Source organism: Acinetobacter geminorum (genome assembly GCF_013009345.1).
GTDB classification, from domain to species: Bacteria; Pseudomonadota; Gammaproteobacteria; order Pseudomonadales; family Moraxellaceae; genus Acinetobacter; species Acinetobacter geminorum.
The window spans coordinates 1-57,671 of sequence record NZ_JABELE010000002.1 but is presented as its reverse complement, the minus strand read 5'-3'; the positions used below and the strand labels follow the sequence as shown (position 1 = coordinate 57,671).

At 37.7% G+C, this 57,671-nt stretch carries 61 protein-coding genes; 36 read left to right on the top strand and 25 right to left on the bottom strand.

What is annotated here, in order from left to right:
* Positions 1–9: 9 nt before the first annotated feature.
* The gene (locus tag HJG58_RS01985; protein WP_170247746.1) at positions 10–201 is read right to left on the bottom strand and encodes a hypothetical protein; all 192 of its coding nucleotides are present in this window, start codon (positions 199–201) and stop codon (positions 10–12) included.
* 259 nt (positions 202–460) lie between these two features.
* On the opposite strand from HJG58_RS01985, the gene HJG58_RS18850 reads away from it, so the two are divergent.
* Positions 461–709 carry a hypothetical protein gene (locus tag HJG58_RS18850; protein WP_002121448.1) on the top strand — a complete coding sequence of 83 codons (249 nt, stop codon included), beginning with the start codon at positions 461–463 and terminating at the stop codon, positions 707–709.
* A 127-nt stretch (positions 710–836) separates the two neighbouring features.
* Here the strand turns inward: HJG58_RS18850 and metK are convergent, their stop codons facing one another.
* Positions 837–2,003: a methionine adenosyltransferase gene (gene metK, locus HJG58_RS01975; RefSeq protein WP_170247745.1), complete on the bottom strand. Its 1,167-nt coding sequence runs from the start codon at positions 2,001–2,003 to the stop codon at positions 837–839.
* Positions 2,004–2,539: 536 nt separating this feature from the next.
* Here metK and tkt point away from each other — a divergent pair.
* Positions 2,540–4,528, top strand: a complete 1,989-nt coding sequence (gene tkt / locus HJG58_RS01970) for a transketolase (protein WP_170247744.1) — start codon at positions 2,540–2,542, stop codon at positions 4,526–4,528.
* Between the two features lie 55 nt (positions 4,529–4,583).
* Here tkt and HJG58_RS01965 read toward each other — a convergent pair whose 3' ends face one another.
* Positions 4,584–4,991, bottom strand: a complete 408-nt coding sequence (locus HJG58_RS01965; protein WP_170247743.1) for an OsmC family protein — start codon at positions 4,989–4,991, stop codon at positions 4,584–4,586.
* A gap of 215 nt (positions 4,992–5,206) precedes the next feature.
* Between HJG58_RS01965 and HJG58_RS01960 the strand changes: the two genes are divergently transcribed.
* On the top strand, positions 5,207–5,797 hold the full coding sequence (locus tag HJG58_RS01960; RefSeq protein ID WP_170247742.1) for a YceI family protein: 591 nt from the start codon (positions 5,207–5,209) through the stop codon (positions 5,795–5,797).
* A gap of 46 nt (positions 5,798–5,843) precedes the next feature.
* Here HJG58_RS01960 and HJG58_RS01955 read toward each other — a convergent pair whose 3' ends face one another.
* The gene (locus HJG58_RS01955) at positions 5,844–6,434 is read right to left on the bottom strand and encodes a lecithin retinol acyltransferase family protein (protein ID WP_170247741.1); all 591 of its coding nucleotides are present in this window, start codon (positions 6,432–6,434) and stop codon (positions 5,844–5,846) included.
* Positions 6,435–6,627: 193 nt separating this feature from the next.
* Here HJG58_RS01955 and HJG58_RS01950 point away from each other — a divergent pair, with 193 nt between their 5' ends.
* Positions 6,628–7,374, top strand: a complete 747-nt coding sequence (locus tag HJG58_RS01950) for a phosphodiester glycosidase family protein (RefSeq protein ID WP_170247740.1) — start codon at positions 6,628–6,630, stop codon at positions 7,372–7,374.
* Positions 7,375–7,409: 35 nt separating this feature from the next.
* Here the strand turns inward: HJG58_RS01950 and HJG58_RS01945 are convergent, their stop codons facing one another.
* From HJG58_RS01945 to putA, 4 genes are all read right to left on the bottom strand, one after another.
* Positions 7,410–7,640 (bottom strand): hypothetical protein, encoded by a 231-nt coding sequence (locus HJG58_RS01945; RefSeq protein ID WP_000011679.1) that lies wholly within the window; start codon positions 7,638–7,640, stop codon positions 7,410–7,412.
* Between the two features lie 248 nt (positions 7,641–7,888).
* Positions 7,889–8,974 carry a tRNA (uridine(54)-C5)-methyltransferase TrmA gene (gene trmA, locus HJG58_RS01940; RefSeq protein ID WP_170247739.1) on the bottom strand — a complete coding sequence of 362 codons (1,086 nt, stop codon included), beginning with the start codon at positions 8,972–8,974 and terminating at the stop codon, positions 7,889–7,891.
* A 113-nt stretch (positions 8,975–9,087) separates the two neighbouring features.
* Positions 9,088–9,555, bottom strand: a complete 468-nt coding sequence (locus HJG58_RS01935) for a GrpB family protein (RefSeq protein WP_170247738.1) — start codon at positions 9,553–9,555, stop codon at positions 9,088–9,090.
* Positions 9,556–9,660: 105 nt separating this feature from the next.
* Complete coding sequence (gene putA / locus HJG58_RS01930) at positions 9,661–13,413, bottom strand: trifunctional transcriptional regulator/proline dehydrogenase/L-glutamate gamma-semialdehyde dehydrogenase (RefSeq protein ID WP_216076485.1); 3,753 nt, start codon at positions 13,411–13,413, stop codon at positions 9,661–9,663.
* Positions 13,414–13,537: 124 nt separating this feature from the next.
* Between putA and HJG58_RS01925 the strand changes: the two genes are divergently transcribed.
* Positions 13,538–14,026 carry an Lrp/AsnC ligand binding domain-containing protein gene (locus tag HJG58_RS01925; protein ID WP_017386809.1) on the top strand — a complete coding sequence of 163 codons (489 nt, stop codon included), beginning with the start codon at positions 13,538–13,540 and terminating at the stop codon, positions 14,024–14,026.
* A 33-nt stretch (positions 14,027–14,059) separates the two neighbouring features.
* Here the strand turns inward: HJG58_RS01925 and putP are convergent, their stop codons facing one another.
* The 14 genes from putP to HJG58_RS01855 all read right to left on the bottom strand — a co-directional run bounded on the left by putP (position 14,060) and on the right by HJG58_RS01855 (position 27,659).
* A complete protein-coding gene (gene putP, locus HJG58_RS01920) occupies positions 14,060–15,550 on the bottom strand; it encodes a sodium/proline symporter PutP (RefSeq protein ID WP_170247736.1) in 1,491 nt (496 codons plus the stop codon).
* A 411-nt stretch (positions 15,551–15,961) separates the two neighbouring features.
* Positions 15,962–16,669, bottom strand: a complete 708-nt coding sequence (locus tag HJG58_RS01915) for an SIR2 family NAD-dependent protein deacylase (RefSeq protein WP_170247735.1) — start codon at positions 16,667–16,669, stop codon at positions 15,962–15,964.
* A gap of 89 nt (positions 16,670–16,758) precedes the next feature.
* Complete coding sequence (gcvH, locus tag HJG58_RS01910) at positions 16,759–17,133, bottom strand: glycine cleavage system protein GcvH (RefSeq protein ID WP_170247734.1); 375 nt, start codon at positions 17,131–17,133, stop codon at positions 16,759–16,761.
* A gap of 37 nt (positions 17,134–17,170) precedes the next feature.
* Positions 17,171–18,196: an AraC family transcriptional regulator gene (locus HJG58_RS01905; protein ID WP_002121430.1), complete on the bottom strand. Its 1,026-nt coding sequence runs from the start codon at positions 18,194–18,196 to the stop codon at positions 17,171–17,173.
* A gap of 108 nt (positions 18,197–18,304) precedes the next feature.
* Positions 18,305–18,745: a MaoC family dehydratase gene (locus HJG58_RS01900; protein ID WP_017482285.1), complete on the bottom strand. Its 441-nt coding sequence runs from the start codon at positions 18,743–18,745 to the stop codon at positions 18,305–18,307.
* On the bottom strand, positions 18,745–20,592 hold the full coding sequence (locus HJG58_RS01895; RefSeq protein ID WP_170247733.1) for an ABC transporter ATP-binding protein: 1,848 nt from the start codon (positions 20,590–20,592) through the stop codon (positions 18,745–18,747). Before HJG58_RS01895 ends, HJG58_RS01900 begins: the two co-directional genes overlap by 1 nt.
* Positions 20,593–20,955: 363 nt before the next feature.
* Positions 20,956–21,492: a DUF2058 domain-containing protein gene (locus HJG58_RS01890; protein ID WP_170247732.1), complete on the bottom strand. Its 537-nt coding sequence runs from the start codon at positions 21,490–21,492 to the stop codon at positions 20,956–20,958.
* Positions 21,493–21,495: 3 nt separating this feature from the next.
* Positions 21,496–22,176, bottom strand: coding sequence for a YoaK family protein (locus HJG58_RS01885; protein WP_032007258.1), 681 nt, complete (start codon positions 22,174–22,176; stop codon positions 21,496–21,498).
* A 4-nt stretch (positions 22,177–22,180) separates the two neighbouring features.
* Entirely contained in the window at positions 22,181–23,383 is a 1,203-nt protein-coding gene (gene sstT, locus HJG58_RS01880; RefSeq protein WP_170247731.1) for a serine/threonine transporter SstT, read from the bottom strand.
* 407 nt (positions 23,384–23,790) lie between these two features.
* Positions 23,791–24,102, bottom strand: a complete 312-nt coding sequence (locus HJG58_RS01875) for an ArsR/SmtB family transcription factor (protein ID WP_170247730.1) — start codon at positions 24,100–24,102, stop codon at positions 23,791–23,793.
* Between the two features lie 468 nt (positions 24,103–24,570).
* Positions 24,571–25,134 (bottom strand): TetR/AcrR family transcriptional regulator, encoded by a 564-nt coding sequence (locus HJG58_RS01870; RefSeq protein ID WP_002121343.1) that lies wholly within the window; start codon positions 25,132–25,134, stop codon positions 24,571–24,573.
* A gap of 354 nt (positions 25,135–25,488) precedes the next feature.
* The gene (locus tag HJG58_RS01865; RefSeq protein WP_170247729.1) at positions 25,489–26,652 is read right to left on the bottom strand and encodes a ribosomal protein uL16 3-hydroxylase; all 1,164 of its coding nucleotides are present in this window, start codon (positions 26,650–26,652) and stop codon (positions 25,489–25,491) included.
* A 30-nt stretch (positions 26,653–26,682) separates the two neighbouring features.
* Positions 26,683–27,276 (bottom strand): Maf family protein, encoded by a 594-nt coding sequence (locus tag HJG58_RS01860; RefSeq protein ID WP_170247728.1) that lies wholly within the window; start codon positions 27,274–27,276, stop codon positions 26,683–26,685.
* Positions 27,276–27,659, bottom strand: coding sequence for a DUF2237 family protein (locus tag HJG58_RS01855; RefSeq protein WP_170247727.1), 384 nt, complete (start codon positions 27,657–27,659; stop codon positions 27,276–27,278). Before HJG58_RS01855 ends, HJG58_RS01860 begins: the two co-directional genes overlap by 1 nt.
* A 138-nt stretch (positions 27,660–27,797) precedes the next feature.
* Between HJG58_RS01855 and HJG58_RS01850 the strand changes: the two genes are divergently transcribed.
* From HJG58_RS01850 to fba, 3 genes are all read left to right on the top strand, one after another.
* On the top strand, positions 27,798–28,985 hold the full coding sequence (locus HJG58_RS01850; RefSeq protein ID WP_170247726.1) for a phosphoglycerate kinase: 1,188 nt from the start codon (positions 27,798–27,800) through the stop codon (positions 28,983–28,985).
* Positions 28,986–29,108: 123 nt separating this feature from the next.
* Positions 29,109–29,354, top strand: a complete 246-nt coding sequence (locus tag HJG58_RS01845) for a hypothetical protein (RefSeq protein ID WP_004642615.1) — start codon at positions 29,109–29,111, stop codon at positions 29,352–29,354.
* Positions 29,355–29,475: 121 nt separating this feature from the next.
* Positions 29,476–30,513, top strand: a complete 1,038-nt coding sequence (gene fba / locus HJG58_RS01840; protein WP_002121428.1) for a class II fructose-bisphosphate aldolase — start codon at positions 29,476–29,478, stop codon at positions 30,511–30,513.
* Between the two features lie 116 nt (positions 30,514–30,629).
* Here the strand turns inward: fba and HJG58_RS01835 are convergent, their stop codons facing one another.
* Entirely contained in the window at positions 30,630–31,940 is a 1,311-nt protein-coding gene (locus HJG58_RS01835) for a peptidylprolyl isomerase (protein WP_170247725.1), read from the bottom strand.
* Positions 31,940–34,378: an LPS-assembly protein LptD gene (locus HJG58_RS01830; protein ID WP_170247724.1), complete on the bottom strand. Its 2,439-nt coding sequence runs from the start codon at positions 34,376–34,378 to the stop codon at positions 31,940–31,942. The genes HJG58_RS01835 and HJG58_RS01830 overlap by 1 nt, the downstream gene beginning before the upstream one ends.
* 120 nt (positions 34,379–34,498) lie before the next feature.
* Here HJG58_RS01830 and HJG58_RS01825 point away from each other — a divergent pair, with 120 nt between their 5' ends.
* The 28 genes from HJG58_RS01825 (at position 34,499) to pyrF (ending at position 56,669) form a co-directional block, all read left to right on the top strand.
* Positions 34,499–35,512, top strand: a complete 1,014-nt coding sequence (locus HJG58_RS01825; RefSeq protein WP_063098710.1) for an aminoglycoside phosphotransferase family protein — start codon at positions 34,499–34,501, stop codon at positions 35,510–35,512.
* A complete protein-coding gene (gene murU, locus HJG58_RS01820) occupies positions 35,512–36,201 on the top strand; it encodes an N-acetylmuramate alpha-1-phosphate uridylyltransferase MurU (RefSeq protein ID WP_170247723.1) in 690 nt (229 codons plus the stop codon). Before HJG58_RS01825 ends, murU begins: the two co-directional genes overlap by 1 nt.
* Positions 36,202–36,288: 87 nt before the next feature.
* The gene (rsmG, locus tag HJG58_RS01815; protein ID WP_000553193.1) at positions 36,289–36,921 is read left to right on the top strand and encodes a 16S rRNA (guanine(527)-N(7))-methyltransferase RsmG; all 633 of its coding nucleotides are present in this window, start codon (positions 36,289–36,291) and stop codon (positions 36,919–36,921) included.
* Between the two features lie 21 nt (positions 36,922–36,942).
* A complete protein-coding gene (locus HJG58_RS01810; RefSeq protein WP_000057212.1) occupies positions 36,943–37,725 on the top strand; it encodes a ParA family protein in 783 nt (260 codons plus the stop codon).
* Positions 37,722–38,609, top strand: coding sequence for a ParB/RepB/Spo0J family partition protein (locus HJG58_RS01805; protein WP_170247722.1), 888 nt, complete (start codon positions 37,722–37,724; stop codon positions 38,607–38,609). Before HJG58_RS01810 ends, HJG58_RS01805 begins: the two co-directional genes overlap by 4 nt.
* Before the next feature lie 49 nt (positions 38,610–38,658).
* Positions 38,659–39,294: a MotA/TolQ/ExbB proton channel family protein gene (locus HJG58_RS01800; protein WP_133238728.1), complete on the top strand. Its 636-nt coding sequence runs from the start codon at positions 38,659–38,661 to the stop codon at positions 39,292–39,294.
* Between the two features lie 15 nt (positions 39,295–39,309).
* A complete protein-coding gene (locus HJG58_RS01795) occupies positions 39,310–39,738 on the top strand; it encodes an ExbD/TolR family protein (protein WP_000669684.1) in 429 nt (142 codons plus the stop codon).
* Positions 39,735–41,462: a lipid A export permease/ATP-binding protein MsbA gene (gene msbA / locus HJG58_RS01790; protein ID WP_001070729.1), complete on the top strand. Its 1,728-nt coding sequence runs from the start codon at positions 39,735–39,737 to the stop codon at positions 41,460–41,462. The genes HJG58_RS01795 and msbA overlap by 4 nt, the downstream gene beginning before the upstream one ends.
* A gap of 2 nt (positions 41,463–41,464) precedes the next feature.
* On the top strand, positions 41,465–42,475 hold the full coding sequence (lpxK, locus tag HJG58_RS01785) for a tetraacyldisaccharide 4'-kinase (protein WP_170247721.1): 1,011 nt from the start codon (positions 41,465–41,467) through the stop codon (positions 42,473–42,475).
* Positions 42,476–42,484: 9 nt separating this feature from the next.
* Complete coding sequence (kdsB, locus tag HJG58_RS01780; protein ID WP_170247720.1) at positions 42,485–43,246, top strand: 3-deoxy-manno-octulosonate cytidylyltransferase; 762 nt, start codon at positions 42,485–42,487, stop codon at positions 43,244–43,246.
* A 13-nt stretch (positions 43,247–43,259) separates the two neighbouring features.
* Positions 43,260–44,240 carry a DNA polymerase III subunit delta' gene (locus tag HJG58_RS01775; protein ID WP_170247719.1) on the top strand — a complete coding sequence of 327 codons (981 nt, stop codon included), beginning with the start codon at positions 43,260–43,262 and terminating at the stop codon, positions 44,238–44,240.
* Positions 44,241–44,250: 10 nt separating this feature from the next.
* Complete coding sequence (locus tag HJG58_RS01770) at positions 44,251–44,592, top strand: PilZ domain-containing protein (RefSeq protein WP_170247718.1); 342 nt, start codon at positions 44,251–44,253, stop codon at positions 44,590–44,592.
* Positions 44,593–44,609: 17 nt separating this feature from the next.
* A complete protein-coding gene (locus HJG58_RS01765; RefSeq protein WP_170247717.1) occupies positions 44,610–45,383 on the top strand; it encodes a TatD family hydrolase in 774 nt (257 codons plus the stop codon).
* 36 nt (positions 45,384–45,419) lie between these two features.
* On the top strand, positions 45,420–46,028 hold the full coding sequence (locus HJG58_RS01760) for a TetR/AcrR family transcriptional regulator (protein WP_014206595.1): 609 nt from the start codon (positions 45,420–45,422) through the stop codon (positions 46,026–46,028).
* 6 nt (positions 46,029–46,034) lie between these two features.
* Positions 46,035–46,589, top strand: coding sequence for a type II secretion system protein (locus HJG58_RS01755; protein WP_170247716.1), 555 nt, complete (start codon positions 46,035–46,037; stop codon positions 46,587–46,589).
* On the top strand, positions 46,579–46,959 hold the full coding sequence (gene gspI, locus HJG58_RS01750; RefSeq protein ID WP_017482272.1) for a type II secretion system minor pseudopilin GspI: 381 nt from the start codon (positions 46,579–46,581) through the stop codon (positions 46,957–46,959). Before HJG58_RS01755 ends, gspI begins: the two co-directional genes overlap by 11 nt.
* Positions 46,959–47,774 (top strand): type II secretion system minor pseudopilin GspJ, encoded by an 816-nt coding sequence (gene gspJ, locus HJG58_RS01745; RefSeq protein ID WP_170247715.1) that lies wholly within the window; start codon positions 46,959–46,961, stop codon positions 47,772–47,774. Before gspI ends, gspJ begins: the two co-directional genes overlap by 1 nt.
* Positions 47,775–48,734, top strand: coding sequence for a type II secretion system minor pseudopilin GspK (gene gspK / locus HJG58_RS01740; RefSeq protein ID WP_170247714.1), 960 nt, complete (start codon positions 47,775–47,777; stop codon positions 48,732–48,734).
* 228 nt (positions 48,735–48,962) lie between these two features.
* Complete coding sequence (locus HJG58_RS01735; RefSeq protein ID WP_016145101.1) at positions 48,963–49,559, top strand: 6-pyruvoyl trahydropterin synthase family protein; 597 nt, start codon at positions 48,963–48,965, stop codon at positions 49,557–49,559.
* A 53-nt stretch (positions 49,560–49,612) separates the two neighbouring features.
* Complete coding sequence (gene ung / locus HJG58_RS01730; RefSeq protein ID WP_170247713.1) at positions 49,613–50,326, top strand: uracil-DNA glycosylase; 714 nt, start codon at positions 49,613–49,615, stop codon at positions 50,324–50,326.
* The gene (locus HJG58_RS01725; RefSeq protein WP_170247712.1) at positions 50,323–51,447 is read left to right on the top strand and encodes an enoyl-CoA hydratase/isomerase family protein; all 1,125 of its coding nucleotides are present in this window, start codon (positions 50,323–50,325) and stop codon (positions 51,445–51,447) included. The genes ung and HJG58_RS01725 overlap by 4 nt, the downstream gene beginning before the upstream one ends.
* 5 nt (positions 51,448–51,452) lie before the next feature.
* Positions 51,453–51,956, top strand: coding sequence for a tRNA adenosine(34) deaminase TadA (gene tadA / locus HJG58_RS01720; protein ID WP_002121378.1), 504 nt, complete (start codon positions 51,453–51,455; stop codon positions 51,954–51,956).
* A 70-nt stretch (positions 51,957–52,026) separates the two neighbouring features.
* On the top strand, positions 52,027–52,467 hold the full coding sequence (locus HJG58_RS01715) for an SRPBCC family protein (protein WP_170247919.1): 441 nt from the start codon (positions 52,027–52,029) through the stop codon (positions 52,465–52,467).
* Positions 52,468–52,477: 10 nt separating this feature from the next.
* Positions 52,478–53,158, top strand: a complete 681-nt coding sequence (gene cmk, locus HJG58_RS01710; RefSeq protein WP_170247711.1) for a (d)CMP kinase — start codon at positions 52,478–52,480, stop codon at positions 53,156–53,158.
* A gap of 111 nt (positions 53,159–53,269) precedes the next feature.
* Positions 53,270–54,943: a 30S ribosomal protein S1 gene (gene rpsA, locus HJG58_RS01705; protein ID WP_002121348.1), complete on the top strand. Its 1,674-nt coding sequence runs from the start codon at positions 53,270–53,272 to the stop codon at positions 54,941–54,943.
* A 156-nt stretch (positions 54,944–55,099) separates the two neighbouring features.
* Positions 55,100–55,402 carry an integration host factor subunit beta gene (locus HJG58_RS01700; protein ID WP_002121337.1) on the top strand — a complete coding sequence of 101 codons (303 nt, stop codon included), beginning with the start codon at positions 55,100–55,102 and terminating at the stop codon, positions 55,400–55,402.
* A 25-nt stretch (positions 55,403–55,427) separates the two neighbouring features.
* Positions 55,428–55,793 carry a lipopolysaccharide assembly protein LapA domain-containing protein gene (locus tag HJG58_RS01695; protein WP_033849878.1) on the top strand — a complete coding sequence of 122 codons (366 nt, stop codon included), beginning with the start codon at positions 55,428–55,430 and terminating at the stop codon, positions 55,791–55,793.
* Positions 55,794–55,970: 177 nt separating this feature from the next.
* Complete coding sequence (gene pyrF, locus HJG58_RS01690; RefSeq protein ID WP_170247918.1) at positions 55,971–56,669, top strand: orotidine-5'-phosphate decarboxylase; 699 nt, start codon at positions 55,971–55,973, stop codon at positions 56,667–56,669.
* Here pyrF and HJG58_RS01685 read toward each other — a convergent pair.
* Positions 56,666–57,577, bottom strand: coding sequence for a LysO family transporter (locus HJG58_RS01685; protein WP_170247710.1), 912 nt, complete (start codon positions 57,575–57,577; stop codon positions 56,666–56,668). The two genes, pyrF and HJG58_RS01685, sit on opposite strands and share 4 nt — an antisense overlap.
* Positions 57,578–57,671: the final 94 nt, after the last annotated feature.

Genomic DNA, 57,671 nt, shown 5'->3' with positions numbered 1-57,671 from the left:
AGATATAAATTATTTAGTTAGAGATTCAGTCGCAGCAGAATCTGGTTGAGCCAATTCAGTTGGGCTTTCTTGTGGTTTTGTTTGAGGTTGGTATTTGTTTGAAGCTAAGGCTGTTTGCTTATTTTCAGATTGTTGATAACCTCGGCTTCGGTTGGCTCGTTCGCGAAAGCCACCTTTATTAATGAGCTTTGTATGTGACATGCATTTGCCTAAAATGTGAGATTATTCGCTTATTTTAACAAATTTGGCAAAATATCAAAATAAGAAAAATAGTCCTATAAAAATAATATTTAACTTATATATATGTTTTTAATTAATATTTTTTAATTGACTCAATTGTTCATCCAGATTGAATTATCTTTTCATTTCACATAGGATAAATATAAAGGATGTATAAATTAAAAAATGTAGCAAACCTATTAAAACAACAACGGTTGAAATGAGGGAAGGAGGGTTACCTATGCTATATCAATACCATTGTGCGTGTTGCGACAAAGTTGTGGCATCGACTGATAAATCATGTCCATATTGTGGTTCACAACATATTCGAAGCCCGTATGGCTTATGGATGTTTTGTGTGATGGCTTGTTTGGCGGTTGTCGTTGTATTTAAAGTTGTCCATATTTATATCCAGAATCATCAAGATACTCCAACGCAGTCAACTTTACTGGATGTATTAAATCAGGATGATAAAACGACAAGACAATAGATTCTGATTACAGCTAAAAATGATATGGCGTCAAGGATGATTGCTAGAAGATTAAACCCCACATACCATAAAATTTGAACTATAAATAAAAAAGCCCGCTCAATGGCGGGCTTTTTACGATTTTGTTTTAGAGGCCAGCAGCATCTTTAAGGGCATCAACTTTATCAGTTTTTTCCCAAGTAAATGCAGAGTTTGAACCTTCGCGACCAAAGTGACCATAAGCCGCAGTTTGTTTGTACATTGGTTGAAGAAGATCCAACATACGAGTAATACCAAACGGTCTTAAATCGAAATGATCACGTACAAGTTGAATAATCAACTCATCAGAAACTTTTGCTGTACCAAAGGTATTAATTGAAATCGAAGTAGGTTCTGCTACACCAATTGCGTAACTCACTTGAATTTCACATTTATCAGCAAGACCAGCAGCTACAATATTTTTTGCAACATAACGACCAGCATAAGCAGCAGAACGGTCAACTTTAGATGGATCTTTACCAGAGAAAGCACCACCGCCGTGACGAGCCATACCACCGTAGGTATCAACAATAATTTTACGACCTGTTAAACCACAGTCACCTACAGGGCCACCAATAACGAACATACCTGTTGGGTTAATGTGGAACTTAGTAGCTGCATGGAACATTTCAGCAGGAATGATCGGTTTAATAATTTCTTCAATAACTGCTTCTTTAAGCTGGCTTTGAGAAATTTCAGGATCGTGCTGAGTAGATAAAACAACAGCATCTAGACGTACAGGCTTGCCATTTTCATAGGCAAAAGTAACTTGGCTCTTTGCATCTGGGCGTAACCATGGAAGGGCACCTGAACGACGAAGTTCAGCTTGACGCTCCATTAAGCGGTGAGCATAAGAAATCGGCGCAGGCATAAGCACGTCTGTTTCACGGCTTGCATAACCGAACATTAGGCCTTGGTCACCAGCACCTTGATCTTCTGGTTTTTGACGGTCTACACCTTGAGCAATTTCAGGTGATTGTTTACCAATCATATTGATTACAGCACACGTTGACCCATCAAAGCCAAGATCAGAGTGGTGATAACCAATACCGTTGACAGTATTACGAACAACAGCTTCAACATCAATATTAGCAGTCGTTGTTACTTCACCAGCAAGTACAACAGCGCCTGTTTTTACCAGTGTTTCACAAGCAACACGTGCGTATGGGTCTTCTTTTAAGATTGCATCCAAAATAGCGTCGCTAATTTGGTCGGCCATTTTATCGGGATGACCTTCGCTTACAGATTCCGAGGTAAAAACAGCGTACTCGCGCATGAAAGTCCTATCTTGGTTATTTCAAAAGACATAATATGTTACATCGACTTGAGCTTGAGGACCAGTTCATACTGACTAAAAAGCATGAATTTATTTCATTTATAGTGTGTTTTAATTGATAAGTGTATTAGCAAAATTGATATAGAAGGCTTTAATTTAAAGTATTTATATTTTAATAACTTGTTGATAGTGTGTTTTTTAAACATATAACTTAATAAAAATCTTAAATATCAGAATTTGAATTTTAAAGTAAAGAAACATGATCAACGCATACAGAATTGGCTAAAGATTTTATCGATATATCAAAAGCTAACCATATAAATGCTCTTACATTTGGTCATTGTGCAGAAAAATAAACACTGTTTTGTATAACTTAAAGATTCAAATGTTTTTTGTGTAACCAAGAAACGGTTAAAAATAAAGAAATATACCGTGTTGGGGTTTACCCTAAGCCTTTTTTTTAAGACAATATAGCGGCATTGAATGGTTATTCATCTTCTTCTTTTCATCAATCTATTAAAATTGGATTCTGATCTATGACGACCCCTTTAAACGAACGTCGTATTGCAAATGCAATTCGTGTATTGGCAATGGATGCTGTGCAACAAGCAAACTCAGGGCATCCAGGTGCTCCAATGGGGATGGCAGATATTGCTGACGTCGTCTGGCGTGAGTTTTTAAATCACAACCCAACAAATCCACAATGGGCAAACCGTGACCGTTTCGTTTTATCAAATGGCCATGGCTCAATGTTGCAATATGCTTTGCTTCATTTAACAGGTTATGATCTTTCAATTGAAGATTTAAAACAGTTCCGTCAATTGCATTCTAGAACTCCTGGCCATCCTGAATATGGCTATGCACCGGGTGTAGAGACGACAACTGGTCCTTTAGGTCAAGGTATTGCTAATGCTGTTGGTTTTGCTTTAGCAGAAAAAACATTGGCTGCTCAATTTAATAAAGATGATTTAAAAGTTGTTGACCATTTCACTTACTGTTTCTTGGGTGATGGCTGCTTAATGGAAGGTATTTCTCACGAAGTATGTTCTTTAGCTGGCACATTACAACTTGGTAAATTGATTGCTTATTATGATGATAATGGCATTTCAATTGATGGTGAAGTAGAAGGCTGGTTTAGCGACGATACAGAAGAGCGTTTCAAAGCCTATGGTTGGCAAGTTCTTCGTGTAGATGGTCATGATGCCGATGCGATTCGTCAAGCGACAATTGAAGCAAAAGCCGAAACTCAAAAACCAACAATCATTATGTGTAAAACGATTATTGGTTTAGGTTCACCAAATAAGCAGGGTAAAGAAGACTGTCATGGTGCGCCATTAGGTAAAGATGAGATTACTTTAACTCGTGAAGCATTAGGCTGGAACGAAGACGCATTTGTTATTCCTGCTGACGTATATGCTGCATGGGATGCAAAAGCAAAAGGTAGTGAATCTGAAGCAGCTTGGAATGCGGTATTTGCACAATATCAAGCAAAATATCCAACTGAAGCAGCTGAATTACTTCGTCGTATCAGTGGTGATTTACCAGCAGAATTTGCAGCCCAAGCCGATGCTTTCATTCGTGAAACAAACGCGAAAGGCGAGACAATTGCAACACGTAAAGCAAGCCAAAATACATTACAAGCATTTGGTCCTTTATTACCTGAATTGTTAGGTGGTTCTGCTGACTTAGCAGGTTCTAACTTAACACTTTGGAAAGGTTGCCAAGGTGTTCAAGAAAACCCAGCTGGTAACTACGTATATTATGGCGTACGTGAATTCGGTATGACTGCGATCGCTAATGGCGTTGCATTACATGGCGGTTTCGTTCCTTACGTTGCAACATTCTTAATGTTTATGGAATATGCACGTAATGCAGTACGTATGTCTGCATTAATGAAACAACGTGTAATTCATGTTTATACACATGACTCAATCGGTCTGGGTGAAGATGGTCCAACTCACCAACCGATTGAACAAATTGCTTCGTTGCGTGGTACACCTAACTTAAATACATGGCGTCCTGCGGATACTGTAGAAACTGCAATTGCTTGGAAATCTGCTTTAGAACGCAAAGATGGCCCTACAGCACTTATTTTCTCTCGTCAAAACTTACCATTCCAAACACGTTCTGAAGAGCAAATTCAAAATGCTGCAAAAGGTGGTTATGTACTTGCTCAAGAAAAAGGCGAATTAAAAGCAATTATTATTGCAACAGGTTCTGAAATTTCTTTAGCAATGGAAGCTTATGCACAACTTGAAGGTGTGCGTGTAGTTTCTATGCCATGTGCAGAAGAATTTATGAAGCAAGATGCCGCATACCGTGAAGCAGTATTACCAGCTCATATCCGTGCGCGTGTTGCTGTTGAAGCGGCTCATGTTGATTACTGGTGGAAGTTTGTTGGTCTTGATGGCAAAGTAATTGGTATGACAACTTATGGTGAGTCTGCACCAGCAAAAGATTTGTTCCAATTCTTTGGTATTACCACTGAAGCTGTTGTTGCAGCAGTAAAAGAATTAACTGCTTAAATATTAAAGTAGTATAAAAAAGCGCTCTATCTAGAGCGCTTTTTTATTTGAGAAGTTAGATGGTGATTTCTGTTTGGATATTAATCTGAGAGGTCAATAACTTATGAATAGGGCAATTCTCTGCAACTTTTAATAATCGCTTATGCTGGTCTTCAGTAAATTCACCTTTGAGTGTAATTTTCCGTTCAATATTGTTTTGGCCTTTCTCAGGTTCGCCATTTGGGTTTAATGCTAAATCCACTTGAACATGATCAAGCTTAATACCTTTAAGATTCGCATACATCTCTAATGTAATGGTGGTACAAGCACCTAAAGCCGATAATAAAATTTGCACTGGGTTTGGGGCAGTATCTTGTCCACCTTTATCAGTCGGTTCATCTGCAAACCATTGATGACCTGAAGGATCGGTAAGAGTTACTCGATATGGGGTAGAAGTACTTTGTGCTTGAGCAGTATTAGCCATGTTTTACCTTATTATGAATCAATAAATTTGAAGTAAAAATGAAATTCTAGAATTCGAACACGGTATGACAGTACCGCTACTTTATAATATTAGTTTTAACTAATAACTGTAACGCTTTTATTGTTGCATGGATGAAACATATCGTTTTATAAAGAATGGTGAATTAAATTACTTGATGTATACACTAACGACTATATCAATAAAGGATACGAAAAATGCATCTTAAAACATTAAGCTTCGGTTTGGCAGTAGCATTGGCTAGTTCAGTTACTTTAGCTGCACCAGTAGACTACAAAATTGACCCAACACATACAGCTACTGTTTTCTCATGGAATCACTTTGGTTTCTCTACTCCAAGCGCTAACTTCTCGGATATCCAAGGTGTAATTAAAGTTGATAATGCTAAACCAGCAAACTCATCTGTAAATGTAACTATTCCTTTAAGCAGTGTAAATACAAACGTACCTGCTTTAGATAAAGAGTTCCAAGAAGAAGCTTGGTTTAATGCTGCTAAATATCCAAATATTACGTTTAAAAGTACTAAAGTTGAAACCAAAGACAAAAAGCATTTTAAAATTACTGGTGACTTAACTGTTAAAGGTGTAACTAAACCTGTTGTACTTGATGCTGTTTTAAACAAGCAAGGCGAGCATCCAATGGCTAAAGTGCCAGCGATTGGTTTTAATGCTACAACTTCATTCAAGCGTTCTGACTTTGGTTTAGGTAACTATGTGCCTAATGTTGGTGATAAGATCACTGTAAACATTACGACTGAGGCAACTGCTGCTAATGCAGTTAAAAAATAAGTTATAAGTTTTCTAAAAAAGTCCTCAAAAATGAGGGCTTTTTTATTTAGACAGGCTCTTTTTTATCTGGATCTATAAATACAAGGGGTGCTGAAGGATCGATATTTCTTTTCTGAGATTTTTCTCTTAGGAACTGGTAAGTAGGGACTTTTCTTTTGGCCTGATCGCGCAGTTTCTTTTTAATATAAAGAACCAGAGCAAAACATGTAGTTGCAACGGTGAGCATCATACCATTCATATAGCTCATGATTGAGCTTACATAACCAATGGTCGTTAAGCGGTGCATCATACGTTCAACTTGGGTGCTACTTTCAATACCAGTAATTGCCCAACTACATAGATGTTCGCAATTATTAATAATCAAATGATAGTGATTTTCATGCATACGTGAGCGCATTCGGCGAACGACAATCTTTCCTTTATAACGAGGTCTGTCATAAGAACGAACGTGTATTTTTTTGCCATGTGAGAACGCATCTATTGATGTGATTTCAATCGGGCGTTTTTTGATGAAGTGAGCTAAGCCGGAATAATGGATAACTCGACCTCTCCCTGCATATATACCATGATGGCTATAGCCGAGATGCTTTACGATGAGGTGAGCCCCTAAAGGGTAGTGTTTATTCGGTTGTTGCATGCTTACGCTGATCCAATAAAGTGTAAATGGCTTTTATTGAAAAGCTGCTAAACATTATAACCAATATCAGCAATTTGGAGTGTATTGATTACGCCGAATGAATGAGTTTGATGCATATCCAATCTATTCATATTTCTTGTATATAATTTAAGAATTTAATATGAAGGAAAAATGTCATGTCAGGTGATATTCAATGAAATGGGTTTTCGGGTGCTTAGCTTTGTATTGGTTTTTGTTCCAGTCTGCATATGCTATAGAACATCAGCAAGTTAAAACAGTAGAAGGTGATCAATACGATGTGGTCTCTATTAGCGATTTTAAAGCATTGCGCCTGTTTTTAAGAAATCCTCATAATCAACAATATTACAAAAGTTTTAACAATGTTCAGGAGCAATTAAAGCAGTGCCAGCGACTTAACTTTGCAATGAATGCAGGGATGTTTCATATAGGATTTTCTCCCGTAGGGCTATATGTTGAAAAGGCTAAGGTAATTCAACCCTTAAATGAGCATAAAGGATTGGGAAATTTCTTTTTACAGCCGAATGGTGTATTAGCTTGGAATAAAAAACAGGCCTTTGTTTTAACTACACAAAAATATAGCCGACAAAATTTGAAAGTTGATTATGCAACCCAATCTGGGCCAATGTTAGTTATTGATAGAAAGATAAATTCTCTTTTTTTACCAGACTCTCAATCAAAGAAAATTCGTAATGGAGTCGGTATACGGGATAATAAACTCTACTTTGTAATATCGAAAAATAGGGTGAATTTCTATAATTTTGCCAAGTTTTTTCAAGGAAATCTTAAAGTAGAGCAAGCTTTATATCTCGATGGTTCTATTTCTAGTTTATATCTGCAAAAGAACAGACGGAATGATCAGCAATTTCAAATGGGACCAATGGTCGGTTGGGTAGGCGAGTCCAGTTGTGCATTAAAGTGAAATATAAAAAAGCCAGTACAAGACTGGCTTTTTAATTAATGAATAGATGGTTTTTGAGTGAGTTCATTTAACTCTTTTCGGCTATAACCACGGGAAATAAGAACTTTTTTAATTCCCTTAATGACATCTTCATCTGTTGCTTGTGCAAGTGCACTTAGAAGTTGTTCATTAGTTTTACATGAGCAGTCATTTTCAACACAAGCAGTTTGGTTTTTATGCTCGTTATGCTGTTGATCTGCCAAGAACAGCTTTTGCCAAAAACTCATAGAGCCTTCATATACAACCTAACATAGCTCGAAATATAGCCAATTTAAAATAAAATACAAGACTCCATAAGTGATAAATCCACCAATTGAACTCGAGAATTTTCGATGGGAATGCTTGAGTTAAACGAAATTATGACGAATAGATGACTTGATATTTTTTGAAAATTTAAATACTTAACTAATAAAACGTTAAAAAATAAGGAGGTATATAACCTCCTTATTTAAAAATTTACAATGAAAGATTTTGTTTAAATCTTCTCAAGTAAAACTCCAGACTCGACATGATGCGTATAAGGGAACTGATCAAATAAGGCGAATTTAGTCACTCGATGAGTTTGACTGAGAGTTTTTAGATTTTCATATAACGTGTCAGGGTTACATGAAATGTAGATAATACGTTCAAAACCTTGTAGAAGTTTTAAAGTCTCATCATCAATTCCTGCACGTGGTGGATCTACAAATACAGTGTCAAAGTCATAACTCTGAATATCAATATTCGCTTCATGTAGACGGCGGAATTCGCGCTCACCTTGATAAGCTTGAGTAAACTCTTCAGCCGAGAGACGTGCTACTTGAATATTATCAATTTGGTTTTGTTCTATGTTCCATTGAGCAGCATAAACAGATGATTTTGCAAGCTCAGTAGCAAGCACTCGTTCGAACTTTAAAGAGAGTGGAAGCGTAAAATTACCATTACCACAATAGAGTTCTAACAAGTGTTTCTTTGATCCTTCAGCTGCATCACATGCCCATTGCAGCATTTTTTTGCAAACTTGTGCATTAGGCTGGGTAAAGCTACTTTCGATTTGCTTGTATTTAAATGATCGATTTAAAAGTTCGAATTCTTCAACGACGAAATCATCGCCAATAACAATTTTCTGGCCACGACTACGGCCCATAATCTTAATATCTAATTTATCGGCAAGCGCTTTAGCGGCTTGTTCCCATTCTTGATCCAGTTTACGGTGATAAATTAGGGTAACCAACATTTCTCCGCTAAGTGTTGCGAGGAAATCAGTTTCAAATAAACGATTAGAAAGCTTAGGCTCAGCCTTAAGTTCTTCCAAAAGTTTTGGCATTAAATCATTGATGCTCTGATCTGCAATTGGAAACTCATCAATGCGTACAACGGTTTTTTGCTTGTCGTCATCGTTACGCTCAAACATGGCATAGAACATATCATTTTCTGTATGCCAGATACGAAATTCAGCACGCATACGGAAATGTTGTTCAGGTGATTCAAACACTTCTAATGTAGGTGGTGTAAATTCAGAAAATTGAGTAGTAATGCGTTCAATTTTAGCTTGAAGTTGTTGACGATAAGAAGAGGTCATAGACAAAGAAAATTTAGACAGAATCAAATAATGAATGGTATCAAAAAAATTGAACTTACAGGAGCCAATTTTAACCAGATATTCATAAGAGAAAGCAGGTATCTAAACTAGAGCTAATTTAAAACACGATTAATAAAATCTGATTTTATTGCTCTATATTGATCGGGATCTAAATGGCTACACTGTAATTTTAATTGATTATATTCATTAACCAATGTGGGTGAGTCTATAAGCTTGTTTTTAAAGGCTAAGAAAAAAGTGAATATTGAACCAGATACTACAATTTGAAATGCAACATCATCATTGTTGAGTGATTCGAGCATGCAAAGCTCATGTGTCCTTAGCGTATTTTGTTTTTCAATAAAGTTAAGTGTTTTTAATTGTTCTATTGCGAATTCAAATTGTTCAGGCATAACTTCAATATAAATATCTAGATCACCTTTTGAAATTGCATTCGGTATTGCAGATGAACCAATATGCTCAATTTTGGCAAATGGTAGAAGTGCGGAAATTTCTTTTTGATATGAATTAAAAAGTTGAGTGCATCTTTGTTGATACTGTTCTGGTTCTAAAAAGATCATTATTAGAATCTCGAATTGATAAAATCTATATATTTAAGAATAGATTACTTTATTAAATAAAAAAGCCCAAATACTGAGATTTGGGCTTTTTTTGAAAATTATCGATTAATCAGTCATTGTCATTAAGCTTGCGTTACCACCAGCTGCAGCTGTATTCACACTAATTGCACGTTCAATCACTAAACGTTCAAGTGGAATATTCTCATTCGGCTCAACGTGAGTAATACCAACAATTGCGCCAGAACGCGTAGCAACTTCTTGTTGTAATGAGAAGATTTCTTCACGATTACCATGGTGTAAAACTGCATCAAAATCATCTGATGTGATGTTTTTAACCGTAGTAATCGCTGCAAGCACATCTTTAGGCAATGTTTGTTTGTATTTTGCCAATAACGGACTATTTGGCATTACGGCCGCTTGGCTACCCACTGCAAAAATTGCGAGTAACTGATGCAACTGATTTTGTTCTGTATCAGCGATAGAAAGAACACGATGACGTGGCAAAATAATATATTGGTTACTTTCCCCAGTAGGGCCTTGTAACTCATAAAATTTACCAACACCAAATGGTTCAATTTCGCGATTTGCTTGTGGTAAATATTGTTTCGCCCAATTTTGTAAGCTCTGATAAACCTCACGGTTAAAACCTTCAAAAGCAGTTTGCTCAGTCTTCATAGCAAATGGTGTTGCCAATACTTTGTTTGAACACTGCTGCATCAAGCGATACATGTAAAGCGGACCGCCAGCTTTTGGACCTGTGCCCGATAAACCTTCACCACCGAATGGTTGCACACCAACGACAGCACCAACAATATTACGGTTGATATAAAGGTTACCAACTTCAGCATGTTGAATGACCGTTTGGATGGTTTCATTAATACGTGTATGCAGACCCATTGTTAAACCATAACCTTTGGCATTAATACGTGAGATCAATTGCTCAAGCTCACCATACTTATAGGTAATGATGTGTAGAACTGGACCAAAAACTTCGCGCTGCAAGTCATCAAGGTTAGGGAGTTCAATTGCTGTTGGTACAACAAAGGTTCCTTGATCCAGTTCATTCTGGCTTGTTGAACCAAACATCAACTGATGTACTGGATAGCCTTTCGACTTCATTTTTTGGATGTGTTGATCAATCGTCTGTTTTGCTTCGTCATCAATAACAGGACCAATGTCAGTTTTTAAAATCGCAGGGTTACCTACAATCAACTGCTGCATTGCTCCCTTAAGCATTTTAATAACGGTTGCAGCACTGTCTTCTTGCACACATAAAATACGTAAAGCAGAGCAACGTTGACCCGCGCTATCAAAAGCAGAACTTACAACATCTAATACAACTTGTTCAATTAAAGCAGATGAGTCAACAATCATTGCATTTTGACCGCCAGTCTCTGCAATGAGAGGAATAGATTGACCATTTTCAGATAAACGTTTCGCAACAGTCTTCTGTAAAATTTTTGCAACTTCAGTCGAGCCAGTAAACATGATGCCATCAATACGGCTATCTTGACTAAGCTGAGCACCTACTGTTTCACCGCGGCCAGGAAGTAGCTGTACAGCACCATGGGGAATACCAGCTTCCCATAAAATCTGAACTGCTTGAGCTGCGATTAATGGGGTTTGTTCAGCAGGTTTAGCAATAACACAGTTACCACTCACTAATGCTGCAGCAATTTGGCCAGAGAAAATTGCAAGAGGGAAGTTCCACGGGCTAATACAAAGTACAGTACCTAAAGGCTGAATATCTGTATTTGCAGGAAGATTCTCAACTTGAGTTGCGTAATAACGTAAGAAATCTACAGCTTCACGAACTTCTGCAATCGCATTGGCATAAGTTTTCCCACTTTCACGGCAAAGCAAAACCATCAATTCTTGAATGCGGCTTTCCATGAGGTCAGCTGCACGTTTTAAGTGTTGAGCACGCTGTTCTTTAGGCATATTTGACCATTCTGATTGAGCTTGTTCAGCTGCATTAAGCGCAATTTCAACATGCTTAAGATCAGCTTCTTGCACATAACCAACAATTTCATCATTTTGTGCTGGGTTTGTAATTGCAACAGAATGACTTTGCTCTAATGAATCATTATTTGCCAATAATGGATGACTTTGCCAAATACGATTACGTAATTCTTGAGCTATACGGTCTAAAGCTGTAAGTGGAGTATCGTTTGCTAAATCATAGCCTTTAGAGTTTTTACGAAGTGTCCCGTACATATCTAAAGGTAGAGGAATAGATGGGTGTTTTAAGCCAACTGAACCTTCAAGCTTAGCTGCATGACGAATATCGTAAATTGGAGACTGGATAAGATCTTCAACTTTAAGTGTTTTATCTGCAATACGGTTAACGAATGAAGTATTCGCGCCATTTTCGAGTAAACGACGTACTAAATAAGCTAACAACGTTTCATGGTTACCAACGGGTGCATAAATACGGCATGGTACGCCTAATTTATTTTGTTCACGTGGACCAACAACTTGTTCATAAAGCGGTTCGCCCATGCCATGTAAGCATTGGAATTCATATTGACCAGCATAATATTTGCTTGGATCAGCTAAATGATAGATCGTTGCCAATGTTTGAGCATTATGAGTTGCAAATTGAGGATAGATGAACTCAGGTGCTGCAAGTAATTTTTTAGCACACGCGATATAAGATAAGTCTGTATGTACTTTACGGGTAAAGACAGGGTAGTCATCCATACCTTCGATTTGCGCTTTCTTAATTTCGCTATCCCAATATGCACCTTTCACAAGACGAATCATGAGACGCTTTTGGCTGCGTTTAGCAAGGTCAATAATATAATCAACCACGAAGAAACAGCGTTTTTGATAAGCTTGAATAACGAAGCCAATACCTTTCCAGTTTGCAAGTTCTGGCTCGAAGCAAAGGCGTTCAAGTAACTCAAGAGAAATTTCTAAACGTTCTGATTCTTCAGCATCGATATTTAAGCCAATATTGTACTTTTTAGCCAAACGAGCGAGTTCAAATACTTTGCCGTAAAGTTCTTGATGAACACGTTCAATTTGCGCGCGTTGATAACGAGGGTGTAAAGCAGAAAGCTTAATTGAAATGCCCGGGCCATCATAAACGCCTTTACCATTAGATGCTTTACCAATTGCATGAATGGCTTGCGTATAATCGTTAAAGTAACGTTCAGCATCATGTTCGGTTAAGGCTGCTTCACCTAACATATCGTAAGAATAGCGGAAACCTTTGTCTTCGAGTACTTTCGCATGGTCTACAGCTTCTTCAATGGTTTCACCAGTCACAAACTGCTCACCCATCATACGCATTGCAACGTCAACAGCTTTACGAATAATGCCACGTCCACTGCGTGCTAAAAGGCCAGTGAGTACACTTGAAAGACTGGTTTGCTTTGGAGTTTCCATGAGCTTACCAGTTAACATAAGGCCCCATGCTGCAGCATTTACAAACATTAAGCTGCTTTGGCCAACATGTTCTTTCCAGTTACCTTGATTGATTTTATCTCTAATAAGCAAATCACGTGTTGCTGAGTCTGGAATACGAAGCAAAGCTTCAGCAAGACACATGAGCGCCACGCCTTCTTGTGAAGAAAGAGAGAATTCTTGTAATAACCCTTGAACAATACCTGCTTTGCCCGAAGAGGTCTTACGTTCACGTAAATTATTGGCAAGATTGAAAGCAAGGTCATAAATTTTATGATCTAAATCATCAGATACCGCAGCAGCTTGCAATAGCTCTTCTACAGCTTCTGGTTCAGCACGTCGCCAAGCTGTATTAATGCGTTGTTCAAACTCACTTTTATCGTTAAATTCGGTGATATAGCCTTGGTGAGATTTATCCATTTGATGAAAAGTATCCATTGTGTTCATATCTGTTTCCGCCAAGCAACTCTCATACTCCCATCTTGAGTAGAGAGGTTTAGATAATTTATCATTACAGAAGAAACACCGAATAACTCACTATATTTTGCCTATTTTTTAGAGGAAAATTCAGATGAATGGCCCAATATTAAGCCTTGACCGCACTGATTTAAAAATTTTGGATATTCTTCAAACAGATGGGCGAATTTCTAATAGTAAATTAGCCGAACTTGTTAACTTGTCGCCAACTGCTGTTATGGCCCGAGTGCAGAAGTTGACAAAGGATGATTTCATTTTGGGATATGAAGCGAAATTGAATCCAATCAAGTTAAATGCAAATTTTTTGGTGTTCGTAGAGGTACTATTAGATAAGACTACCCCCAATGTTTTAGATGAGTTTATTGATGCTGTGGTTCACTATCCGGAAATTGTTGAATGCCATATGGTGAGTGGTGGGTTTGATTTTTTAATTAAATTACGAAGTGGCAGCATGGAAGAGTTTAGACGAATTGCGGGGCAGGTACTGTGGCAATTACCAGGGGTTAAAGAGACTCGTAGTTATCCAGTCATGCAAGTTGTAAAAGATACTTCAAAAATTAAAATCAAAACTAAAAATAAATAAAGGGGCCGAAGCCCCTTTATTTATTTCAATAACTTATACGCTTTCTTTGTAGAGTTCATCTGCTTTTTCAAAGCGGCCAGTTACTGTTGTATTTGGCGCTTTAGTTAAAAGACTCACTACAATGATGCTGATAAATGCAAGGATAAAGCCTGGGATAATTTCGTAAACACCAGTGTCTGCGAAAAGATTTTTCCAGCCAATGACTACAACTGCACCAACGATCATACCCGCTAAAGCACCTTGTAAATTCATACGTTTCCAGAATAATGACAAGATGATAAGCGGACCAAATGCAGCACCGAAGCCAGCCCATGCATAGGCAACAAGACCAAGAACTTTACTGTCTGGATTACCAGCAAGAACAATCGCAAGAAGAGCAATCGCAAGAACCATGAGTCGTCCAACCCATACAAGCTCTTTTTGAGATGCATTCTTACGAATAAAGCCTTTGTACAAATCTTCTGTTAGTGCACTTGAACATACCAAAAGTTGGCAGCTCAATGTACTCATCACAGCAGCTAAAATCGCAGCCAGAATGATACCTACAATCCATGGATTGAATAAGATTTTAGTCAATTCCATAAATACAGTTTCAGGATTTTTACTTACAACTGCTGCTAATTCAGGGTGTTGTTGGAAGTAAGCAATACCGAAGAAACCAGCACCTACAGCGCCGATTAGGCATAAAATCATCCAAGTCATACCAATGCGACGAGCAGCAGGAATTGATTTTACAGAGTCAGCGGCCATGAAGCGCACAAGAATATGTGGCTGGCCAAAGTAACCTAAGCCCCATGCCATGGAGGAGAGAACCGCCACAACGCTCAAATCTGAGATGATATTAAACGCATGTGGACGAGCAGTTTCAATGAGTGTCACAAACTGCGTTGTATCGCCAATTGCAAGGTAGGTTACAATTGGAGTAAGCAATAGTGCAAAAATCATTAAGCCAGCTTGGAACGTATCGGTCCAGCTAATTGCTAAGAATCCACCAATACAAACATAACTGATGGTCGCAATTGCGCTAAGCCAGATTGCAGCTGTATACGACATGCCGAATAAATTTTCAAATAAACGGGCGCCTGCTACCATGCCTGAAGCACAATAAATTGCGAAGAAAACCAAGATGATAACGGCAGAGAAAATACGAAGTACTTTTTTCTGATCGTCAAAACGACTTGTAAAATAATCTGGCAACGTGAGTGCATTATTTTGGACTTCAGTATGAACGCGTAATCGACCAGCAACCAGTAGCCAGTTAAGCCAAGCACCGATAATGAGACCAATTGCAATCCACGCTTCAGATAAACCAGAAAGATAAATCGCGCCTGGTAAACCCATGAGCAGCCAACCACTCATGTCTGATGCGCCTGCGGATAATGCAGTTACGAAACTGCCTAAACTACGACCACCGAGAATATAATCTGAGAAGTCGCTTGTAGCACGGTAGGCAAATAAGCCGATAAGAACCATTGCTACGATGTACACCATAAACATGATGAGGGTGGGATCAAAATAACTCATAATGGATGTGTGTCCTTATATCCATAATCCGTGATTGTAACCTAATCCAGGTCGCTGTTTTCTTGTACGGCATCCAAGAGGTTGAGATTCAACCACAAAAGATTTTTTTTGCACTGTTATTTTTATATTGTACTTTTGTATCATTGTGTAAATTGAAATAAATTGATTTTAGATATATTGAATTGTAATACAAATCAATAACTTATAGTTTTTTAATATTTATTTTTTTTAATTTTTTCTGCAAAAAAACGCCATTCTGAAAAAAACTAAATTCATATAGGGTTATAAATAGGCTATTGGTCAAAAAAAATTTATAGAAATTTAAAATAAAGTTAAAAAAATCGACAATTTTTTGGTCAATTAATAATATTTTTATGCACATTCGGCTTATTTAGTGCCTAAAAATAGCAATTAGCTGATTAAATTTTCAAAAAGTTTATGCATTCCTTGGGTCGCTGACATCTTTAATAATTCGTATTGTTGAGGAACACGCAAATGATCCGCATTTGGATCTATATAGTAGGCTTTACATTGATCTGAAATTTCATGTACTAAAGCCGCAACGGGATATACGCTTAATGTCGAGCCTATCACAATAAAAATATCTGCACTCTGTACTAATTGAATTGCTTCTTCATAAGCAGGCACAGCTTCACCAAACCAGACTACATGTGGACGCAGGGGATAGCCATCTGGGCAAAAGTCTTGTTCTAGATCTAGCTTCCATCCGTTAATATCGTAAAACTGTGTTGTAAATTGTGCATCAGGGCCAGAGCTTTTCGCTAAACGAATATTTCCATGCAAATGTAAAACTTTGGAACTTCCAGCCCGTTCATGTAAATCATCAATATTTTGAGTAATCACTTGTACGTCAAAGTGGTTTTGTAGTTTGGCAATATATTGATGAGCTTCGTTAGGTTTAGCCTCTAAAATATTTTTACGTCGCTCATTATAAAAGCGTTGAACTAAGGCAGGATCCCTTTGCCATGCCTCAGGTGTGGCAACTTGTTGGATGTCGTAATTTTCCCATAAGCCATTACTGTCACGAAAAGTGCTGATTCCACTTTCGGCACTCATGCCCGCACCTGAAAATACAACAAGGTTTGTCATAGAATTCACCTATTCGGAAAGCTAATTTTAAATAGATAATAAAAAACCAGTTTAAAACTAAACTGGTTTTATCAAATATTGAAAGCGATGCCTATCTTTTATAAGCCAGCTTCATATTCTGCATTTGATAAAAGTTTTTCAACATCTGCAATGTTGTCTGGTTTAATTTTATAAATCCAGCCTTTACCATATGGATCTTCATTTACAAAGTCAGGATCATCTTCAAGGTCAGTATTTACTTCTACTACAGTGCCTGAAACAGGAGCATGGATGTCAGAAGCAGTTTTTACTGATTCAACCACACCAGCTTGTTCGCCAGCAGTAACTTTACTCCCAACTTCTGGAGTTTCAACGTAAACCAAATCGCCAAGTTCATCTTGTGCATGATCGGTAATCCCGGTAATAACTAAATCACCCTCAATCTTTACCCACTCATGTGTACGTGCATACTTCAGTTCCGAAGGATGATTCATGATAACTCCTTAAGCTTGTGTCCAATAGTTTTAAACATTATAAGTATGGGTCTTTACGCCAGTTGCTTGGGCTACGGCCACTCCAGCGTTTAAAAGCACGGCTAAAATTTGCAACGTCTGAATAGCCAAGTTCATCTGCAATTTGTTCAAGACTATAATCTGTACGTGAAAGTAGAGATGTTGCATGTCGATAGCGCACTTCATCAACCAATGTAGAAAATGAAGTTCCTTCAGCCGCTAATTGGCGCTTTAGTGTGCGGTCTGACATATGTAGACATTCGGCTACATTTTCAATGCTTAAATAATGTTGTTCAGAATTACTTAAAATATCACGAACTCGCATTGCTAAACGCCGGCGCTCACCTAAAGCGGAAAGTTCGGCTTCGCACTGATTAATAGCAACCTGACTTGCGATAGGATCAGCATTAACTAATTTAATTCCTAGATATTTTTTATCAAAACTTGAAATCAAATGAGGCTGGTTGAAGCGAATTGTGCTGCTTAGTTTATTTCTATACTTTTCAAAACCTTCTGGTTCAGGAAAGTCCAAATCTACATCACCAGCTAAATCTTCGATACCCGTAATCGCTTTAGCCATACTCATAATACCAATGGTCAAACCTAAAACGATTTCTGTTCTTAGAGGTTCAAGTTCGATGTCACACTGTAATTGTAAGGTGGCTTTTGGACCAAACGTTGAAAAATAGAGTTGTAAAAAGGGTAAACGTAATTGAATAAAGCGTGCTGCAAGGGCAATTGCTTCTGTAATATCTTTAGCTGTCATAATCGCATAGCCAATGAAGCCATGAATCGAAATACGCATTTGAGTACCAAGATGGTACCCCAACGTAGTTTCACCAGTTAAATTAAGAGCGTGTTTAACCAATTCATTTGCTACAGGTGTAGAAATACGATAATCAGGGTCGGCCAGTTGTTCACTAGTAAGATGAAATGGAGCAAATAATGTTTCATCGTTATATCCCCAACGTGAAACAACATCTAATAGCAATAAGCCATAGACTCCCGGAATACCCTGATCTTGACGAGCTGAGGTAATTTTCATATGCGTTCCATTGCTCTCATCAATTTGTCACATGCATTTCTTACACATCTTGTCATGAAATATAATCTGAGTTTATAAAAACTGTTAGACAATCATATCAACCATGTTTTAAACATTCTTTTTAAAGACAACAATTTTTGTTGTTGAAATAAGTAATACGTCGCCATTTTGATTTAAGGCTTGCGTAACGTAACTTACAATACCACGATCTAATTTTGTTTTGGATGGTGTGATCGCTGAAATTTCTGCTTCAACATGAATTTTATCACCTGGTCGAGTAGGGCGTGGCCAACGTAAGCTGGACTCTGAACCAATCAGGCCGCCATGAATCGGCATACATTCCGTCCATAACCGCATAGTAATTGCAGAAGTATGCCAACCGCTAGCAGCAATTCCCTGAAAAATTGGATCATGCTTAGCTTGTTCTTCATCTATATGGAAGGGCTGAGGGTCATAGGAGTTTGCGAATTTTTTGATTTCATCTAAGGTAATTTCATATTCACGGCTAATGAAGCGATCACCAATTTTCAAATCTTCTAAATAAAGCATTAATCTTGACCCTGTAATACTTTTTGTTCAATTAGGAAACCACCTGTTTGACGTTTCCATAACTGTGCGTATATACCATTTTGCGCAATTAACTCTTCATGAGTTCCTTGCTCAGCAATTCGACCTTCATCAAGAACGATTAAACGGTCCATTTGTGCAATAGTAGATAAACGGTGTGCAATTGCAATAACGGTTTTATCAACCATCAGGTCATTTAAACTTGACTGGATTGCTGCTTCAACTTCCGAGTCTAATGCACTAGTTGCTTCATCTAAAATAAGAATAGGAGCATCCTTTAAGAATACACGTGCAATAGCAATACGCTGTCTTTGACCGCCAGAAAGCTTGACACCACGTTCACCTACTTGAGCGTTATAACCACTACGTCCTTTTAAATCAACTAATTGCGGAATAAATTCAGCAGCTTTGGCTTTATTTACAGCATTTTCCATATCTGCATCAGACGCATCTGGGCGGCCATATTTAATGTTTTCTGCAACTGAGCGATGTAATAAAGACGTATCTTGAGTAACTAAAGCAATATTAGCTCTTAGACTATCTTGAGTTACATCTTCGATGTTTTGGCCATCAATTAAAATGGCACCTTGCTTAAGATGGTAAAAATGTAAAAGCAACTGGATCAGCGTCGACTTTCCTGCGCCAGAACGGCCCACAATTCCTATTTTTTCGCCTGCTCTAATATGCAAGTTGAAGTGATCAATCACATTTTTATTGTTATAAGCAAAGCTTACATCTTTAAATACAATCTCACCTTTGGTGACTTTAAGTGGTTTTGCATCCGGTTTGTCTTGAATATTGATTTTTTTACCTAATGTTTGCATACCATCTTGAATGGTTCCAACATTTTCAAATAAGGCTGACATATGCCACATCATAAATTCAGCCATACTATTAAGTTTTAGAATCATTGCAGTAGTTGCTGCAATTACACCTAATGCTGCTAAACCTTGAGTCCATAGCCAAACAGAGGTACCAATTACACCTACAAACAAAACAGCAGACAACATATTAATGCTGACTTCAAAGAGGGTACCTAAACGCATTTGGGCATAGACTGTAGTCATAAACTCTTTCATCGATGCTTTTGCGTATTGGCTTTCACGACCAGCATGGGCAAATAGTTTTACTGTTTGGATATTGGTGTATGCATCTGTTACGCGGCCTGTCATGACAGCACGAGCATCGGCTTGTTGCTGGGAAACTTTACTTAAGCGGGGGATAAAGAACCATGCGCTTAATAAAAATAGGCTTAACCAAACTAAAAGTGGAATAAGTAAAATTGGTGAAATTGCGCCCAGAACAATGCTGACTGTAATGAAGTAAATGCTGACGTATGCCAACATGTCACCCAAAATAATCCAGAACTCACGGATTGCTAGTGCTGTTTGCATAACTTTGGCAGAAAGTCGTCCTGCAAAGTCATTATGGAAAAAGTCTAAGCTTTGTTTCAATAAAAGATTATGGAAACGCCAGCGCAAACGCATTGGGAAGGTGCTATATAAAATTTGATGTTTGATAATAGATTGAATATTTACAAAAAAGATATTGGTAAATAAGACTGCAATCAAAATGAGTAAATCAGTAGCATGCTGACTTAAAAAGCTTTCCGGATGACTTTTACTTAACCAGTCTACGAGTTGTCCAATCTTTGAAAAAAGTAAGGCTTCAAAGCTTGCAGCACCTGCTGTAAAAAGAATAAGTAAGAATAAGTAAGGGCGTAGGCCTTCCGTAGCTTGCCAAACAAATGGGAAAAAACGAGTTGGTAAAGGTTCATCTAAACCTTTAGTTGGGTAGGGATCTACAAGTTTTTCAAACCACTTCAGCATGAATTACTACCTTTGAGACAAAAGCCACTTAATTAAATCTTTGCAATTTAATTTGCAAAAAGTCAGTTAGATCAATATCACTTAAGGTTTCGATCTTGTGAATATATGCAAATACACATGAACTGATTATGTTGTACGTCTTAAATTAATACATGACGCAAAAAAGGAGACTCGAAGAAATCTTCAAGAACGTCGCGAGGACTAAAAGTATTATTCATTATATCGAGATTAATAGATAAAGGGTGAAGGAATTTATTCTTTAAGTATTTTTTCTTAGTATTTTGAACATTTGTTAAATTATTACAGCTGCACATTAATTAGAAGAGGCCTTTAGATCTATATCATAAAGGCCTAAGTATTGTATTACCACATTAAGTCATCTGGAATAACATATGCTGCATATGGATCGTCCTCATCAGTAGCTTGTTCGTTTTTCTCAGCATTATTAATCAAAATGAAGCCTTGCATTTTTTGATCAATTTTTTCACCTAAAGCTTTTGGAAGATAGGCGTATTGATCTTGATCTTTAGCAATAACTAGGCTACCTGTAACAAGTGCATTATAAACTTGCTGAGATAGATACACTTTTTTGATTTTATTTTCATCAATAAATTGATAAGCCACATCCCCAGCAAAATCAGTAATCTTGTGCTGCTTAATCATCTGAATGATTGACGCTTTAAGTGCTTTTTCTTCAAGCTGTTTCTGTTTTTCTAAATTTAAAGCCTGATCTTTAGCTACTTTTTCTTGTTGAGCTTTTTCAATATTTGCTTTGATTTCAGCTTCATTGCTTAGTCCAAGACGCTGTTCGTGATGAGCTTGCTTTGTTAATTTTTTTGCTTTTTTATTATCAACTAAACCAGCTTTTAATAGCTGTGCTTGTAAGGCATTTTTAACCATGTCTTAGTCCTTGTGTGAAGTTGAAGTGCTATAGAGATAAACTACCCAGTAAGAAATACTTAAGGCTAAGCTTAAAGTTGCCGGCAATAAAAATGATTGTAGCTTTAAATATGGATGTACTGAAGCGGCAAGAATTCCACCCAGCAGAAAGCCGATAAAAATAAGTAGATGTAAAACAATACGTCTATTTTCTACTATTAAGCCTCTGGCTTTATACCCAAGTGCTAAACCAATATCAGTTAAAACACCTGATAGATGGGTAGTGCGGATGATTGTTCCTTTATAGTGGCTTACCATTGCATTTTGTAAACCCATTGCTGTACAAGCCCATAATAATCCATAGCGTGGAAAATAAGGAAGCAATAGCCAGCAAAGGAAAATGAATAAGGCAACAAGGCTCAAAGGTAAGCCATAACGACGACCTAGTCGAAAATGACTGCTACCTAAAATAAAACCACTATAAAATGAACCGCAAACATAGCAAATAATCACTAGAAGTAAAAAAATGATATGTTCGGGTTGCCACTCTACCAAACTCATAGCCAGCATACTAACGTTGCCAGTCATATGTGAAATAGATTGATGCAAAAGAGTAATTAACCCTAATACATTAATCATTCCGGCATTAAATGCCAGCAAAAAGGCTCCAAGTTGGAACCAGTTTGGTAGACGTTGAAATGGCATTTTCTTAAGACGCTTGCTTAGAGCGAATATCTACAGCTGCGGTAAATAATACATCTGTAGATGAGTTAAGGGCTGTTTCTGTAGAGTCTTGCAATACACTGATAATCATACCAACCGCTACAACTTGCATAGCAATCTCTGTTGAAATACCAAATAGACTACAAGCTACCGGAATCAGAAGTAAAGAACCACCTGCAACACCAGAAGCACCACATGCCGAAACTGCAGCAACAACTGATAAAATAACCATTGTTGCAAAATCAACATGAATACCAAGAGTATGTACAGTTGCTAGTGTGAGAACCGTAATTGTCACTGCTGCACCAGCCATATTTACAGTTGCACCTAATGGAATAGATACACTAGCTGTCGATGGATTAACACCTAAACGTTCAGCCAAATCCAGGTTAACTGGAATGTTTGCCGCTGAGCTTCGTGTAAAGAAAGCGGTGATCCCACTTTCTTTTAAACACTTAAAAACTAACGGGTATGGATTGCTGCGGATAGTTAAACCCACCAAAATTGGGTTCACTACGAGAGCAACAAATAACATTGTTCCTATTAATACCATTAATAAGCGTGCATAGCTCTCAAGCGTTGCAAGTCCGGCATCAGCAAATGTTACGGCAACTAGACCAAAAATGCCGACTGGTGCAAAAGCAATTACTTTATGAATAATAGCACTTACAGCATGCGAAACATCTTGCATTACTTGTTTAGTAGTATCTGAACTATGGCGCATAGCTAAACCTAAACCAATCGCCCAAGCCAAGATACCAATAAAATTAGCTTCACTAATTGCTTGAACAGGGTTTGCAATAAAGCTTAAGAGCAAGTTTTTTAATATATCTGCGAGACTACCAGGCGCTTGTAAATTATTATGAGAAACCGTGTTGAGATAAAGAGTGCTTGGAAAAGATAAACTTGCAATAACAGCACTAAAAGCGGCTAGCAACATACCTATAACATACAGTAGTAAGACTGGGCGTAAATTTGCACTATGGCCTACTTGGAAGTTGGCAATAGAAGAAAGCACCAATACAAAAACTAAAATAGGGGCAACCGATTTTAAGGCTTTAATGAAAAGCTCACCAAATAAACTTAAGTAAGGCGTAATGTTCGGAAATAGTAATGCAACGCCTATCCCTAGAATAATAGCGATAATAATCTTAGTGACTAAGCTTAATCGAGAAAAGAATGCAAGCATATAAAGGCCTTATTAACCTAATCATGGCTAAAGGTTGAACAAGCGGAGTATTTTATACTTAAGTGATGTGAATCTTAAGCTTTTTTATAGCACCTATAAGCATTTATAATTAATGGTAATATTAAATAGTTGTTTTTATTGTAATTAATTTTATATTTGAAGTTTTGTAGTTGGTGGTTTTGCTTGTTAATTGCTCATTAAAAAACTAGGTATATCAAAAATCTGTAGAAGTATCGAATAGACTAAGGAAAAATAAATTGGCAAAAGGTTAAATATGGTGGAGCATTTGGAAAAGCTACGCGAATTTTCAAAACTTTGTGCTTGGATTGGACTCTAAGCTTTCAAGCTGAAAAATCGCATATTTCAGGAAATTACTACTATTATTATAAATTTATAATTTGAAGATACTACTTACTTACACAGTACAGCTGATAAAGCGTGTTTAAAATCGAATGCATATTGTCATCCTTAATAGAATAAAAAATTTGTTTACCATCACGACGAGTTGATACAACATCACTTTTACGTAACATCATCAGTTGTTGTGAAAGAGTGGGCTGGGTAATTTGGGTCTTCTCTTCTATTTGCGAGACATTTAACTCCTCATAAGCTAAGTGACATAAAATTAATAAACGATCTGTATTAGCCAAAGATTTGAGAATTCCAACGACTGAATCAGCCGCATTTTTCATTTCTTCAATTTGGAGTCCATCTTTCATACTTTATACCTATATCAATATAGCGGGCATAGTATAGATTGATCTTAAAGAAATGAATGTAGCAAAACTAATCAATCCAATTGTTTTTGTTGAAAAGCAATATAAGGGGAATTGATAAATAAGTAGTCTTTCCAATGAAAAACAATTGTTTGTATTTCTTTTGTGTCTAAAGTGTTGCATTGTGTTATAAGTGTAATTGTTAAGTATAAGTGAATCGAAGTCAACAGAAAATAAGTGTGATCTAATCGCTATAAATAGTTAAATCCAATTTATCTTCAAGTAAAACATAAAAAAAGATTGAGTTTTTATTTTTTAAATATATAATTTGTTTTGTACAGACAGGTCTGTATATTTTGGTTTGGTAAGGTCGAAAAAAACGTCTAATTTTGAACCAAAATTACTTTCAGACGCAGCGTGATACATAAGAAGAATCATTAAATATAAGAAGAAGAATATCACGCTTTATTTTTATGCAGCTCTTTCAAAATCGATTAATTTTTCTACTCGAGTCCAATAATCATTGATTTTTATTGAACCATGTTCGACCTGAGCCTGTATGGTCATACCTTCCAAAATATTAACGAGTAGTAAAGATAGGGGAACTGGCTCTTTTACATCATACTGGTTAAGAAGATTTTGCATGAGTTGGGTCAACCAAGCTTTATACAAAGTGGCAGGTTGATGTGTTGAAGGATATTGTTTTAAAACTTCTTCCAAGGCTTTTTGAAACATACAGCCATTAAAATCTTCGCTATTAAACCAGTCCGAATACCATAAAAATACTGCTTTAATTCTCGCAAGAGGGTCTAACTCATCATGTTTTGATAAGGCAGAAGTAAGAGAGTTTTGTAGAAGCGTATTTCGAAGAAGTAGGCACTCTTCAATTAATTTTTCTTTTGATGGAAAATGCTTATAGAAAGTCATTTTTGCAACGCCAGATTCATTAATGATGCGATCTACACCTATAGAATTATAGCTATACGAGTTAAAAAGTCTTAATGCTGTGTTAATAATGTCATCTTTTTTCGACATATTTTAGCCTCTCACAAATGAATTGCTATTAGCTTGAACGGTGATCTTTATCAATGAGAATCTAGATAATTTAATTTTACAAGGTATTGTTTGTTATTGATAGAAAAAAGATATTATTTTTTTAAACGCTGAAGTTTTACTTTTAAGGGAATGGTAAAGAGTTTTAGGCTATATATTTAAATAATTATACTTCAGTTTTCAAAATCTTTTAACTTCAATATTTTTGCGATAAGTCGATTTTAAAATTTAAAAAGGGGGAATTAATAAACAAAAAACGAATCTATTTTTGAGTTTGTCGGCCAATTTAAAAGTGGACTTCCCATTGCTTTGAAAAGTCCACTTTTATTAAAGTTCTTACTCTGAAGGAGGTAAAAGCATCAAAATAGATTCGTTGAGTAAGTACGCAACATTTTCAAGGATTTCAAGCTCATTAAATTCACTATCGAAAGCTAAGCTTTCTCCATCAGCAATAGCTTTTAATTTTGGTGCAAAAGTTTGAGTTATACATAGCGCTTCGCCATTTCCCCAGAAGTTTAGAATTCCGTTATTTTCTGTATAAAGTAGGCGAGAGGCAGGTTCTAATAAAACTTCATAACCTTCATGTAAGATCTCTTGAAGATCATCAGCTTCGATCTCATCAGGTTCTGGAATATTATCTGGATATTTAGGTTCGCTCATATATGACATGATTGCGGCATCAAGTGCTGCAGAATCTTGCAACTGAGCTAAAACTAGGTCTTTTAGATAACTTAGTTCAGTTGAGTTAATTTCACCAATTTGACTCATTTGTTTGCGTGCGATATCTACAACAGGATTTTGAAGTAAAGTATTAGCTGAAAATTGATCGCTAATACGTTCCATCATTCCTGCAACGTTTGGCATGCGAAAGCCAAATGAGAATGTTAAGCAGTCATCTTCGGCAACCCCGTAATGTGCCATTCCAGGTGGAACATATAGTAAATCACCTGGTGCTAAAACCTCATCAAATTGCACATCTATTTCTGGCAAAAGTTTTAATGGTTGATTGGGTACAAATGCAGTATTTACATCGCACATTTGACCTAGCTGCCAGCGACGATGACCATGACCCTGAACTAAAAATACATCATAGAAATCGAAATGTTTCCCAACTGAACCACCCTTAGGCGCATAAGACACCATAATATCGTCGCGGCGCCATTGAGGAATAAAAGGAAATTTTTTCCAAAGTTCAGAAAGATCAAAAGAGTAGTGATCTACTGCCTGTACTAAAATTGACCATAATTTTGGTAGCTTTTGAAAGTCGCCTTTGGTTAAAGGTGAAGATTTTACGTGCCATTCATTTGGATTTTTATCTTTTTGGCGAATCAGTCTGGCACTTGCATGTTCTTCCAAGGCAAGTTCTTGCACATCCTGGGGTTGTAAAAGACCTACAATCTCTGGCAATCCGTTACGCACCAGTAAAGGTTTTTTCTGCCAATACTCTGCTAAAAATTGCTCGGCAGTAATGCCGCCTAAAACTGCTAAAGGTTCTGTCATGGAAATAACCTATTTATAAAATATCTAGAATTAAGGAATTTGTAGATCAAGTTGCCTTAAAATATGGCAAAGTTGAATTATAGGAAGACCCATAAGTGTGGTCTGGTCTTGGCCTATCATTTTTTCAAACAAGCTAATTCCTAAACTTTCACACTTAAAGCTACCTGCGCAATGTAGTGGCTGATCTAATAAAACGTATCGTTCAATTTCAGCTTGATTCAGGTTTCGAAATTTAACTTGATAATGTTCAACGAGCGTTTGTTCAAAGTTTCTATCGAGCCATTGCACGCTAAGAGCTGTACTAAAAAAAACAGTTCGACCAGAATTATCTGCTAGTTGTGCTTTAGCATTTTCAATAGTCATCGGTTTGCCAATAAAGTCATGCGGAGCGTGTTCTCGCCAAGCAACTTGATCTGAACCAATAACGATAGCTGATGGGTTCTGTTCAGCAATCACCTGAGCTTTTGTGAAAGCGAGCCTTTTTGCAAGTTCATCGGCATGGGTTTCATCGCGAGGACTTTCATCAATATCTGGACTAACACAGATATAATTAATTCCAAGACGATCCATTAAGTCTCTGCGAGTTTGACTACTCGATGCCAAAATAATTTGTGGCTGAACCATTACACTGCAAATTCCATTAATACATCTAAAGGTACATAGCTTAATACGGCTTGATGACATGCATGTATTTTAATAGGAGGTGCTTCACCAGCTTGATAAGCCTCTACCCAGCGAGTTACGCAGATACACCAGAAATCACCCGGTTTTAAGCCAGGGAAGCCTACTTCTGGTAAAGGAGTAATAAGATCATTCCCAATTTTCTGAGAAAAATTTAAGAAATCCGAGGTCATTTGCGCACATACGGTGTGTTGACCAAGGTCTGTTATTGCAGTGTGGCAGAAACCATTTCTAAAATAGCCTGTAATAGGGTCAAAGCAACAACTTGCTAAAGGTTCCCCTAAAACATTTAAGCGATTGATTTGTGGATCTGGATGAATAGACATAATGGGTGAAATATCAAATAACTACCTCTATCATAATCAAAACTGGGGCTTTCTACAGCTTTTATGCAAAAAAACTAACCTTTTTTGATGTAATCATTTAAAATTGGCGCGTTTTTAAAATCATAAAGAGAGCTTTACATGAATTTTCAGCGTATGACTGACCTTAACTTAACAGGCAAACGTGTCCTTATTCGTGAAGATTTAAACGTTCCTGTCAAAAATGGTGTGATTACTAGTGATGCTCGCTTACGTGCAGCATTACCAACGATTAAAGCTGCTTTAGATAAAGGCGCAGCAGTGATGGTATTTTCGCATCTAGGTCGTCCTGTTGAAGGTGAACCAAAGCCAGAACAATCACTTGCACCAGTCGCTGCATATTTAACAGAAGTATTAGGGCAAGAAGTTAAATTATTAACAGACTATCTAGAAGGCGTTGAAGTTGAAGCTGGTCAAGTTGTACTACTTGAGAATGTGCGCTTTAACCATGGCGAAAAGAAAAATAATCCAGAGCTTGCACAAAAATATGCTGCATTATGTGACGTATTTGTTATGGATGCATTTGGTACTGCTCATCGTGCAGAAGCATCTACTGAAGGTGTAGCTCGTTTTGCTCCAGTTGCTGCTGCTGGTCCTTTGTTGGCTGCTGAGTTGGATGCATTAGGTCGTGCAATGCAAACTCCTGAAAAACCAATGGTTGCAATTGTTGCTGGTTCGAAAGTTTCAACTAAACTTGATGTTTTAAACTCACTTTCTAGTATTTGCGATCAACTTATTGTTGGCGGTGGTATTGCAAATACATTCTTGGCAGCTGCTGGTTTTAACGTTGGTAAATCATTATATGAAGCTGACTTGGTTGAAACTGCAAAACAAATCGCTGCTAAAGTAAGCGTTCCACTTCCTACAGATGTTGTAGTTGCTGATGCATCGCAAATTAATTTTGAAGATTTCTTAGGTTCTTTAGCAGCAGCTCAGGCTGTAGTGAAGAAAGTAGAAGATGTGACTGCAAATGATATGATTTTAGACGTTGGTCCGGAAACTGCTAAAGCATTTGCTGATATTTTAACAACATCAAAAACGATTCTTTGGAACGGTCCAGTTGGCGTATTTGAAGTAGATCAATTTGGTGAGGGTACCAAAGCTCTTTCTCTTGCTGTTGCTCAGTCTGAAGGTTTCTCAATCGCTGGTGGTGGAGATACATTAGCTGCGATTGATAAATATAACGTAGCTGACCAAATTGGTTATATTTCTACAGGTGGTGGTGCATTCCTTGAATTTGTTGAAGGGAAAACATTACCAGCAGTTGCTGTTTTACTTGAACGTGCTTAATACTGTTATATAGAAATGACAAGGGATTGGGTAACCAATCCCTTTTTCATTGATAAGTCATGAAACTGTCATATATCTGAAATAAAATAATGAGCATTAAATCACCAACTGTGGAAAATAGTGATGAATTTAAAGCTTACATTTGCTGCTGTGTTAATTGTACCGATGATGTTGACTGCTTGTGCTAAGAAAGATGAAGCATCTCAAGCTGGACAAGAATCGGCAGCTTCTACTGCTGTTTCTGAAAAAGTAACGCCTGAGCAACAAGCAGCAATTGATGCGATTGATAAGCCAGTTCTAGATGAAAAGAATACAGATGTGGTTGAAGGTAGTGCGCCAAGTGAGGCGGCTGCTTCAGAAACACATTAATTTGTTGTTTTTTGTTAAAAAATCCCTGCAAATGCAGGGATTTTTTTTGAAATACTGTGATTTGTTGCTGAATTGAAATAAATGACAGGGTAGAATAAGCCGCACTACCTGGGAGGATATTATGGCACTCATTTCAATGCGCCAGCTCTTGGATCACGCTGCTGAACATAACTACGGCGTACCAGCATTTAACGTAAATAACTTAGAACAAATGCGTGCAATTATGCTTGCCGCGGATGCAACCAATTCACCTGTAATTGTTCAAGCATCAGCTGGAGCTCGCAAATATGCAGGCGCTCCATTCTTACGCCATCTTATTTTGGCTGCAATTGAAGAATGGCCGCATATTCCAGTGGTAATGCATCAAGACCATGGAACAAGCCCTGATATCTGTCAGCGTTCAATTCAGCTTGGCTTTAGCTCAGTAATGATGGACGGTTCATTAGGTACAGATGGTAAAACACCTACTTCTTACGAATACAACGTTGATGTAACTCGTAATGTTGTTGCTTTAGCGCATGCGTGCGGTGTTTCTGTCGAAGGTGAGATTGGCTGTTTAGGTAGCCTTGAAACTGGTATGGCTGGCGAAGAAGACGGTGTTGGTGCTGAAGGTGTCCTTGATCACTCACAACTTCTTACTTCAGTTGAAGAAGCGACTCAGTTTGTTGCCGATACTAATGTAGATGCATTGGCGATTGCTGTAGGTACTTCACATGGTGCTTACAAATTCACTCGTCCACCTACAGGCGATATTTTGGCGATTGACCGCATTAAAGAAATTCATGCGGCGTTACCAAATACTCATCTTGTTATGCATGGCTCAAGTTCTGTGCCGCAAGAGTGGTTGAAAGTAATCAATGAGTTTGGCGGTGATATTAAAGAGACTTATGGTGTACCTGTTGAACAGCTTGTAGAAGCAATCAAACATGGTGTACGTAAGATTAATATCGATACAGACTTGCGTTTAGCATCTACTGGTGCAATTCGTCAGTTTATGGCTGAAAATCCAGCTGAGTTCGATCCACGTAAATACTTTGCTAAAACTGTAGATTCAATGAAGCAAATTTGTATTGATCGTTATGAAGCGTTTGGTACAGCTGGTAATGCTGACAAGATCCGCCCAATTTCTTTAGAGAAAATGGTTGATCGTTATAAATAATTCCCGCTAGGGTTTAATTTATAGAAACCGGTTATTTATATAACCGGTTTTTTATTAGATAAATTTCATTCAAAAAAACCTGTGATAAACACAGGTTTTGATAAAGACAAAAAGACTTACTTTTGTAAGTTCTTTTTGTCTAGACTTGGGTCTTTGATTTCTACATAGGCATTTGCACGCACTTCACGCAACCAGCTATCAATCTCGGTGTTAAATTGGCGTTCACCTAAAATTTGACGTGCCATACGTTCTTGATATTCATGTGTCATATCTTTTTCACGTTTCTCAGTCACTTGTAAGATATGCCAGCCGAATTGAGTTTGGAAAGGTTCGCTGATTTCACCTACAGGAATTTCCTGCATTTTTTTGTCAAATTCAGGCACCATCATTCCAGGTGTTACCCAACCTAGACTTCCGCCATCACGCGCTGAACCTGTGTCGTTAGAATAAGTCGCTGCAAGTGTTGCAAAATCTGCACCAGATTTTAAGCGTTTATAGATGTTATCAATAATTTGCTTGGCATTCTCAAGAGTAACTACTTCAGATGGTTGAATGAGAATGTGGCGGGTTTGAAATTGAGGTACTAAAGCTTTTTGCTCATTTTGTTTACGTTCAAGAAGCTTTAAAACATGTACACCATCACGTACGGAAACTAAGTCAGTTGTTTGACCATCTTGTAATGGAGTAATACGAGCCGCAAGTTCAGCAGGAATATCAGACAGTGGGCGGAACCCCATGTCTGCACCTTCAACTTTTACATTTGCAGTTGAAAGTTTTTTCAAAGCATTTATATCATTACTTTGTGCAAGCTTTGAACGGACTTCTTGAGCTACAGATTGAACTTCTTGTGCATTGTCACCAGAAATGCGCATATGAATTACATGTGCTTGATTACCTAGCGCAGCTTGTCCCTGAGGTGATTTTAAGAAGTTTTCTACATCTTGATCACTAATTTTAATACGAGACATCACTTGTTGTTGGCGCAAACGGCTAATCGCTAAATCTTCAGCGATTCGATTGCGCAAACTTTCATAAGTTCCCGGAGCCATAGCATCTAATTTTTGCTGAAAAGCTTCTAAACTTTTAGAGCCAGATTGATTTGCTACTTTAAGTACAGCTTCATTTAAGCTCTTTTCATCAGGTTTAATGCCATATTTTTTAACTTGTTCAAGTTGAGCTTGACGCAAAATTAACTGATCCAATACCTGAAACTGTAAATATTGTTGAGGTGGCACTTCTTTCTTTTGAGCTTGCAGTTCATGAGCTGCTTCAGCCATACCTTGTTGAAGATCGCTTTTTAAAATTACGCTATTGTCCACAATTGCCACAACTTCATCAGCGGGTTGGGCAAAACTATGCATTGATGAAGAGATTAGGGCAGCAAGTGTAGTTGCTTTAAAAAACTGTTTAAGATGCTTTGTCTTCATTAACGTTGTGTCCAAGATTGATTAATTTTGTTAAAACCTAAAACGCGATTTTCAAGTAAAGACGCGAGTTTATTGTTTAAACCACCTAAACCTTTTAGTGTAATTTCGGCCATGATCGCCCGCTTTTCACTAACATCTGGAGATTTTGGATCGTCAAGATCGTTATAGTATGAACGGCCATAGACGGAAATACCCCAGCAACATGACTCATAGTTAACTCCTAGCAAGAGTTCACGGGCAACATCATTGTCCATGTCATATTGTACGTGGCCCATAATACGCCAATTATCTTTAATTGGTTGTATAAACGATGCAACAACTTGGTCATAAGTATCTTGACGACCGGTAATTTCTTTACGATAGAAATAGCCTAAGTTGTATAAATTTCCTTTATCACCAGTATAGTAAAGTTGGAAGTCACGTTGAGCATTGTCACCATTCGACATCCATGCTGAGTTGGCAGCAATGGTAAAGTTTTGATTAAGCTGGCTTGATAGACTTACAACAGGACCAGTGTTACGCTCGGTATCAAATTCATCTTGCTGTTTTAATGTGACACGACGATCTTCGAAATAGTAACTTTGACCAACACTTGCACGTAAGCGTTCTAAGCCTACTGTATCAAAGAGGCTATAACTTACACCCAATGACAAGAAGTTGTTGTCTTCAAGACGATCATGTCCATAAAAACGATATGGGTTAAATAGCTGATCATAACTAATTGATGCACTTGTCGAATCAAAGTTAGGGTAGCCATCTTGATTTTTGTAAGGAGCGTACGCATAGAAAGCGCGTGGTGTAAGTGTTTGTAAATACTTACCTTCACGTTCAAAGTTCAGTCCAGTATCCAGTGTAAATTGAGGTACAACAACTGATTTATTTTCCGAACCGCCATCTAGATTTTGAGAGGCGATACTGTCCTTATCATAAAACGTTTGAATAGAGCGTACTGAAACTTCAGGAATCACAAAAGCTGCTGGTGTGCGGTAGTTATAGCGTGTTGCGAACTGGTTATAAATACGTGTACCACTACTTTCCTGAGCTGAATCATCATTAATTGATTTCTTAAAGTAAGCAGTATCGTTATTAAATTCGTATTGTAAGCCTAATGGATTACCCGTGACGTAATTTAATAAAAACTGTGGTAAACGGGCATAAGGTTTATCTACGTCTAGAACTTCTGGATCAAGCGTCTGGAAATCTTCGACTTTAAGCTGTGCTTTTAAACCCGGAATACCATGTTGATAGTTAAGTTCCCAAGCTCTACGTAAGTTAAGATCTGTTTTAGAGTTAGGACTGCTATCCAAGTCAGAGAAATAATCTTTATCTGATGCATAGTTATATTCGAGGTTAGTAGACCATTGATCATTGATATCCCAATTATGTAAAAAATGGAAATCTTTACGATCTTTGTCATCATAACCTTTGTCAGATGGCAAGATGCCACCCCACATTTCACCAGCACCAAAGCCATCAGTTAAATATCTAAATTCACCTTTTAGCATTGCACCGCGGTCTGCTAAATATCGCGGAGTAAGTGTCAAATCATAGTTAGGTGCAAGGTTTAAATAAACCGGAACAGAAAGCTCAACACCCCCATCGTTTGAGAAACCAAATTGTGGGTTGAGGATACCTGTAGTACGGCGGTCATCAATCGGGAAGTTAAAATAGGGAACAGCTAGAACAGGAACGTCCTTAACATATAATTTTGTTCCACGAGTTACGCCGCGTCCAGTTTCCTGATTTAACTCAATTTTATTGGCTTGGATTTTCCAACCGGGTTTTTGGCCTGGTGGGCAAGTCGTATAGGTTGCATCATTAAGAACCATAACGTTTGATGAGGTTCTTTCGATTTTTCCTGCGTGACCATGGGCATGTTGCTGTTCAGAAATATAAAAACTATTGTCTAAATTCCCGGTTTGGGTTTTTAGATTGTAATTAATTTCATCACTCTGCGAAAGTAACCCGCCTTGAGCTAACTGTACTCGACCTTGTGCATGCGCAAAGGTTTGGGTCTTATCAATCGTTACTTTGTCAGCACGAACTGTGCGTCCTTCCTGATCAATAACAACATCACCTTCTAAAACAGAATCACCCGCTGGATTGTAATGTCCGTAGTTAGCCGTAACGACAGAAGTCGCTTTGTCGGCATCTAAAGCTTTGGTCTCAGGATTAATCGGTGTAACCCATGTGCCTTGGCAAAATGCCGAGCTTAAATATTTATTGTCACGAAGCTGAGCTTCAGGTGCAGATTTATCAACATAATATTGCTGAAAGAATTCTTGACCTGGGTAAGCTTCCTTGATGCTCGCTTTAAGTTGATTATTGTCTATATTGGAGACAACATCAGTTGACTCAGCATAACTTGATTGTATGGAGCCACATAAGAGCGTAAAAATAGCTGTCGCTAAAGGATTAAATTTAAACTGATGCTTCATTGTCTCATTAACCAAGTATGCTAATTCACAATTAATTATTGTCGCATCATAGAGAAAAAGTTTATAAGTGGCTACACTTAACCCTTCAAAAATCTCAGCTTGTTTTAGATTTTATTGCAAATGAATACACAACGTGAACAATTGATATATACATGGCTTACATCTGTTCTTGAAAATGATCAATTTAAGATCGCTTTTTTAGCAGGTGATGCAAGCTTCCGCCGTTATGCGCGTATCGAGTTACAAAATAAAACGTATATGCTCATGGATGCCCCTCCAGAAAAAGAAGACTGTGTTCCGTTTGTGACCATTGACGAGTTTTTTGCGAGCCATGGCGTACGTGTGCCTCAGATCGTCGCGAAAGATCTGGCTCAAGGTTTTCTATTGTTAGAAGACTTTGGTGATGTGCTTTTGTCGACATTATTAACTAATGAAACTGTTGATAAATACTACGAACAAAGTTTTAAACAGCTTATTCAATTGCAGTCTATTGACGGGACTAATCAGTTCCCAGCTTATTCTTACGAAAAATTAATGTCGGAAATGCAGCTACTTACAGACTGGATGTTGCCGTCGCTTTCTATCCAGCCGACTGCTGAACAGAAAAAAACGATTGATAATGCATTTGATTTCTTGGCTCATGCTGCATTAGCCCAACCTCAAGTTATTGTACATCGAGATTTTCATAGTCGAAATTTGATGAAAATTACCGATGAGCAAGAATTAGGGGTAATCGACTTCCAAGATGCTGTTATTGGTGCTGATACATATGACCTAATTTCGATTACTCGTGATGCGTATGTTCAATGGAACGCTGATCGTGTTTATCAATGGTTTAAAGTGTTTTATGACCTGTTGCCAGCGTCGACTAAACAAAATCGTAGCTTTGATCAATTTAAACGTGATGCCGATTTAATGGCGATTCAACGCCATATTAAAATTCTAGGTATTTTTGTTCGCTTGTTTGAACGTGATGGGAAGTCGGGTTATTTGAAGGATTTACCACGTGTCATGTGGTATTTACTCGAAGAAAGCCGTGGTTACGCTGAGCTTGAAGAGTTTATGGTATTTATGAATAACATCGTGATGCCTAAATTTATCGAGAAATATGGTAGCTATGAGGTTGCAGCATAATGAAAGCAATGATTCTTGCTGCTGGCTTGGGCAATCGTATGCGTCCACTTACGCTATATACACCAAAGCCTCTGCTTGAGGTGGGTGGTAAACCGCTTATTGTGTGGCATATTGAAAAACTTAAGAAAATTGGTGTGACTGAAATAGTCATCAATTCTGCATGGTTGGCCGATAAACTCATCAGTAGTTTGGGCGATGGCTCTCAATTTGGTGTGGATATCCGTTGGACACGAGAGGAAGAAGGTCTGGAAACAGCTGGTGGAATTATTAATGCTTTACCACTGCTTGGAACAGATCCGTTTATTCTGGTGAACGGAGATGTATGGACCACAATGGATTTTGAATCTCTACGCCATATTAAGCTAAATGATGATTTGGCACATCTTGTGTTAGTTGATAATCCGAAACAACATCCTGAAGGCGACTTTACATTATTGGATGGACGCGCTTTTGCATTCGATCAAGACGTGGAGGGTGAGAATCTTACTTTTAGTGGTGTATCTGTTATTCATCCTAAGCTTTTTGATGGATTGGAAGCTGGTAAACGTCCGTTAGCCCCATTGTTGAAGCAAGCTATGCACAATCAAAAAATATCTGGTGAAAAGCTTAAAGGTGCATGGGTAGATGTGGGAACGCCTGAGCGCTTAATGGAGCTAGATTTGCAAATTCGTGAAGGCTTCTACGATTAACTGCGTAATCCCTAATCGTTAACTAGTGTTCCACGATGCATAAATGGGTATACTTTGTTTTAAATTTTACTTAGATGTTATCTGTTTATGCATCCGTTTTTTCAAGAGTTACAACAGGGTAGTCAAAAATTAGGTTTATCGCTTAGCGATGAAGCTTTGACATTATTGTTGAAGTATCAAGATGCTTTGGTACTTTGGAACAAAGCTTATAATCTAACAGCGATTCGTGATCCGAAAGAAATGTTAGTGAAGCATTTGTTGGATAGCCTAAGTATTTTGAAAGATTTGCCAGCAGGCCGTTTGCTCGATGTAGGTACAGGTGGTGGCATGCCAGGCATGATCATTGCTTTATGTCAGCCAGAACGCTCTTGTGTATTGCTTGATTCAAATGGTAAGAAAATTCGTTTTTTGAAACAGTTTATTGCTGACCTTAAGCTTAAAAACGTAATAGCTGTGCAAACGCGTGTTGAAAATCAAGATACAATTGATGAACTTGGCCAATTTGATGTAATAACAAGTCGTGCATTTGCATCATTAACAGATTTTGTTGAGGCTGCGCGTCCATATTTACATGAGCAGAGTATAATTGCCGCGATGAAAGGACTGATTCCAGTTGAAGAAATGGAAGAGCTTAAGCAGGAATTTTCATGTAAAGTGATTGAACTGCATGTACCGAGACTTGATGAACAACGTCATTTACTTTTACTTCAACGAATTTAAATAAAAAGTATTAGGGTTACCATGGCTCAAATTATTGCGATTGCAAACCAAAAGGGTGGTGTTGGTAAAACAACGACTGCAGTAAATCTTGCAGCGTCACTAGCTGTATTGAAAAAACGTGTGCTACTTGTCGATATAGATTCGCAAGGTAATGCTACGATGGGGTCTGGTATTCAAAAGAATGATCTACTTTACTCAATTACGGATGTGTTATTGGGTGAAGTGCCAATCGAAACGGCAATTCAAAAAGCTGAGGTTGGATATAAAGTTTTGGGTTCAAACCGTGAACTTTCTGGTGTCGAGCTTGCCATTGCAGAGCAAGAAGGTCGTGAGTTCATTTTAAAGAATGCTTTGAATGAAATCCGGGACTCATTCGATTACATTATTGTTGATTGTGCGCCTAGCTTAAGTTTAATTACCGTGAATGCCTTAGCTGCAGTAGATGGTGTAATTATTCCAATGCAATGCGAATACTATGCATTAGAAGGTTTGGCAGATTTAACTCAAACAATCGATCGTATTCAAAAAGCGTTAAATCCAGATTTGGAAATTATTGGTGTTTTACGCACCATGTATGATGCGCGTAATGCCTTAACTCGCGATGTATCTGCTGAGTTGGAACAATATTTTGGTAAGAAACTCTACGATACTGTGATTCCACGTAATGTTCGTTTGGCTGAAGCTCCAGCGCATGGTTTGCCAGTGATTTATTTTGAAAAAAGTTCGAAAGGTGCAGTTGCATACTTAAATCTTGCGGCTGAGATGTTGAAGAAAAGTAAAGTGAAGAAAGGAAGTAAAGTATGAGCATCAAAAAACGCGGATTGGCGAAAGGTCGTGGTTTAGATGCATTACTTGGTTCAATTCAAAAAGAAAAATTACAACTAGAAGCTCAAGCGCTTGATCATGGTCAGTTAAAGCAAATTGACGTGAAGTTGTTGAAACGAGGTGAATATCAACCACGTCGTTTTATCCATGAGCATGATTTGCAAGAGTTGGCATCCTCTATTGAAAAACATGGGGTAATGCAGCCAATTGTTATTCGTCCTGTAGATGATGAAGCTCATCCTTACGAAATTATTGCAGGTGAGCGTCGTTGGCGCGCAGCTCAAATTGCTGGCTTAACGGAAATCCCTGCAATTGTTCGTGATTTAAATGATCAGGTTGCTATTGCTTTAGCACTTATTGAAAATATTCAACGTCAAGATTTAAACCCGATTGATCAAGCGTTGGCGCTACAACGATTCCATGATGAATTCGGTTTAAGCCATCAAGAAATTGCTGATACAGTCGGTAAAGCAAGAACAACGGTAAGTAATTTATTACGTCTGTTGAGCTTGGCTGATGATATTAAGGAGTTTATGCAGCAAGGCCAGCTTGATATGGGGCATGCTCGTGCCATCTTAACTTTAAAGGGCAAAGAACAACTTGAAGTTGCAAAAATTGTAATTGAGAAGGGATTATCTGTTCGTCAGACTGAGCAGTTAGTGCGCGATTGGAACGAGCCTAAACAGGAAAAGGAAAAAGCTCCTGTTGCACCAGACATTGAGCAACTAACTCAGAAATTATCAGAACGTTTTGGTGCCAATGTTAAAATTGATCATAACCAGAAAGGTAAAGGTAAGCTTGTTATTCACTATCATACCTTAGATGAGTTAGATGGTATTTTGAATATTTGTTTACCAGATTAATTCTAAGTTAGGTCATATATTTCTAATTTATATTCTTGGGGAAGAAAATATGTGGGAACTTGTGAAAGCGGGCGGCTGGTTAATGCTGCCTTTAATTTTGTGTTCAATTTTAACCGTCGCAATTAGTATTGAGCGTTTTGTACGTTTAAGACGTTCACAAGTTTTACCTAAAGTACTAATGAATGATGGCAGTGCAGATATTTCTGTTGTCATAATAAATTTGGAACAGGATACTAATGCGCAAAGCACGGCATTGGGCAATATTCTAAAAGCTGGTTTTGAGCATCAGGAACATGGCGAACAATTTGCTCGAGCACAAATGGAAGCTATGGCTTCTCAAGAAATTTCTTATTTAGAAAAAAATATTAACTTCTTAGGGACCTTAAGTGCTATAGCACCTCTACTAGGGCTGCTTGGAACAGTTGTGGGAATTATTGAGTCTTTTTTGGTTATTGATTTTGGTTCGGCAGGTAGTCCTAGTTTAATGATTCCCGGTATTTCCAAGGCTTTGATCACAACAGCAGTTGGTATGCTCATTGCAATTCCTGCACTTATTTCCTATCGATATTTTCAAAGAGTAGTGCAAGATTATATTGCTGAGTTAGAGCAACAATCTACGCTATTTCATGCCTCATTGTTTTACAAACGTTCTTCAGTCATGCAAGAACATCGCCGCGTTGGTTGATGGGTAGATCGCAATATGAAGTTTAAACGTTCTCAGGTTGAAGACATTCATATCAATCTAACACCTATGATTGACTGTTTATTGTTCATTCTAGTGTTTTTATTGTTATCTACCACTTTTAATCAGCCAAGTCGCATCAATTTAACTTTACCAGATGCACAAGGTGTTCCACCAAAACAGTACGATCATAAAATTGAAGTCGTGGTAGACTCTAGCGGACATTACGCCGTGAATGGTCAAGCGCTATCTACCAAAGATGTGGCTGATTTGAGCACTGCAATTAAGCAAATTGCTCAAGAGCGACGTGACTTTATGTTTATCATTGCTGCTGATGCAAAAGCATCCCATCAGGATGTTATTCGTGTTATGGATGTAGCAGGACAACTCGGTTTTGTTAACATCAATATTAGTACCAAAGTTCCTTCTAGAGGTTTTTCTGAGTGAATCAAGATTTTAAGGTTTATTTGCGTCTCATATCCTATTTAAAACCTTATTGGGGCGTGGCCTTATTAGTTCTTATCGGGTTCGGTATGAACTCAGCAACGGAGGTTTCTGTTGCTAAGCTCATTAAATTTATTATTGATGCAATTCAAAATGCGAGTAGAGCGGATCTGGATTGGTTCCCTTTATTAATCATTTTATTGGTATTCTTCCGTGGCCTTGGCCTATTTATGGGGGGATACTATACGGCTGTGATCTCGCGTAGTTTGGTTTTTAGTATTCGCCAAGAAGTTTATGCAAAACTTCTAAGACTACCGGCTCAATATTATCTTGATAACTCTTCGGGACATATTACTGCCAAAATTATGTATAACGTCGAGCAACTTACAGCTGCTTCATCTGAATCATTAAAGACCATTGTTCGCGATGGCATGATTACGTTGGGGTTGTTAGGTTATTTATTCTATACCAATTGGCGTTTAACAATTTGTATTATGGTGTTCTTACCTGTGATTGGGATTTTGGTGCGTAAAGCTTCAAAAAGAATGCGCAAACTTTCGATGCAAGTTCAGGACACTATGGGGGATGTTAACCATGTAGTGCAAGAAAGTATTAATGGTAATGCAGTTGTTAAAAGTTTCGCTGGTGAAGAGTCAGAACAAGAGCGTTTCTATAAGTCATCGGAAGAAAACTTAAAACGTGGTTTAAAAATGGTGATTGTGCAAAACCTAAATAGTCCTGTTGTTCAAGTAGTGATGGCTTGCGCAATGGCTCTAATTGTATGGTTAGCATTAAGACCACAAATTTTAGGGAATACAACTGCTGGTGAGTTTGTTGCATATATTACGGCAGCAGGGTTACTTTCAAAGCCTGTTAAAAACTTGACAGATGTGAACGAAAAGTTACAGCGGGGTTTAGCAGCTGCACACTCAGTTTTTGAATTATTAGATTTACCTGAAGAGCAAAATAGTGGTGAACTTAAACCGCAGTTGCAAGGTGCAATTCGTTTTGACCATGTTGTACTTAACTATGCTGACGGTACGCAAGCGATTAAAGACTTTTCTTTAGATATTCGTCCAGGCGAAACTGTTGCATTGGTAGGGCGCTCTGGTGCTGGTAAAACTTCTTTAGTGAACATGTTGGTACGTTTCCAAGAAGTCTCAAGTGGTCAAATTTATTTAGATGATTTGCCAATACGTGATATTGAGCTTTCAAGTTTGCGTACACAAATTGCAATGGTAAATCAGCAAGTTGTTTTGTTTAACCGAACTGTACGTGAAAACATTGCTTATGGGCAGTTACATAATGCAAGTGATGAAGACGTAATAGCTGCAGCAAAGGCTGCTTATGCCCACGACTTTATTATGAACTTACCAAATGGCTACGATACTGTTTTGGGTGCTCAAGGTCTAAATTTATCGGGTGGTCAACGTCAACGTATTGCAATTGCTCGTGCAATTTTGAAAAATGCCCCAATTCTCATTTTGGATGAGGCGACAAGTGCGCTTGATAATGAATCTGAACACTTTATTCAACAAGCATTTGATGAAGCTATGCAAGATCGTACAACGATTGTGATTGCTCACCGTCTATCAACCATTGAAAATGCGGATCGTATTGTTGTGATGGACCGCGGACAAATTGTTGAACAAGGTACTCATCAAGAATTACTTGCTAAGCACGGTGCTTATTATCAATTACATCAGCGTAATTTTGAGGACCATTAAGTATGTCTTTAGCCCAGCTGATCCAAAATGCATGGAATAAGCAATCAAGTTGGTTGATTGTTTTACGTCCTTTGTCTTGCTTGTATCGTGCTGGGTTTTTACTAAATCGTTATCTTTATAGTTCAGGCTTTAAAAAAGTTTATACCGCACCTGTGCCGGTCATGGTAATTGGCAATATTACGGTGGGGGGAAGTGGAAAAACTCCATTATTAATAGAGCTGGTCAATTATCTAAAGCAGCATAATGTAAAGGTAGGGGTAATTAGTAGAGGCTATGGTGGAGCTGGCCCTTTTCCTATGTTGGTAACATCGGCCAGTCAAGCAGCTGAAGCAGGAGATGAACCTGCTTTGATTGTACAGTCAACTGGCGTATCTATGGCAGTAGGACCCAGTAGACAAGCTGCAATCGAGTTATTATTAGCATCGACTAAACTAGATTTAATTATTAGTGATGATGGATTGCAACATTGGGCATTAGATCGTCAGATAGAATGGATCGTACTTGATCAAAATCGTGGCCTTGGAAATAGAAAGTTATTACCAGAGGGATATTTACGTGAACCTGCGGAACGTTTAAAAACTAGTACGGTAATTGAGCATACTTTCACACCAACAACTACATTGCATATGCATCTTGATGCAGGGCAGCCTTACTTATTGAATCCTTCTTCGGCAACTGAATTATCATTCAATATTCAAAATAATTACCATGCAGTAGTCGGTATTGGTTTTCCTCAGCGCTTTTACCAAACACTTAAAGGTTTAGGGGTGAAACAATTTCAAGAGCATGCTTTTCGTGATCATCATGATTACAGTATTGATGATCTCATTTTTAATGATGATCTGCCGATTATTACAACAGAAAAAGATGCGGTTAAATTTTTGCCATTGCTTGAAAAATATCCAGACTTTAAACGTTCTATCTGGGTTGTACCTGTTAAAGCTGTTTTGTCTACAGAGTGCTATCAGATTTTAAATCAACAATTGCAAAAGCTTGATATTCAAATATCTTAGGAAGAAAAAATGAAACATATCGTCATTCCAGCACGCTTCTCAAGTTCGCGTTTGCCAGGTAAGCCATTGTTACTTATTCATGATCGTCCTATGATTTTACGAGTAGTGGATCAAGCAAAAAAAGTTGAAGGTTTCGATGACCTATGTGTAGCAACGGACGATGAACGTATCGCTGAAATATGTCGTGCAGAGGGCGTTGATGTTGTTTTAACAAGTGCAGACCATCCATCAGGAACAGATCGTTTAAGTGAAGTTGCTCGTATTAAAGGATGGGATGCTGATGACATTATTGTAAACGTACAAGGCGATGAGCCATTACTGCCAGCCCAGCTTGTTCAGCAAGTTGCAAAGCTTTTGGTTGATAAGCCAAACTGTTCAATGTCTACATTATGTGAGCCTATTCATGCGTTGGATGAATTTCAGCGTGATAGTATCGTAAAAGTAGTCATGTCTAAACAAAATGAAGCATTATATTTTAGTCGTGCAACGATCCCTTATGATCGAGATAGTGCTAAACAAGCTGAACCAACTTTACATAGCCAAGCATTTCGTCATTTAGGTTTATATGCTTATCGTGTGAGCTTATTACAAGAATATGTTACATGGGAAATGGGTAAACTTGAAAAGCTCGAGAGTCTTGAGCAATTGCGTGTTTTGGAAAATGGTCATCGAATTGCAATTGCTGTAGCCGAAGCCAATTTGCCACCAGGTGTGGATACTCAAACTGATCTTGATCGCTTAAATAATATGCCTGTTGAATCTTTTGAATAAGCGTTAATTTTTAATGAATCCGAATGTAACTTCAAAGGTTTATCCTTGGCAGCAAACAACATGGGAGACTTTAACAACAAGGTTTCCCAATATTGGACACGGCTTACTATTTTACGGCAAGCAAGGGTGTGGAAAGCATGCTTTCGCAAAACATTTTTTGGCTTGGGTCCTTTGTTTAAATAAGCAGCCGCAGGGCCCTTGTGGTGAGTGCAGCAGTTGCCAATGGTTAAAATCAGATACTCATCCCAATTATGTCCATATCACAACGGATGAAGAAAATAAAAAGCAGAATGCAAAAATCAAAATTGAAAAGATTCGTGACCTACTGCCTTTTGTGCAACAAACTGGAGAAGGTTGGCGCGTTATTCTGATTGAGCCTGCTGAAGCGCTTAACTTGGCGTCATCAAATGCTTTGCTAAAGACATTAGAAGAACCAGGTGAACGTGTTGTTTTAATTTTATTGGCAGATCACTATCTTAAATTACCAGCTACTATTCGTAGCCGATTGCAACATTTTGCTTTAGATCGTATCTCATATGAGCAAGCTACATCATACTTGAATGAGCATTTATCTGAACTCGCCGAAGTACAGCCTGATTTATTGCTTGCCTTATCTAATGATATGCCTTTACAAGCAATGGAAATTGCTAAAAGTGATTGGTTTGCTAAACGACAGATTTTCTTAAATGATTGGCTTAAAATTGTTGCTCAAAAAAATATGCCTCTATTTCTCTCAGGCAAGTGGCAAAAAGAGTTAAGTTTTAATGATTTTATCGTACTTTTTGAATACTTGTTGGGTGATTTAATTTGTATCAAGCTTAATCAACCACAAAAAAATACTGATATAGGTTTTGAGCAGTTAAGTCCATATTATGATTTAGAAAGCTTATTTAATATTTATAATGAATTGCAACAGGCAAAAAAACTTGTTGAACAAAATGTTCAAACTCAACTTATTATAGATCAATTATTTGTAACATTAATGAATATTTAAGGGGAAAATTATGCAAACGCAAATAGGGGGGATTATTCAGGTCAATATTCCAGATAGAGCAACATTACAAGCAAGTTATATGGGATATGTGCAAGGTGGAGGCCTTTTTGTGCCGTCAAAACAAAAGGTGAAAATGGGACAAGAAATTTTCATTTTGGCTACTTTACCTGAGCAGTCTCAGAAAATTCCTTTAACTGGTAAAGTGATTTGGATATCACATAAGCAAAGTGGATTTAAACCTCAGGGTTTTGCTATTCAATTAAGCGGAGATAAGGGAATTTACTATAAAACTGAGGCAGAACGAGTTTTGGCTGGTAGTATGTCTCTAGATCGTCCAAGTTATACCATGTAATTAGATAGGAAATAAAAGTGTTTGTTGATACGCATTGCCATTTAACGATGTTAGATTTGACACCTTATAACGGTGATCTGGATCTTGCGCTTGCAGCAGCGCGAGCCGAAGGGGTGTCCAAATTTATGGCAATTTCCGTTGATCTTGATGACCATATTGCACTAGCAGAAATTGCAAAAAGACATGAAGATGTCGGTTATACGGTAGGTGTACATCCTTGTGAGGATGTAGACACAATGGCGCTTGCAACAACAGAACATTTGATTGAATTGGCTCAATCAAAAAAAGTATGGGCTTTAGGTGAAACTGGACTAGATTATTATCACAGTACAGATTTTATTGAGGAGCAAAAGGCATGTTTTGCAAGACATATCCAAGCTTCAAAAATTGTAAAAAAACCAGTTGTCGTTCATACCCGATCAGCAAAGCATGATACGGTAGATATTATCCGTGCTGAACACTCAACACATGGAATTCTGCATTGTTTTACTGAAGATTGGGAAACTGCTAAGGCTGTATTGGATTGTGGTTATTACATTTCTTTTTCCGGTATTGTGTCATTTAAAAATGCACAGGATTTAAGGGATGTAGCTAAACAGGTTCCACTAGATCGCCTTTTAATTGAAACAGATAGCCCGTATTTAGCACCCGTTCCATATCGTGGTAAAACAAATGAACCAAAATATGTGCCTTATGTAGCCAAAGCGCTCAGTGATGTATATGATAAATCGGTTGAGGAAATTGCAATGATCACCTCACAAAATTTTGAGAACTTGCTAAAAGCGATTTAGGTCATAGAAACTATATAAGAGAGTAATTGCGTGAAGATGGATCGTCAGGCTCAGTTCCGAGCAAGAGAAGTATTAATATTTCAGGTTGCGGAACAATTATTGCTAGAAAATGGCGAAGCCGGAATGACACTTGATGTCTTGGCTGCTGAGCTTGATCTAGCAAAAGGAACTTTGTACAAACACTTTCAAAGTAAAGATGAGTTGTACATGCTGTTGATCATTCGTAATGAGCGTATGTTACTTGAAATGGTTCAAGATACTGAAAAGGCCTTTCCGGAACATTTAGCCTTTTTCATGTTGCATCATTTGCATCATCCTGAGCGAACAGTTTTATTTCATCAAATTGAGGAAAAACTCTCAATCACTGCTCAAGGCGTACATCATCTTTTTCACGAACTTTATCAGGTACGTAAACAGAGATTGCGAATTATCATTCGCATGACAGACCATTATTTAGAATCTATTCAAAGCAATATGCCTACGCGAGATTATCTTGCTTCTATTTGGTCATTAACTCATGGTGCAGCAGCTATTCTCAATTCAAGTTTTTATCAACGATATTTAGGTTCAAGAGACACTTTAAGAGTGGCTTATATTGATCAGGCTTTGGCCCTACCTAAACAAGCTGTTGAGCAATATGCTTAGGTCGATATGAAATCCCAATCATCACTTAAATCCCAAAAAGGTTTTACTCTCATAGAAGTGATGGTGGTGATTGTTATTATGACGATTATGACCTCTTTAGTTGTACTCAACATAGGTGGGGTTGACCAAAAGAAAGCAATGCAAGCAAGAGAGTTATTTTTGCTTGATATGCATAAAATTGGTAAAGAGTCGCTTGATCAGTCTCGTGTTTTAGCTTTATCTACTCTGAGTGAAACAGATGTTTCACCATTTTCTTATGAATTGTATGAGTATCATGACCAGAGTAAATTACAGGTCCAAGATTTAAAAAATCGCTGGCAGAAATATTCTGAGTTTAATACACGCCACTTACCTAAACATGTATCGTTCACAATACAACCTTTAGATGAGCAAAACTATTCAAAAGCTACAAATAGCGATTTAATTGGAGGGCAGGCTCCACAGTTAATCTGGTTCGGTAACGGTGAAGCTAAAACTGTGAAAATACAGTTTTACTTTGAACAAAAACCAATTGGTTCAGAAATACAAATTGATCATTTGGGTAAAATAAATGAAATCTAAAGGCTTTACTCTATTAGAAGTAATGGTTGCTTTAGCAATTTTTGCAGTGGCGGCTGTCGCGTTAACTAAAGTAGCCATGCAATATACTCAATCTACCTCAAATGCAATTCTTAGAACAAAAGCGCAGTTTGTGGCAATGAATGAAGTTGCTTTAATGGAGATAAATCAGGAATGGCTTGAAGGTACTCAAAGTAAGCAAATTACTTCTCAAGGCGAAACTTGGCAGATTGACAAATCTGCACAATCTACAATTAGCCCGAATGTTCAGAAAGTAGATTTACAAATTAGCTTATATGATTCTGATAAGGGCAAAGTTCAAAATGGTATTACTCACTTGGTATTTTTTAATTACCCAATGAAAGCAAAATAATGATAAAGAATAAAAGTTTTCGCTCTCCAAACTCAGCTTCACGTCTTGCGGTACGATCGGAGCAGATGATGAGGGGTTACTCCGAGCAAAGCTCTTCGTCTTGCGCTCAGACAAAGCGTTGCTTTAAAGACTCTCACACTCGAAACACAGTTTCTCATCTTGCGGCACGATCGAGCAGTGCTCGATTAACTCGTGCCTCAGGATTTACTTTAGTTGAGCTTTTAGTTTCAATTGCAATTTTTGCTATTTTATCTTTGTTGGGGTGGAAGGTTTTTGACTATTTATTAAAAGTTCGTGATCGTAATACTCAACATGAAGTGCAGTTATTTGAATTACAAGATGCTTATCAACAAGTTTTGCGTGATACATTGCAAATTATACCTTTATCAGCCAATCAAGGCGGGCAATTACGTCCAGCTTTAGAAGTTGATAATCAAGTTCTTCGCTTTAGTAAGGCGGGTGTTACTGATCCATTAAAGCAAGGATTATCACCTTTTGAGCGTATCGAATATCGATATGATCCTGATCAAAAAAAGCTTTATCGTCTTAAATATAGTAACTTAAATACTTCAAATAGAGAGCAACCTTTATCCAGTACGCTGTTGAGCCAAGTTGAACAATTTCAAATTATGGTGTTGACACCTCAAGAAGTGACAAAGTGGCCAGAAGTTAATATTGATCCCACAAAACCTGATGAATTTAGGAAGTTGCCAAAAGGAATAAAAATGCAACTCACGGTTGCAGGTGTAAGTTATGAGTGGATTTATAGCTTAAACCAAGGTGACTTATCGCTCTCCAAACAGGGTGGTCAATAAATGTTACTCTATAAAAAAAATCAGCAAGGTGTAGCGTTACTCACAATTTTGATAATGGTTGCTTTGGCTACAATTTTAGCTGCCTCAATTGCAAAGCATCAAACTAATACAATGGAAAATACGGGTTATTTGATGCGTCAAAATCAGTCGTTACTCTATGCAAAAAGTGCAGAAGCTTTTTTTTCTGAATTATTAATTCAAGATGCAAACAATGCTGGTGGCATCGATCATTTAAAGGAAAGTTGGGCTCAGCCAATGCCACCTTTCCCAATAGAAGATGGAATTGTATCGGGGCGCTTACTAGATGAGTCAGGAAAATTTAATCTAAACAATTTAACGACCAATGAAGGCAAGGTAAACGAAGCTGCTAAAAATTGGTTTGAGCGATTGCTTGTGCGTGTAGGATTGCCAGCAGAGTTAAGTCAAGCAGTTATTGATTGGCAAGACCCAGATGATGAACCATCTGGACCTATGGGGGCAGAAAGTAATTATTATGAAGGTCTTGATCCTGGTTATTTAGTTTCAAATGCTAAATTTCATCGTATAGAAGAGTTGAAATTGGTAAGAGGTTTTGAAGGTAAGAAATATGATTTAATTGCACCATACATTTCTGCATTACCTGAAAATACAAAAGTGAATATTAATACCGCAGCACCATTAGTATTAGCGAGTATTGATCAAAAATTAGATTTAGGGACTATAGAAAAAGAACTTCAATTACGCCAACAGAATTTAAAGTTCTTTCAAAATATTGATGAATTATGGCAATTGAATGCTTTTTCAACAGTTGATCCACAAAAGAAAACTGAGGTTAGTAGCCTTTTAGATGTGAAGTCGAACTTTTTTCAAGCACAAATTGAGGTTGTGTTGAATAATAGAAAAAGACAGATTACAAGTGCCTTGATGCGGAGTGATAAGCAGGTTTATGTATATTCTAGAAATATGGCACCATTTAACTAATTGAAAATTTATGATTTATTTGCTTTGGATGTTTTTTGAAGTTTGTAATTATAAATTTTTCTCAGGTTAAGCGTTAAAGTAAATATAAACTTTCTATATGTGTATCTCCAATGTTTCTTCATAAGTCTTATCATACTTTTTGCTAATTGTTTCTAATTGAAAAGTGGTGCGAAATTTTCGTCTTTTGCTTTATAATAATGTTCTTAGAAGGAATGATCGATTTGGCACATGTTAATTCGTAAGTTATTTAAGTTTGAAAATGCACATGTTGTACGTAACTGTACATCGGATCGTTGTAAGCGATCAATTCATGGACATAGCTATAAAGTTGAGTTATTGCTTAAAGCTTCGAAATTAGATCATGGGCAAATGGTTTATGATTTTGGACTCCTAAAGGGAGTAATAAAAGACCTGTTCGATAGCTTTGATCATGCAATCTGTTTTTGGGAAAAAGATGATTCTCAATATATTGATGCATGCCAGACTTTTAGTGCTCGTTGGATTTCTTTACCTGTTTCACCGTCGGCCGAACAGTTTTCACGTATTTTCTTTTATTTAGCTCAGCAAGTTTTACAATCAACAGTCACTCAAAATGGGGAAGGTGACGTTGAGGTATATTCTGTTATTGTTCATGAGACTGATACTGGATATGCTCAGAGCTTTATTGAAGATATTCAAAACGAACAAATGGGTATTTTAAGTCTTGATGGAATTGTTTTTTCAGAACAAATTCAGATAGAGTGGGCAAATCCACAAATGTATGAAGACTTGAAAAAAGGGGTTAAATTTAATAATCCTCAAGTTGATTTGCAAGTCGAAGTATAAATCGAATTACTTATTTTATTTGTAGAATTGAAAATTGATCTAGGATGACATTAATGCAATTAACTGAGCAACAGCAAGATAAACTCAGTAAAGTTCAATTAGAAGAAAGTTGGAAAAGATCTTTAGCACCTTTTCTATTAAGTCCTCAGATGGATAGTTTGCGCGATTTCTTATTTCAACAGAAACAAGCTCAGAAAATAATATATCCGCCTAGTAAACAGATCTTTAATGCTTTAAATACCACACCATTCGCTAATGTAAAAGTTGTGATTTTAGGGCAAGACCCATATCACGGGCCAAACCAAGCGAATGGATTAAGCTTCTCTGTTCAAAAAGGTATTGCATTACCACCATCTTTGCGCAATATTTTTCATGAACTACATACAGATTTGGGTATTCCGGCTCCTCGCCATGGTGACTTAACAAAATGGGCTAAACAAGGCGTACTTTTACTCAACAGTGTGCTTACGGTTGAGGCTGGACAGCCGACTTCACATCAAAAGCAGGGTTGGGAAGCCTTTACTGATGAAGTTATTGATGTTCTAAATGAACATAGACAACATATAGTATTTATTTTGTGGGGTGCTTATGCACAGCGCAAAGGACAACGTATAAATAGAGATAAACACTTGGTTTTAACAGCCGCACATCCATCACCTCTTGCTGCAAATAGAGGAGGGTTTTTTGGATGCAAAGTGTTTTCAAAAACAAATCAATATTTGAAACAACATGGCATTGAGCCCATAGACTGGCAATTGGACGCATGATGAACTCTCCCAATGTAAATAACTATCACCCGGACTTGGTGGTTGAAGAAGCAAAAAACGGCTGGCGTATAGTACGTTTGAATCGCCCTAAATCGTTACATGCTTTAGACGAATCAATCGTAACGGCATTATTGCGTGTATTTGAAGATTTCCGTCACGATGAACAGGTTAAAGCAATTTGGTTAGACTCAACTACACCAAAAGCTTTTTGTGCAGGTGGTGATGTTCGAAAATTACGCCAACTTGTTATAAATCAAGAAGTCGATACCGCGAATAAGTTTTTTCAGCAAGAATATGCTTTAGATCTACTTTTACATAATTATGCTAAACCGGTCGTAGTTTGGGGAGAAGGTTATGTAATGGGCGGTGGTTTAGGCTTGTTTATGGCTGCACCATTCCGTCTAGTGACGCCGTATTCACGTTTAGCAATGCCTGAAATTAATATTGGTTTATATCCTGACGTTGGTGCGAGCCGTTTCTTGGCAGATCGTGGTCCAATTGGTTTGTTTACGGGTTTAACTGGTTCAATCATGACTGCTGCTGGAGCATATAGCATCGGTTGGGCAACACATATTTGTGAAGCACAGCGTGATAATGTTCTGCAAAAAGTTTTAAATATTAATTGGGCTCATTATCCTGCAGGAGATTTTCGAGCAATTGATGATACTTTAAATAGCTTGCACCGTCCTGTTGCGGCAGGCCCATTGCAGAACTCACTTGATGTAATTCATAGTGTTTGCCGTGGTTTTAATTTTGAACAGGACTATCAAGCTATTGTTAGCTTGCGTGATGCGAGCAGTGATTGGTTACGCCAAGCGAGTGAAAACTTGCAAAAAGGATCTCCTAGTACTGCGGCAATTACTTGGTTATTGTGGCAATGGGGTAAACAAATTCACTCATGGGATGAAGTCTTTGATCTAGAGGCTCAGATTTCTGAGTGGAAAATACGTCATCCTGACTTTGTGGAAGGTGTTCGCGCACGCTTGGTTGATAAGGATTTATCACCTGAATGGAAACCATGTGACGATCTAAGCTTGAGAGGTATATTGGCTGATTGTCCACCAGTAACTTCAATTGATAGCTGGAATGCCTTACTTAGACAACACGGTGTGATCACCTAAAATAAATGACTGAATATAGTGATGAATACTGGATGCAGCTTGCTTACGAGCAAGCTGAATTGGCTGCTCAGCAGGGGGAGATTCCTGTTGGAGCGGTTCTGGTGAGCCAAAATCGAGTAATTGGATCTGGTTATAATGCTCCAATTACTTTATTAGATCCAACTGCACATGCAGAAATTCAAGCTATTCGTGCAGCGTGTTCCTCTCTAGAAAACTATCGATTACCTGAAGACACAACTTTATATGTCACTCTTGAGCCATGTACTATGTGTGTAGGTGCACTTGTACATGCAAGAATTAAACATGTGGTTTTTGGTACACCAGAACCTAAAGCAGGTTCTTTGGTGAGTGCACGTCAGTTATTACAACAAGGCTATTATAATCATAGGTTTACATTTCAGAATGGCTGTCTACAAGAAAAATGTGCTCAACAACTTAGCCACTTTTTTAAACAAAGACGTGAGCAGAAGAAACAAGAGAAACAACAAAAAACGTCCTTAAATGATTAAAAATTAACTTACTCTTATGGCAAACTAACGCGGTTTTAATGCCATGATTCCATGTAATAAGGACGATCCAATGCGTAATGTAATTACCGTAAAAAAAGAATTTAATGCTCCTCTTACTGATGTATTTAACTTGCTCTCTAAGCATTCAACTTACAATACTGCTTTTGCACCTTTACAAGTTGTACGTGTTAAAGACTCCGCAGATTCTAAAAGACCTGATGGTTTAGGCTCAATTCGACGTATGGGATTTGGTCCAATTAAGCCAATTAAAGAAGAAATTACATTGTTGGAAGAAAATAAAAGTATTGAGTATAAATTAATAGATAATCCTTTGATTAAACATCATTTAGGCAGAATCGAGTTTTCTGAGATTACCCCATACATTACATTAGTTACATACCGCATTGAGTTAACGGCAAAAGCGCCAGTGGTCAGTAAATTAATCCTTGCACAGCTAAAACTAGCCATTACACTAGGCTTTTCGAGATTAGCTAAAGCATTTGCTTCTTAGTGAGAGTTCAATGACAGTTCAAATTATTACTATTGATGGTCCGAGTGGTTCGGGTAAAGGAACATTAGCTGCAAAACTTGCAGAACATTATCAATATCATTTACTCGATTCGGGTGCCTTATATCGTTTATTAGGGTTGTCATTACATAAACACGATTTATTAGAGAAATTAGACAGTCAGCTTGATGAATGCATCCAATATGCACGTCAACTGGACATTAAATTCGAAACGTCTACCTCAGGGATTTTGGTCTTCTTGGATGGCGAAGATGTATCTCAAACAATCCGTACAGAACGAGTTGGTGAGTACGCATCAAAAGTTGCAGTGGTTCCAGAGCTTAGACAGGCACTATTTGAAAGACAAAGAGCTTTTGCGCAAAGTCCCGGTTTAGTTGCAGATGGCCGTGATATGGCAACATCTATTTTTCCGGAAGCTAAAGCCAAAATTTATCTGACAGCTTCAGCTGAGTCACGCGCTGAGCGAAGAGTAAAACAGTTGCAGGGTATGGGGCTAGATGCTAAAATAAACGACATTTTAGCTAATATACAGGCACGAGACAAAAGAGATATGGAGCGAGAAGTTGCTCCGCTCAAGCCAGCCAAAGATGCTTATATCATTGATAGTTCGGAATTAACGATCGATCAGGTATTTAAGTTAATGGTTGATTATGTCGATAGCCGTACTATTTAGTAAATAGAATTATCAGTTGAAGCATAGCTTGATCAGTCTATAAAGACTATGTTGATACTTAACTAAACCGGCCTTGTCTGATCCAAGACCGCTGAATTTATCAGGTATATCATGACCGAATCTTTTGCAGCCCTCTTTGAAGAAAGTGAATTAAACCTCAACGTTGAAAAGGGTGCAGTCATCCAAGGTGTTGTTGTAAACATCGATAGCGACTGGGTAACTGTTGACACTGGCCTAAAGTCTGAAGGCATTGTTGACCGTGCTGAATTTTTAAATGAACAACGTGAACTTGAAGTTCAGGTTGGTGATACTGTTGACGTAGTTGTTGAAGCTCTTGACAACGGTATGGGTCAAACAGTTTTATCACGTGAAAAAGCTAAGCGTGCTGAAACTTGGACTAAACTTGAAAAAATCTTTGAAGATGGCGAAATCGTTACTGGTGTTATCTCTGGTAAAGTTAAAGGCGGTTTCACTGTTGACATCGGTCCTGTTCGTGCATTCTTACCAGGTTCATTAGTTGACACTCGTCCTATCCGTGACACTACTCACCTTGAAGGTAAAGAGTTAGAGTTCAAAGTAATCAAACTTGATGCTAAACGTAATAACGTTGTTGTATCTCGTCGTGCTGTTATGGAAGCTGAATCTTCTGCTGACCGTGAAGCATTACTTGCTCAACTTGAAGAAGGTCAAACAGTTACAGGTACAATCAAAAACCTTACTGATTACGGTGCATTCGTTGATCTTGGCGGTATTGATGGTCTTCTACATATCACAGATATGGCTTGGAAGCGTATCAAGCACCCTTCAGAAGTTGTTGAAGTTGGTCAAGAAGTTACTGTTAAAGTACTTAAATTTGACCGTGAACGTAACCGCGTATCTTTAGGCCTTAAACAATTAGGCGAAGATCCATGGTTAGCGATCATGAGCCGTTACCCTAAAGGTTCTATCGTTAAAGCTCGCGTAACTAACTTAACGGACTACGGTTGTTTCGCTGAAATCGCTGAAGGCGTTGAAGGTTTAGTTCACGTTTCTGAAATGGACCACACTAACAAAAACATCCACCCATCTAAAGTTGTTCAGATTGGTGATGAAGTTGATGTTATGGTTCTTGAAGTTGATGAAGAACGTCGTCGTATTAGCCTTGGTATCAAACAAACTCGTGCTAACCCATGGGAAGAGTTTGCTAAAGCTCATGAGAAAGGCGAAAAAGTATCTGGTACTATCAAGTCTATCACTGACTTTGGTATCTTCATTGGCTTGAACGGTGGTATCGACGGTTTAGTACACTTGTCTGATATTTCTTGGAACGAGCAAGGTGAAGAAGCTATTCGTCGTTACAAGAAAGGTGACACTGTTGAAGCTGTTATCTTGTCTGTAGACGCTGAAGGTAACCGTATCAGCCTTGGTATCAAGCAATTGAACAGCGATCCGTTCAATGACTTCTTAGCTGCTAACGAACGTGGTGCTTTAGTTAAAGGTACTGTAACTGCAGTTGATGCTCGTGGCGCAACTGTTAAGTTAGCTGACGAAGTTGAAGCAACTCTTAAAGCTTCTGAAATCAATCGCGACCGCGTAGAAGATGCGACTAAATTCTTAGAAGTTGGTCAAGAAGTTGAAGCGAAGATCATTAACGTTGATCGTAAATCTCGCTCTATCAACTTGTCTATCAAAGCGAAAGACGAAGCTGAAGAGAAAGAAGCAGTTGCTAGCTTGCGTACAGCAACAACAAGTCAAGACAATGGTCCTAAGACTATTGGTGACTTGATCAAAGCACAAATGAAGTAATAAGTTAACAAAGTACAGTTTCATGTAACGGAATTGTACTTTTTATACAAATTACTGTAAACGGTAGCCTAGTATTCAACATACTGCGCTACCGTTTTGTATTTAAACAGGTTATTATCGAACGACATAGAGTAGCAATAAATAACGAGGTCGTAGATGACTACTGAAGCTCTTAATAAGTCTGATTTGATTGAACGCATTGCGCTAAAAAACCCACACTTAGCTGAACCTTTGGTGGAAGAGGCGGTTAAAATTATGATTGATCAAATGATAGAAGCACTATCAACTGATAATCGAATTGAAATCCGTGGTTTTGGTAGCTTTGCTTTACACCACCGTGATCCAAGAGTTGGTCGCAATCCTAAAACAGGAAAATCAGTTGAAGTTGCAGCTAAAGCTGTTCCACATTTTAAACCCGGAAAAGCCCTTCGTGATGCAGTAAACGAATCTGGGAAATAAATAAAATTTATAAGTCGGGGTGTCTATGCGTTATATTTTAATTGCATTGCTTATTGTTGTATTTGGCTATTCTTTAGCACTTGTTTTGCAGAATCCAACAGAACTTTCTGTTGATTTGTTATTTACTCAAGTTCCAGCTATGCGTTTAGGCTTATTATTGCTACTCACATTAGTACTAGGAACTGTGGTTGGTCTTTTATTAGGTGTGCAAGTTTTCAGGGTATTCCAAAAAAGTTGGGAAATTAAACGCCTGCGTAAAGATATTGACCATTTAAGAAAAGAACAAATCCAAAGTGCTCAATTAGCGGCAGCTGAAGCAGCTGCAAATGTAAGACATGAAAAAACCGTTGTAGATATTTATCCGCAAGATAAAAACTCTACTCCGCTATAATCCCCATACTACTCTTTATTAATGAGTAAAGAGTAGTATCTTTCTAAATTTTATCTCTTCTTTTATTCTTCTAAATATAAACGCTTTTGTTCTTATCGCTTTAATTTTAGAAAGCAGTTCTCTACATTCCTTTATTCCTTCATGAGTTGTCTATTATAATAATGCTGATTTTATATGATGGAAGAAAGTCTCTTGAGTATCATTGTTGCGTTAGATGCAAAAAGCCAATATGACGCTTTAAAAATTGTTGAACAGCTTGATCCTGCTTTATGTCGTGTAAAAGTGGGTAAAGAGCTTTTTACTCATGAAGGCCCATCTGTTGTAAAAAAACTGCAAGAACAAAATTTTGAAGTTTTTCTTGATCTTAAATTTCATGATATTCCTAATACTACAGCCCAAGCAGTATGTGCAGCAGCTGATTTAGGAGTATGGATGGTAAATGTTCATGCGTCAGGTGGACGTAAAATGATGGAAACCTGTGTGGAGCGTTTAAAAGCAGGTAACTATCAAACCCAACTTATTGCTGTGACAGTACTCACATCAATGGGACGTGAAGATCTAAGAGATATTGGTCTAGATATTGAACCTGTTGAACATGTAAAGCGCTTAGCTAAATTAACTCAGGAAAGTGGCTTGGATGGTGTAGTTTGTTCAGCTCAGGAAGCTAAGATTCTTCGTGAATTAATTGGGCAAGACTTCTCTTTAGTAACACCAGGTATTCGTCCAGAGGGTTCTAATGCAGACGACCAAAAACGTATTGTAACTCCGAAGCAAGCTATGCTTGATGGTTCCACACATCTGGTTATTGGTCGACCGATTACTAAAGCAGAAAACCCAACAGAAATGTTGAAATCTATTCTGGCTTCAATTGCCTAAAAATTTAGAAATAAGCTAATTAATAGCGGCGCGAGTAGGCTTAATAATAAGCCACTCATCATGGCATGTGGTACATAATGTGTACCGCATGACTGTTTTACCATGGCTAAGGTAGCATCCATTGACGTTGCGCCAGCACTTGAGATAGCCGGGCGTGGAAAACGCCATCCCATCGTATACATTAGAAAAATAGCAACGATTTCCCTAAATAAATCAGTTAATAAGGCAATTCCACCTAGTTCTGCCGAGTGTAATTGTGTAAATAAAATCCCTGACATTGAATACCAGCCATAACCTTGTGCTAAAGCTAAAGTTTCATTAAGTGTAAAATGTTTGTGAAGTAAATAGTAATTCAAAAAGCCCGCTATACATGACCCTATAAAAGCAGCTAACGGTACAATTAAAATCTTCCAGCTTAACCAAGTGCGGTTAAAGTGGGTAAAGGCAAGTTCAATACCAATTAAGAAAATAAAAAGTAATAATAAATACCAGCTATTAAATGCGATATGTGAGGTGAATTGAGTAATGATAGCGCCGAATAAAACACCGACACCTAATGCAAAAAAAGCCTTCGCAATATTCTTTAAAGCATTTACAAAAAGTTGTAGAGAGATTTTTCCTTTGATGCTTTGTTTATCAAAAATTGTATAAGCTAATAAACACGTAAAGAACGAACCAAAAGATGTTGTAAGCGCAATGATAATAGCGGGTGGAAGTATGGTAGAAGGATTCTCGATTTGATCAAGTGCTAAGGTTAATTCCAAAGCGACACTCGCTAAGAGAATATAAGAAAAATAGGGCAGTATTTTAAATATAAAGTGTCGGATATTTAGAGATAGTTTGGGTGCTAGGAAATAACCGGAAGCAAGTGCTAAAAAGATTTGAATAATGAGATAAAAAGATTGCATATAATAGGTAGATTGTTGGGACTGTTCTAAATTTTGTGTAAGTACTTAATTTTCATTTATCCTTCAGAGGATAATTACAAAAGGTACTTCACAT

Excerpts from the sequence above, each read along its gene's own strand:
- HJG58_RS01985 (WP_170247746.1), bottom strand. The coding sequence starts at position 201 with ATGTCACATACAAAGCTCATTAATAAAGGTGGCTTTCGCGAACGAGCC.
- pyrF (WP_170247918.1), top strand. The coding sequence starts at position 55,971 with ATGGAAGAAAGTCTCTTGAGTATCATTGTTGCGTTAGATGCAAAAAGC.
- HJG58_RS01875 (WP_170247730.1), bottom strand. The coding sequence starts at position 24,102 with ATGAAAGATGGACTCCAAATTGAAGAAATGAAAAATGCGGCTGATTCA.
- tkt (WP_170247744.1), top strand. The coding sequence starts at position 2,540 with ATGACGACCCCTTTAAACGAACGTCGTATTGCAAATGCAATTCGTGTA.
- tadA (WP_002121378.1), top strand. The coding sequence starts at position 51,453 with ATGACTGAATATAGTGATGAATACTGGATGCAGCTTGCTTACGAGCAA.
- HJG58_RS01835 (WP_170247725.1), bottom strand. The coding sequence starts at position 31,940 with ATGAAGACAAAGCATCTTAAACAGTTTTTTAAAGCAACTACACTTGCT.
- HJG58_RS01685 (WP_170247710.1), bottom strand. The coding sequence starts at position 57,577 with ATGCAATCTTTTTATCTCATTATTCAAATCTTTTTAGCACTTGCTTCC.
- HJG58_RS01830 (WP_170247724.1), bottom strand. The coding sequence starts at position 34,378 with ATGAAGCATCAGTTTAAATTTAATCCTTTAGCGACAGCTATTTTTACG.
- HJG58_RS01860 (WP_170247728.1), bottom strand. The coding sequence starts at position 27,276 with ATGGTTCAGCCACAAATTATTTTGGCATCGAGTAGTCAAACTCGCAGA.
- fba (WP_002121428.1), top strand. The coding sequence starts at position 29,476 with ATGGCACTCATTTCAATGCGCCAGCTCTTGGATCACGCTGCTGAACAT.
- HJG58_RS01865 (WP_170247729.1), bottom strand. The coding sequence starts at position 26,652 with ATGACAGAACCTTTAGCAGTTTTAGGCGGCATTACTGCCGAGCAATTT.
- gspJ (WP_170247715.1), top strand. The coding sequence starts at position 46,959 with ATGATAAAGAATAAAAGTTTTCGCTCTCCAAACTCAGCTTCACGTCTT.
- trmA (WP_170247739.1), bottom strand. The coding sequence starts at position 8,974 with ATGACCTCTTCTTATCGTCAACAACTTCAAGCTAAAATTGAACGCATT.
- HJG58_RS01850 (WP_170247726.1), top strand. The coding sequence starts at position 27,798 with ATGAATTTTCAGCGTATGACTGACCTTAACTTAACAGGCAAACGTGTC.
- HJG58_RS01855 (WP_170247727.1), bottom strand. The coding sequence starts at position 27,659 with ATGTCTATTCATCCAGATCCACAAATCAATCGCTTAAATGTTTTAGGG.
- HJG58_RS01775 (WP_170247719.1), top strand. The coding sequence starts at position 43,260 with ATGAATCCGAATGTAACTTCAAAGGTTTATCCTTGGCAGCAAACAACA.
- HJG58_RS01755 (WP_170247716.1), top strand. The coding sequence starts at position 46,035 with ATGAAATCCCAATCATCACTTAAATCCCAAAAAGGTTTTACTCTCATA.
- HJG58_RS01825 (WP_063098710.1), top strand. The coding sequence starts at position 34,499 with ATGAATACACAACGTGAACAATTGATATATACATGGCTTACATCTGTT.
- HJG58_RS01795 (WP_000669684.1), top strand. The coding sequence starts at position 39,310 with ATGAAGTTTAAACGTTCTCAGGTTGAAGACATTCATATCAATCTAACA.
- sstT (WP_170247731.1), bottom strand. The coding sequence starts at position 23,383 with ATGCTTGCATTCTTTTCTCGATTAAGCTTAGTCACTAAGATTATTATC.
- HJG58_RS01805 (WP_170247722.1), top strand. The coding sequence starts at position 37,722 with ATGAGCATCAAAAAACGCGGATTGGCGAAAGGTCGTGGTTTAGATGCA.
- putA (WP_216076485.1), bottom strand. The coding sequence starts at position 13,413 with ATGAACACAATGGATACTTTTCATCAAATGGATAAATCTCACCAAGGC.
- HJG58_RS01890 (WP_170247732.1), bottom strand. The coding sequence starts at position 21,492 with ATGGTTAAAAATGCCTTACAAGCACAGCTATTAAAAGCTGGTTTAGTT.
- HJG58_RS01800 (WP_133238728.1), top strand. The coding sequence starts at position 38,659 with ATGTGGGAACTTGTGAAAGCGGGCGGCTGGTTAATGCTGCCTTTAATT.
- HJG58_RS01935 (WP_170247738.1), bottom strand. The coding sequence starts at position 9,555 with ATGATCTTTTTAGAACCAGAACAGTATCAACAAAGATGCACTCAACTT.
- HJG58_RS01905 (WP_002121430.1), bottom strand. The coding sequence starts at position 18,196 with ATGAAAATTACCTCAGCTCGTCAAGATCAGGGTATTCCGGGAGTCTAT.
- HJG58_RS01770 (WP_170247718.1), top strand. The coding sequence starts at position 44,251 with ATGCAAACGCAAATAGGGGGGATTATTCAGGTCAATATTCCAGATAGA.
- HJG58_RS01870 (WP_002121343.1), bottom strand. The coding sequence starts at position 25,134 with ATGTCGAAAAAAGATGACATTATTAACACAGCATTAAGACTTTTTAAC.
- gspK (WP_170247714.1), top strand. The coding sequence starts at position 47,775 with ATGTTACTCTATAAAAAAAATCAGCAAGGTGTAGCGTTACTCACAATT.
- metK (WP_170247745.1), bottom strand. The coding sequence starts at position 2,003 with ATGCGCGAGTACGCTGTTTTTACCTCGGAATCTGTAAGCGAAGGTCAT.
- HJG58_RS01945 (WP_000011679.1), bottom strand. The coding sequence starts at position 7,640 with ATGAGTTTTTGGCAAAAGCTGTTCTTGGCAGATCAACAGCATAACGAG.
- HJG58_RS01725 (WP_170247712.1), top strand. The coding sequence starts at position 50,323 with ATGATGAACTCTCCCAATGTAAATAACTATCACCCGGACTTGGTGGTT.
- cmk (WP_170247711.1), top strand. The coding sequence starts at position 52,478 with ATGACAGTTCAAATTATTACTATTGATGGTCCGAGTGGTTCGGGTAAA.
- HJG58_RS01695 (WP_033849878.1), top strand. The coding sequence starts at position 55,428 with ATGCGTTATATTTTAATTGCATTGCTTATTGTTGTATTTGGCTATTCT.
- HJG58_RS18850 (WP_002121448.1), top strand. The coding sequence starts at position 461 with ATGCTATATCAATACCATTGTGCGTGTTGCGACAAAGTTGTGGCATCG.
- gcvH (WP_170247734.1), bottom strand. The coding sequence starts at position 17,133 with ATGAATCATCCTTCGGAACTGAAGTATGCACGTACACATGAGTGGGTA.
- kdsB (WP_170247720.1), top strand. The coding sequence starts at position 42,485 with ATGAAACATATCGTCATTCCAGCACGCTTCTCAAGTTCGCGTTTGCCA.
- HJG58_RS01760 (WP_014206595.1), top strand. The coding sequence starts at position 45,420 with ATGGATCGTCAGGCTCAGTTCCGAGCAAGAGAAGTATTAATATTTCAG.
- rpsA (WP_002121348.1), top strand. The coding sequence starts at position 53,270 with ATGACCGAATCTTTTGCAGCCCTCTTTGAAGAAAGTGAATTAAACCTC.
- gspI (WP_017482272.1), top strand. The coding sequence starts at position 46,579 with ATGAAATCTAAAGGCTTTACTCTATTAGAAGTAATGGTTGCTTTAGCA.
- HJG58_RS01845 (WP_004642615.1), top strand. The coding sequence starts at position 29,109 with ATGAATTTAAAGCTTACATTTGCTGCTGTGTTAATTGTACCGATGATG.
- HJG58_RS01895 (WP_170247733.1), bottom strand. The coding sequence starts at position 20,592 with ATGCTGAAGTGGTTTGAAAAACTTGTAGATCCCTACCCAACTAAAGGT.
- HJG58_RS01965 (WP_170247743.1), bottom strand. The coding sequence starts at position 4,991 with ATGGCTAATACTGCTCAAGCACAAAGTACTTCTACCCCATATCGAGTA.
- lpxK (WP_170247721.1), top strand. The coding sequence starts at position 41,465 with ATGTCTTTAGCCCAGCTGATCCAAAATGCATGGAATAAGCAATCAAGT.
- HJG58_RS01715 (WP_170247919.1), top strand. The coding sequence starts at position 52,027 with ATGCGTAATGTAATTACCGTAAAAAAAGAATTTAATGCTCCTCTTACT.
- HJG58_RS01900 (WP_017482285.1), bottom strand. The coding sequence starts at position 18,745 with ATGCTTTATTTAGAAGATTTGAAAATTGGTGATCGCTTCATTAGCCGT.
- HJG58_RS01735 (WP_016145101.1), top strand. The coding sequence starts at position 48,963 with ATGTTAATTCGTAAGTTATTTAAGTTTGAAAATGCACATGTTGTACGT.
- HJG58_RS01925 (WP_017386809.1), top strand. The coding sequence starts at position 13,538 with ATGAATGGCCCAATATTAAGCCTTGACCGCACTGATTTAAAAATTTTG.
- HJG58_RS01810 (WP_000057212.1), top strand. The coding sequence starts at position 36,943 with ATGGCTCAAATTATTGCGATTGCAAACCAAAAGGGTGGTGTTGGTAAA.
- putP (WP_170247736.1), bottom strand. The coding sequence starts at position 15,550 with ATGAGTTATTTTGATCCCACCCTCATCATGTTTATGGTGTACATCGTA.
- HJG58_RS01950 (WP_170247740.1), top strand. The coding sequence starts at position 6,628 with ATGAAATGGGTTTTCGGGTGCTTAGCTTTGTATTGGTTTTTGTTCCAG.
- murU (WP_170247723.1), top strand. The coding sequence starts at position 35,512 with ATGAAAGCAATGATTCTTGCTGCTGGCTTGGGCAATCGTATGCGTCCA.
- HJG58_RS01955 (WP_170247741.1), bottom strand. The coding sequence starts at position 6,434 with ATGCAACAACCGAATAAACACTACCCTTTAGGGGCTCACCTCATCGTA.
- ung (WP_170247713.1), top strand. The coding sequence starts at position 49,613 with ATGCAATTAACTGAGCAACAGCAAGATAAACTCAGTAAAGTTCAATTA.
- HJG58_RS01700 (WP_002121337.1), top strand. The coding sequence starts at position 55,100 with ATGACTACTGAAGCTCTTAATAAGTCTGATTTGATTGAACGCATTGCG.
- HJG58_RS01885 (WP_032007258.1), bottom strand. The coding sequence starts at position 22,176 with ATGCCATTTCAACGTCTACCAAACTGGTTCCAACTTGGAGCCTTTTTG.
- HJG58_RS01960 (WP_170247742.1), top strand. The coding sequence starts at position 5,207 with ATGCATCTTAAAACATTAAGCTTCGGTTTGGCAGTAGCATTGGCTAGT.
- rsmG (WP_000553193.1), top strand. The coding sequence starts at position 36,289 with ATGCATCCGTTTTTTCAAGAGTTACAACAGGGTAGTCAAAAATTAGGT.